Annotated in this window: 46 protein-coding genes and 2 pseudogenes (1 of these 48 running past the window's edge); 27 read left to right on the top strand and 21 right to left on the bottom strand. The window is 71.2% G+C overall.

Going from position 1 to position 57,431, the window contains the following annotated elements; genetic code table 11:
* The 4 genes in view from ACFYQ5_RS34480 to ACFYQ5_RS34465 are tightly spaced (at most 24 nt apart) and all read right to left on the bottom strand, a layout consistent with a single transcriptional unit that may run on beyond the window.
* Positions 1–751 carry the 5' portion of an amidohydrolase family protein gene (locus ACFYQ5_RS34480; protein ID WP_389203361.1) on the bottom strand. It extends 305 nt beyond the left edge of the window, so 751 of the gene's 1,056 nt are visible here — the first part of the coding sequence; the start codon lies at positions 749–751; its stop codon lies beyond the left edge, outside the window.
* On the bottom strand, positions 748–1,878 hold the full coding sequence (locus tag ACFYQ5_RS34475) for an FAD-dependent oxidoreductase (protein WP_389203359.1): 1,131 nt from the start codon (positions 1,876–1,878) through the stop codon (positions 748–750). The genes ACFYQ5_RS34480 and ACFYQ5_RS34475 overlap by 4 nt, the downstream gene beginning before the upstream one ends.
* Positions 1,879–1,902: 24 nt before the next feature.
* Positions 1,903–2,868, bottom strand: a complete 966-nt coding sequence (locus ACFYQ5_RS34470) for a cyclase family protein (RefSeq protein ID WP_389203358.1) — start codon at positions 2,866–2,868, stop codon at positions 1,903–1,905.
* On the bottom strand, positions 2,865–3,863 hold the full coding sequence (locus ACFYQ5_RS34465; protein ID WP_389203356.1) for a fumarylacetoacetate hydrolase family protein: 999 nt from the start codon (positions 3,861–3,863) through the stop codon (positions 2,865–2,867). The genes ACFYQ5_RS34470 and ACFYQ5_RS34465 overlap by 4 nt, the downstream gene beginning before the upstream one ends.
* Before the next feature lie 127 nt (positions 3,864–3,990).
* Here ACFYQ5_RS34465 and ACFYQ5_RS34460 point away from each other — a divergent pair, with 127 nt between their 5' ends.
* Together ACFYQ5_RS34460 and ACFYQ5_RS34455 are read left to right on the top strand one after the other, a co-directional pair.
* A complete protein-coding gene (locus ACFYQ5_RS34460) occupies positions 3,991–4,908 on the top strand; it encodes a LysR family transcriptional regulator (protein ID WP_389203354.1) in 918 nt (305 codons plus the stop codon).
* 257 nt (positions 4,909–5,165) lie between these two features.
* Complete coding sequence (locus ACFYQ5_RS34455; protein WP_389203353.1) at positions 5,166–5,312, top strand: SCO1431 family membrane protein; 147 nt, start codon at positions 5,166–5,168, stop codon at positions 5,310–5,312.
* A 90-nt stretch (positions 5,313–5,402) separates the two neighbouring features.
* Here ACFYQ5_RS34455 and ACFYQ5_RS34450 read toward each other — a convergent pair whose 3' ends face one another.
* A complete protein-coding gene (locus ACFYQ5_RS34450; RefSeq protein WP_389203351.1) occupies positions 5,403–6,686 on the bottom strand; it encodes a glycoside hydrolase family 18 protein in 1,284 nt (427 codons plus the stop codon).
* Positions 6,687–7,038: 352 nt separating this feature from the next.
* Here ACFYQ5_RS34450 and ACFYQ5_RS34445 point away from each other — a divergent pair, with 352 nt between their 5' ends.
* Positions 7,039–8,211 (top strand): acyl-CoA dehydrogenase family protein, encoded by a 1,173-nt coding sequence (locus ACFYQ5_RS34445; RefSeq protein WP_389203349.1) that lies wholly within the window; start codon positions 7,039–7,041, stop codon positions 8,209–8,211.
* A gap of 415 nt (positions 8,212–8,626) precedes the next feature.
* On the opposite strand, the gene ACFYQ5_RS34440 is transcribed toward ACFYQ5_RS34445, so the two are convergent.
* Complete coding sequence (locus tag ACFYQ5_RS34440; protein WP_389203348.1) at positions 8,627–9,046, bottom strand: hypothetical protein; 420 nt, start codon at positions 9,044–9,046, stop codon at positions 8,627–8,629.
* A gap of 201 nt (positions 9,047–9,247) precedes the next feature.
* Between ACFYQ5_RS34440 and ACFYQ5_RS34435 the strand changes: the two genes are divergently transcribed.
* From ACFYQ5_RS34435 to fxsA, 4 genes are all read left to right on the top strand, one after another.
* Positions 9,248–9,688, top strand: coding sequence for an Lrp/AsnC family transcriptional regulator (locus tag ACFYQ5_RS34435; RefSeq protein WP_033304241.1), 441 nt, complete (start codon positions 9,248–9,250; stop codon positions 9,686–9,688).
* A gap of 68 nt (positions 9,689–9,756) precedes the next feature.
* On the top strand, positions 9,757–11,397 hold the full coding sequence (locus tag ACFYQ5_RS34430; protein ID WP_389203347.1) for an amidohydrolase: 1,641 nt from the start codon (positions 9,757–9,759) through the stop codon (positions 11,395–11,397).
* Positions 11,398–11,931: 534 nt separating this feature from the next.
* Positions 11,932–12,699, top strand: coding sequence for a polyprenol monophosphomannose synthase (locus ACFYQ5_RS34425; RefSeq protein WP_389203345.1), 768 nt, complete (start codon positions 11,932–11,934; stop codon positions 12,697–12,699).
* A 67-nt stretch (positions 12,700–12,766) separates the two neighbouring features.
* Entirely contained in the window at positions 12,767–13,369 is a 603-nt protein-coding gene (gene fxsA / locus ACFYQ5_RS34420) for an FxsA family membrane protein (RefSeq protein ID WP_389203343.1), read from the top strand.
* Between the two features lie 121 nt (positions 13,370–13,490).
* Here fxsA and ACFYQ5_RS34415 read toward each other — a convergent pair whose 3' ends face one another.
* The 4 genes from ACFYQ5_RS34415 to ACFYQ5_RS34400 all read right to left on the bottom strand — a co-directional run bounded on the left by ACFYQ5_RS34415 (position 13,491) and on the right by ACFYQ5_RS34400 (position 16,979).
* Positions 13,491–13,865, bottom strand: coding sequence for an RNA polymerase-binding protein RbpA (locus ACFYQ5_RS34415; RefSeq protein ID WP_078598328.1), 375 nt, complete (start codon positions 13,863–13,865; stop codon positions 13,491–13,493).
* Between the two features lie 264 nt (positions 13,866–14,129).
* Positions 14,130–15,494 carry an MFS transporter gene (locus ACFYQ5_RS34410; RefSeq protein WP_389203341.1) on the bottom strand — a complete coding sequence of 455 codons (1,365 nt, stop codon included), beginning with the start codon at positions 15,492–15,494 and terminating at the stop codon, positions 14,130–14,132.
* 46 nt (positions 15,495–15,540) lie between these two features.
* On the bottom strand, positions 15,541–16,314 hold the full coding sequence (locus ACFYQ5_RS34405) for a glycerophosphodiester phosphodiesterase family protein (RefSeq protein ID WP_389203340.1): 774 nt from the start codon (positions 16,312–16,314) through the stop codon (positions 15,541–15,543).
* Positions 16,311–16,979: a YitT family protein gene (locus tag ACFYQ5_RS34400; protein WP_389203338.1), complete on the bottom strand. Its 669-nt coding sequence runs from the start codon at positions 16,977–16,979 to the stop codon at positions 16,311–16,313. Before ACFYQ5_RS34400 ends, ACFYQ5_RS34405 begins: the two co-directional genes overlap by 4 nt.
* 104 nt (positions 16,980–17,083) lie before the next feature.
* Here ACFYQ5_RS34400 and ACFYQ5_RS34395 point away from each other — a divergent pair, with 104 nt between their 5' ends.
* Positions 17,084–18,583 carry a PLP-dependent aminotransferase family protein gene (locus tag ACFYQ5_RS34395; protein WP_389203337.1) on the top strand — a complete coding sequence of 500 codons (1,500 nt, stop codon included), beginning with the start codon at positions 17,084–17,086 and terminating at the stop codon, positions 18,581–18,583.
* Positions 18,584–18,612: 29 nt separating this feature from the next.
* Here the strand turns inward: ACFYQ5_RS34395 and ACFYQ5_RS34390 are convergent, their stop codons facing one another.
* Both ACFYQ5_RS34390 and ACFYQ5_RS34385 read right to left on the bottom strand, forming a co-directional pair.
* Positions 18,613–20,214 carry a hypothetical protein gene (locus ACFYQ5_RS34390; protein ID WP_389203336.1) on the bottom strand — a complete coding sequence of 534 codons (1,602 nt, stop codon included), beginning with the start codon at positions 20,212–20,214 and terminating at the stop codon, positions 18,613–18,615.
* Between the two features lie 37 nt (positions 20,215–20,251).
* On the bottom strand, positions 20,252–20,446 hold the full coding sequence (locus ACFYQ5_RS34385; protein ID WP_014044751.1) for a hypothetical protein: 195 nt from the start codon (positions 20,444–20,446) through the stop codon (positions 20,252–20,254).
* Between the two features lie 324 nt (positions 20,447–20,770).
* On the opposite strand from ACFYQ5_RS34385, the gene ACFYQ5_RS34380 reads away from it, so the two are divergent.
* The 7 genes from ACFYQ5_RS34380 to ACFYQ5_RS34350 all read left to right on the top strand — a co-directional run bounded on the left by ACFYQ5_RS34380 (position 20,771) and on the right by ACFYQ5_RS34350 (position 35,282).
* The gene (locus ACFYQ5_RS34380) at positions 20,771–21,163 is read left to right on the top strand and encodes an ankyrin repeat domain-containing protein (RefSeq protein WP_389203334.1); all 393 of its coding nucleotides are present in this window, start codon (positions 20,771–20,773) and stop codon (positions 21,161–21,163) included.
* Positions 21,164–21,405: 242 nt separating this feature from the next.
* Positions 21,406–22,824: a HEAT repeat domain-containing protein gene (locus ACFYQ5_RS34375; RefSeq protein ID WP_389203333.1), complete on the top strand. Its 1,419-nt coding sequence runs from the start codon at positions 21,406–21,408 to the stop codon at positions 22,822–22,824.
* Between the two features lie 131 nt (positions 22,825–22,955).
* Positions 22,956–24,086 (top strand): glycosyltransferase family 4 protein, encoded by a 1,131-nt coding sequence (locus ACFYQ5_RS34370; protein WP_389203331.1) that lies wholly within the window; start codon positions 22,956–22,958, stop codon positions 24,084–24,086.
* Positions 24,087–24,294: 208 nt separating this feature from the next.
* Positions 24,295–27,906 carry a hydantoinase B/oxoprolinase family protein gene (locus tag ACFYQ5_RS34365; protein WP_389203330.1) on the top strand — a complete coding sequence of 1,204 codons (3,612 nt, stop codon included), beginning with the start codon at positions 24,295–24,297 and terminating at the stop codon, positions 27,904–27,906.
* A 57-nt stretch (positions 27,907–27,963) separates the two neighbouring features.
* Entirely contained in the window at positions 27,964–29,490 is a 1,527-nt protein-coding gene (locus ACFYQ5_RS34360; protein ID WP_389203327.1) for a hypothetical protein, read from the top strand.
* A 68-nt stretch (positions 29,491–29,558) separates the two neighbouring features.
* On the top strand, positions 29,559–30,470 hold the full coding sequence (locus ACFYQ5_RS34355) for a hypothetical protein (RefSeq protein WP_389203379.1): 912 nt from the start codon (positions 29,559–29,561) through the stop codon (positions 30,468–30,470).
* A gap of 84 nt (positions 30,471–30,554) precedes the next feature.
* The gene (locus ACFYQ5_RS34350; protein WP_389203325.1) at positions 30,555–35,282 is read left to right on the top strand and encodes a hypothetical protein; all 4,728 of its coding nucleotides are present in this window, start codon (positions 30,555–30,557) and stop codon (positions 35,280–35,282) included.
* A 28-nt stretch (positions 35,283–35,310) separates the two neighbouring features.
* Here the strand turns inward: ACFYQ5_RS34350 and ACFYQ5_RS34345 are convergent, their stop codons facing one another.
* Positions 35,311–35,799, bottom strand: coding sequence for a hypothetical protein (locus ACFYQ5_RS34345; protein ID WP_389203323.1), 489 nt, complete (start codon positions 35,797–35,799; stop codon positions 35,311–35,313).
* A gap of 532 nt (positions 35,800–36,331) precedes the next feature.
* Here ACFYQ5_RS34345 and ACFYQ5_RS34340 point away from each other — a divergent pair.
* Genes ACFYQ5_RS34340 through ACFYQ5_RS34325 form a run of 4 tightly spaced genes read left to right on the top strand, consistent with a single transcriptional unit; the run spans position 36,332 to position 40,543 of the window.
* Complete coding sequence (locus tag ACFYQ5_RS34340) at positions 36,332–39,070, top strand: nitrate- and nitrite sensing domain-containing protein (RefSeq protein ID WP_389203321.1); 2,739 nt, start codon at positions 36,332–36,334, stop codon at positions 39,068–39,070.
* The gene (locus ACFYQ5_RS34335; RefSeq protein WP_389203319.1) at positions 39,067–39,510 is read left to right on the top strand and encodes a roadblock/LC7 domain-containing protein; all 444 of its coding nucleotides are present in this window, start codon (positions 39,067–39,069) and stop codon (positions 39,508–39,510) included. The genes ACFYQ5_RS34340 and ACFYQ5_RS34335 overlap by 4 nt, the downstream gene beginning before the upstream one ends.
* 9 nt (positions 39,511–39,519) lie before the next feature.
* A complete protein-coding gene (locus ACFYQ5_RS34330; protein WP_389203317.1) occupies positions 39,520–39,957 on the top strand; it encodes a DUF742 domain-containing protein in 438 nt (145 codons plus the stop codon).
* Positions 39,938–40,543 carry an ATP/GTP-binding protein gene (locus ACFYQ5_RS34325; RefSeq protein WP_389203315.1) on the top strand — a complete coding sequence of 202 codons (606 nt, stop codon included), beginning with the start codon at positions 39,938–39,940 and terminating at the stop codon, positions 40,541–40,543. The genes ACFYQ5_RS34330 and ACFYQ5_RS34325 overlap by 20 nt, the downstream gene beginning before the upstream one ends.
* Before the next feature lie 131 nt (positions 40,544–40,674).
* Here ACFYQ5_RS34325 and ACFYQ5_RS34320 read toward each other — a convergent pair whose 3' ends face one another.
* Positions 40,675–41,022, bottom strand: a complete 348-nt coding sequence (locus ACFYQ5_RS34320) for an Mpo1-like protein (protein WP_389203314.1) — start codon at positions 41,020–41,022, stop codon at positions 40,675–40,677.
* 127 nt (positions 41,023–41,149) lie between these two features.
* Positions 41,150–41,956, bottom strand: coding sequence for a M15 family metallopeptidase (locus ACFYQ5_RS34315; RefSeq protein ID WP_389203312.1), 807 nt, complete (start codon positions 41,954–41,956; stop codon positions 41,150–41,152).
* A 39-nt stretch (positions 41,957–41,995) separates the two neighbouring features.
* Here ACFYQ5_RS34315 and ACFYQ5_RS34310 point away from each other — a divergent pair.
* From ACFYQ5_RS34310 to ACFYQ5_RS34290, 5 genes and pseudogenes are all read left to right on the top strand, one after another.
* Positions 41,996–42,223 (top strand): annotated as a pseudogene (locus ACFYQ5_RS34310) (NUDIX hydrolase); the annotation flags it as partial.
* A 143-nt stretch (positions 42,224–42,366) separates the two neighbouring features.
* Entirely contained in the window at positions 42,367–42,729 is a 363-nt protein-coding gene (locus tag ACFYQ5_RS34305) for a hypothetical protein (RefSeq protein ID WP_389203310.1), read from the top strand.
* Entirely contained in the window at positions 42,648–43,553 is a 906-nt protein-coding gene (locus ACFYQ5_RS34300; RefSeq protein ID WP_389203308.1) for a site-specific integrase, read from the top strand. The genes ACFYQ5_RS34305 and ACFYQ5_RS34300 overlap by 82 nt, the downstream gene beginning before the upstream one ends.
* On the top strand, positions 43,550–43,885 hold the full coding sequence (locus tag ACFYQ5_RS34295; RefSeq protein WP_319666232.1) for a helix-turn-helix transcriptional regulator: 336 nt from the start codon (positions 43,550–43,552) through the stop codon (positions 43,883–43,885). Before ACFYQ5_RS34300 ends, ACFYQ5_RS34295 begins: the two co-directional genes overlap by 4 nt.
* 1,863 nt (positions 43,886–45,748) lie before the next feature.
* Positions 45,749–46,186 (top strand): hypothetical protein, encoded by a 438-nt coding sequence (locus ACFYQ5_RS34290; protein ID WP_389203306.1) that lies wholly within the window; start codon positions 45,749–45,751, stop codon positions 46,184–46,186.
* A gap of 44 nt (positions 46,187–46,230) precedes the next feature.
* Here ACFYQ5_RS34290 and ACFYQ5_RS34285 read toward each other — a convergent pair whose 3' ends face one another.
* From ACFYQ5_RS34285 to ACFYQ5_RS34275, 3 genes are read right to left on the bottom strand one after another with little or no spacing between them, the layout of a single operon-like run.
* Positions 46,231–47,025, bottom strand: coding sequence for a MerR family transcriptional regulator (locus ACFYQ5_RS34285; RefSeq protein WP_389203304.1), 795 nt, complete (start codon positions 47,023–47,025; stop codon positions 46,231–46,233).
* A gap of 15 nt (positions 47,026–47,040) precedes the next feature.
* On the bottom strand, positions 47,041–47,802 hold the full coding sequence (locus ACFYQ5_RS34280) for an ABC transporter permease (RefSeq protein ID WP_389203302.1): 762 nt from the start codon (positions 47,800–47,802) through the stop codon (positions 47,041–47,043).
* The gene (locus tag ACFYQ5_RS34275) at positions 47,799–48,608 is read right to left on the bottom strand and encodes an ABC transporter ATP-binding protein (RefSeq protein ID WP_389203300.1); all 810 of its coding nucleotides are present in this window, start codon (positions 48,606–48,608) and stop codon (positions 47,799–47,801) included. Before ACFYQ5_RS34275 ends, ACFYQ5_RS34280 begins: the two co-directional genes overlap by 4 nt.
* A 73-nt stretch (positions 48,609–48,681) precedes the next feature.
* On the opposite strand from ACFYQ5_RS34275, the pseudogene ACFYQ5_RS34270 reads away from it, so the two are divergent.
* Positions 48,682–49,173, top strand: a pseudogene (locus ACFYQ5_RS34270) (NUDIX domain-containing protein); the annotation flags it as partial.
* Here the strand turns inward: ACFYQ5_RS34270 and ACFYQ5_RS34265 are convergent.
* Positions 49,147–51,528: a TIM-barrel domain-containing protein gene (locus ACFYQ5_RS34265; protein ID WP_389203298.1), complete on the bottom strand. Its 2,382-nt coding sequence runs from the start codon at positions 51,526–51,528 to the stop codon at positions 49,147–49,149. The pseudogene ACFYQ5_RS34270 and the gene ACFYQ5_RS34265 overlap by 27 nt on opposite strands.
* Positions 51,529–51,748: 220 nt before the next feature.
* Here ACFYQ5_RS34265 and ACFYQ5_RS34260 point away from each other — a divergent pair, with 220 nt between their 5' ends.
* Both ACFYQ5_RS34260 and ACFYQ5_RS34255 read left to right on the top strand, forming a co-directional pair.
* Complete coding sequence (locus ACFYQ5_RS34260; protein WP_389203296.1) at positions 51,749–53,725, top strand: acetoacetate--CoA ligase; 1,977 nt, start codon at positions 51,749–51,751, stop codon at positions 53,723–53,725.
* A 78-nt stretch (positions 53,726–53,803) separates the two neighbouring features.
* Positions 53,804–54,718 carry a hypothetical protein gene (locus tag ACFYQ5_RS34255; RefSeq protein ID WP_389203294.1) on the top strand — a complete coding sequence of 305 codons (915 nt, stop codon included), beginning with the start codon at positions 53,804–53,806 and terminating at the stop codon, positions 54,716–54,718.
* Positions 54,719–54,786: 68 nt separating this feature from the next.
* Here the strand turns inward: ACFYQ5_RS34255 and ptsP are convergent, their stop codons facing one another.
* Both ptsP and ACFYQ5_RS34245 read right to left on the bottom strand, forming a co-directional pair.
* Positions 54,787–56,457, bottom strand: a complete 1,671-nt coding sequence (ptsP, locus tag ACFYQ5_RS34250; RefSeq protein ID WP_389203292.1) for a phosphoenolpyruvate--protein phosphotransferase — start codon at positions 56,455–56,457, stop codon at positions 54,787–54,789.
* A 74-nt stretch (positions 56,458–56,531) separates the two neighbouring features.
* On the bottom strand, positions 56,532–56,981 hold the full coding sequence (locus tag ACFYQ5_RS34245; RefSeq protein ID WP_033304207.1) for a PTS glucose transporter subunit IIA: 450 nt from the start codon (positions 56,979–56,981) through the stop codon (positions 56,532–56,534).
* Positions 56,982–57,431: the final 450 nt, after the last annotated feature.

Below are 57,431 nucleotides of genomic sequence, written 5' to 3'. Positions count from 1 at the left end.
TGGGCAGGTAGCCGCCGCCGTGGGCGGCGATCAGCTTCAGGCCGGGGTGGCGGTCGAGGACACCCGAGAAGATGAGGTGGGAGAGTGCGACGGCGTTCTCGGTGGGCTGGCCGACCGTGTTGGACAGGTACCAGCGGTCCAGGCGCTCGTCGAGCGTGCAGCCGAAGGGATGCAGGAAGACGATCGCGCCCGTCTCGTCGGCCCGGGACCAGAAGGGCTCGTACGCCGGGTCGGACAGTTCCCGCGCCGGGGCGTGGCTGGAGATCTCCACCCCGGGCAGGCCCTGTTCCAGGGCGTGATCGAGGGCGTGCACCGCCAGGTCCGGGTGCTGGAGAGGTGCGAGCCCGAGTCCGCGCAGCCGGCCGGGGGCGGCCGAGCAGTGTGCGGCCGTCGCCTCGTTGGCGGTCCGGTACACCTTCTCGGCCGTCTCCTCGCCGGCCCAGTAGTGGTAGTGCGAGGGGGAGGGACTGACCAACTGGATGTCCACGCCCTGGGCGTCCATCGCGGCCAGGCGTTCGGCGGGGTCGGTCAGCCGCGGGATCCGCTCGCGCACCATGGGGCCGCTGACGGCGAGGGCCGCGGGGCCGTTCCGGCGGGCGTCGAGCTCCTTGGCCTCGGCCAGGCCGGGCAGGCCGGCCACGAGCGCCTCGACCTCGGGGAGCAGGACATGGGCGTGCACGTCCACGGTGGGGGAGGGGCGCGCGGGAACGCTCGACGAGGGGCGGTGGCCGGGCGACGGGCGGGCGGTCACGGCAGCTCCCGCAGCATCGTCATGGTGCGGCCCATCAGGCCGGGAACGTCGGCGTCGCGTACTCCGTCGAGCTGCCACTGCCCGATCTGTACGGAGGCCTCCACGACCGGGCGGACGCGGGCGATCCGCCGCTCGTAGTACGCCTGGAACAGGGCGTCGTCCCAGGTGTCGGAGCCGGTCAGCATGTGCGCCAGCACCCAGGCGTCCTCCAGGGACAGGGCGGCGCCCTGCGCGAGGGTGGGCGGGCAGCAGTGGGCGGCGTCGCCGACGAGCACGACCCGGCCCCGGTGCCACGATCCCTCGACCAGCATGCGGTCGAACCAGGTGTAGTTGACCTGGGCCGGGTCGGTGATGTGCTCGGTGATCTCCGGCCAGTTGCCGCCGTAGGCGGAGGACAGTCGGCGCATCTCGTCGGCGTACGACTCCGGGGGGATCGTGGCGCGGTCCCGGCAGGCCTCGACGACGTACGCGTAGAGCGTGGTGTCGCTGGTGGGGCAGTAGCCGGCGATGTACGCCGGGCCGCCGTAGGCGAGGTCCGTCCGGGTCACCCCGGCCGGGCGCGGGACGGCCGCACGCCAGATGGCCATGCCGGTCGGCTCCGGCGCGGCGGTGATACCGATGGTGGCCCGGGTGGTGGAGCCGAGGCCGTCCGCGGCGATCACCAGGTCGTAGCGGCCCTCGGTGCTGTCCGTGAACCGGACCGTGACACCGTCGGTGTCCTGGTCGAAGCTCGCGGCCCGGGTGCCCAGACGGACCCGGGCCCCGCTCGCGCGGACCGCCTCGATCAGGATCTGCTGGAGCCGGGGCCGCTGCATGCCGACGGTGGCGGGCAGGTCGTCACCGCCGGTGCGCAGGCCGTCCTGGACGTGCAGGACCGTGCCGTCGGGGGCGGTGATGCCGACAGCGTCGAAGCCGGCGCCGGACGCCTCCACCTGGTCCCAGACACCCAGTTCGCGCAGCACGCGCAAGGCGTTGCCCTGGAGGGTGATGCCGGAGCCCGCGGTCGCGTTCCAGTCGTCCCGGGCCTCGATCAGGTCCACCGCGAAACCGGCGCGGCGCAACAGGACCGTCACGGCGTTGCCGGCCGCACCGCCGCCGACGACGAGGATCGTGCGGGTTTCAGTCATGGGGGAACTCCTTTGTTCCGCTGATTACTTGACGGCGATCGGATTGACGGGCGAGCCGACCGCGCCGGTGATGGGAAGGGGTGCGGCGACCAGCAGGAAGTCGTACACACCGTCAGCGGCGCAGTCCTCGGCGAGCGCGTCCAGGTCCCACATCTCGCCGATCAGCAGCCCGATGTGCGGAATGGCGACCTGGTGCAGCGGCTGGAAGGCGTGCTCGAACTCATTGGGCCGCACCTCGAAGCCCCAGGTGTCGGTGGCGATCGCCGCGATCTCGCTGCCCTGCAGCCAGCCCGCGGTGGTGAACGAGAGACCGGGCGCGGGCCCGCCCGCGTACTCGCCCCAGCCGTCGCGGCGTACCCGCGTCAGCTGACCGGTGCGCACCACGACGAGGTCGCCGCGTCCCACGGTCACGCCGTGGGCGGCGGCGGTCGCCGTCAGGTGCTCCTCGGTGATCGCGAATCCGTCCGGCAGCCCGCCCTCACGGTCGCCGATCACCCGTCCCACGTCCAGGAGCACACCGCGTCCCGCGACGTGCGGCGCCATGTGCTCGATGCCGGTGACCAGGTCACCGTCGGACGTGACGACCTGCTCGGCGGGGCGGCCGTTCCACGCCTTGCCGTGGTCGAATATGTGCCCGAGCCCGTCCCACTGCGTCGAGCACTGCAGGGGCATGGCGATCACGTCGTCGGCGCCGCCGATGCCGTGCGGCAGACCCTGGTTCCCCAGGGCGGCGTCGGTGCCGGTGTCCAGCATGGTGTGCACCGGATTGGTTCGCCGCCGCCAGCCCTTCTGCGGGCCGTCGATGTCGAAGCGCTGGGACAGCGAGAAACTGACGCCGCGTCGGACGAGTGCCGCCCCCTCCCGCCGCTTGGACTCGTCGAGGAAGTTCAGGGTGCCGAGCACGTCGTCCTGGCCCCACCGGCCCCAGTTGGAGCACTTCTTCGCCGCATCTGCTATCGAGCCCTCGGGGTCGGTGCGGTCGATGCTCATGGCGCCTCCGCGACACAGCGGGTGCGCTGTGCGCCGAGCCCGGTGACGGAGCTGTCCATGACGTCCCCGTCACGCAGGAGACGGCCCCAGTGCATACCGTTCCCGGCGGGTGAGCCGGTGAGCACCAGGTCGCCGGGGAGGAGACGGGCGGACTGCGACGCGTAGGAGATCACTCGCGCCACGTCGAAGATCATGTCCTCGGTGGACTCGTCCTGCATGATCTCGCCGTTGAGCTTCAGCGTGAGCCGCAGGTCGTGGGTGTCCCCGACGGACTCGGCCGGCACGATCCAGGGGCCGAGCGGGGTGAACCCCGGGGCGTTCTTGCTGCGGAGCCAGTCGGTGCCGATCTGCGGCATGTCGCGGCGGAACACGGTCGCCCGGTCGGTCAGGTCATTGGCGATGGTGTAGCCGGCGACGTACGTCAGGGCGTCCTCGACGGAGACCTGGTGGGCGGGCCGGCCGATCACCACGGCCAGCTCCAGCTCCCAGTCCGGCTTCCCGGCCCAGGAGGGGAGCACGACATCGTCGTACGGACCGGTGACCGCGCTGGGCAGGCCGATGAACACGTACGGCAGGTCGTCGGCCGCCCGCCGGTCCATGATCTCCGCCGCCTCCGCACGGCGCTCCTCCTCGGGGCGGTCGTCGCCCGGGGCCCGGTGCGCGACATGCAGGTCGATGACGTGCTGCCGGTAGTTGGCCCCCGACTGGAAGACCTGCCGCGGCTCGACGGGCGCGTGTACCCGGAAGCCGGCCAGCGGGCTGCGGTCGGAGCCGTTCCCGTCGGACAGGGCCCGCAGTCGCGGCAGAGCCGTCTCCCAGCGGTCCAGCAGGTCACGGACCGTCAACCGCTCCTCGCCGAAGGCGACTCGCAGATCGGTCACCCGGCCGTCGGGAGTGACGAGGGCAGGGAACGCCGGCCCGTCCGGGGCCGACAGGGTGCCGAGGGCGAACGGTCCGGCGAAGAGCGCGGACGCGGATTCAGGTTTCACGAACATGTCCTCCTGATTGCGGTGTGACCAATCTGGACCCGGCACCTGCAATCAGGGAAATCGATTCTGTGGATAATCGGTATCCATCGCGTTTATTCCTGCCTGGTCGGTGCCCCACCGCAAGAGGAGTCCCGTGAACCTGGCCAGCCTTGACCTGAACCTAGTCGTTGCTCTGCGAGCTCTCCTGGAGGAACGCAATGTGACCAGGGCCGGTCAGCGTGTCGGGCTCAGTCAGCCGGCCATGAGCGCCGCCCTGGCCCGGCTGCGCCGGCACTTCGACGACGACCTGCTCGCGCGGGTCGGCGGCCACTACGAGCTCACCGCGCTCGGCCAGGTCCTCCTCGACCGCACCTCGACGGCCTGCGACGTACTGGAGCGTCTCTTCGCCAGCCAGGCCGACTTCGACCCGGCCAAGGAGAGCCGGGAGTTCAAGCTGGTCGCGTCCGACTACGCCGTCGCCCTGTTCGGCACCGAGCTGGCCCACGTCGTGCACGAGGAGGCGCCCGGTATCCGGCTCCGTTTCACCCAGAGCCCCGCCACGGTGGTCGACGACACCGCCGCCCTGCTGAGCGCCACCGACGGCCTGCTCATGCCGCACGGCGTCATCAGCGGTTTCCCCGCCACCGACCTCTACGACGACCGCTGGGTATTCATCGTCGCGGACGACCATCCGGGCGTCGGTGACCGGCTCACCCACCAGGACCTCGCCCGGCTGCCCTGGGTCACCTATCAGCGCACCTATGACGCCCCCGCCGTACGGCAGTTGGGCATGCTCGGCATCGAGCCGCGCGTGGAGGTCTCCGTCGACAGCTTCCAGCTGCTCCCCCTCATGGTGGCCGGCACGCGGCGTATCGCCCTGGTCCAGGCCCGGCTCGCCCGGCTCCTCTCGCCGCTCGCCGCCGTGCGGACCCTGGAGCCCCCGTACGAAGCGGTGCCGCTGCGGGAGGCGCTGTGGTGGCACCCGGTGCACACGCACGACGCCGCCCACATATGGCTCCGGGAGACCGCCGCCCGGGTCGGGCGGGGGCTGGGGGCATCCCCCGAGGCGTGAGGCCAGCCACAGCGACGGGGGAAGTCCCGGGCGCCCGGCCCGGCCGCGGCGCGGCGATGTGGCGTCCCCCACAGCCCGCGCCGCCCGCCGCACGGTCTCGATTCGGCTGCCCCGTGCGGCAGCGGGGGAGGGGGTGGGCTGCCCGTCCTCCGCCCGGCGGCCGCTGTGACCCGGATCTCTACCGCGCCGGCCGCCTCCGCTGGCACTGTGGTCGGGTCACGGGGGACGCCCACTGCCGAACGACCGAGTGAGATGCCATGACCGCGACCACAGCCGAGAACCGGACCCACTCCCCTGCCCGCACCGGCGGTCCCGAGGACGGGCCGAAAATCCTGGAGCACGTCCTGGGCTGGACGCTCGTCGTCGTCCTGGCCATGTTCGTCACTCAGGCAGGGCTCATGTGACCCGCCACCACCGCTCACGACGGGTGGGGTGGGGCGCCCGCCCGGCACCCCACCCCTGACCCGCCCTGCGGTGCGTGTACCCCGCCGGGGCTAGTTGATGGCCTTGATGAGCTCACCGTCCGCGGTGTCGCCGCTGAGCTCCCAGAAGAAGGTGCCGCCCAGGCCCTGCTGGTTCTTGTAGTCCATCTTCGTGGCGATGGTGGACGGGGTGTCGTAGCTCCACCAGTCGGTGCCGCAGTGGGCGTATGCCGTGCCCGCCACGGTGCCCGTCACGGGACAGCTGTTCTTGAGGACCTTGTAGTCCTCGATGCCCGCCTCGTACGTCCCCGGGGCCGCTCCGGTCGCCGTGCCGCCCGGCTCCGACTGGGTGACGCCGGTCCAGCCGCGGCCGTAGAAGCCGATGCCCAGCAGCAGCTTGTCCGCGGGGATGCCCAGTCCCTTGAGCTTGGAGATCGCCGCGTCGCTGTTGAAGCCCTCCGTCGGGATGCCCGGGTAGGAGGTCAGAGGTGAGTGCGGAGCCGTCGGCCCCTGCGCCGCGAACGCGCCGAAGAAGTCGTACGTCATCGGGTTGTACCAGTCGAGGTACTGCGCGGCCCCCGCGTAGTCCACCGCGTCGATCTTGCCGCCGTCGGATCCGTCTGCGGTGATCGCCGAGGTGATCAGGTTGTCGGTGCCGAACTTCGAGCGCAGCGCCGACAGGAGGCCGCCGTACGCGTCGCGGCCACTGGTGTCGCAGGTCAGGCCGCAGGCGTTCGGGTACTCCCAGTCGATGTCTATGCCGTCGAAGACGTCGGCCCAACGCGGGTCCTCGACCAGGTCGTAGCAGGAATCGGCGAAGGCGGCGGGGTTCTGCGCGGCCTCGGCGAAGCCGCCGGACCAGCTCCACCCGCCGAAGGACCAGATGACCTTCAGGTCGGGGTGCAGCTTCTTCAGCTTGCGCAACTGGTTGAAGTTACCGCGCAGTTCCTGGTCCCAGGTGTCCGCGACACCGTCCACCGACTGGTCGGCCGTGTAGGCCTTCTCGTAGTCGGCGTAGCTGTCCCCGATGGTGCACTTGCCGCCCTGGACGTTGCCGAAGGCGTAGTTGATATGCGTCAGTTTGTCGGCCGAGCCCGAGGTCTCGATGTTCTTGACGTGGTAATCGCGCTGGTAGACACCCCAGTTGGTGAAGTATCCGACCACCTTGTCGCCCGCCGCGGTGGGGGCGGCTCCGACGGCAGCCGGTGCGGCGGCCTCGGGAGCAGTGGGAGCAGTGGGGGCGGCGCCCGCGGACGACGTACCTGCGACGCCGAGCAGGGCGGCACCGAGCGCGGCGGTACAGACGGTGGCGGCGAGCGCCCGGAGGCGGGCGCGAGGACGGTGAAGTCCGGTCATTGTGGCTCCTCGTGGGGGAGGGCTTGGGTGCGGGGGGAGGCCTGCCCCGTCCATTCGGAGTTGGCATGGACGCGATGAGGCATTGGGGGAGACCGTAGAAGGACTAGACCAGTTGGGTCAATGGTTCGGACCAATTTCCCTGATCACGGCTTCCCGTACCCGGTGACGCGTGCGCTCCGATCGGGCATACTCAACGCGCCACAGCCGCCGACCGGCGCCTCCCGTGATCCGGGAAGGCAGGATCGGCGGGGGAGCCGTAGATTTCCGGGCATCGCCCGGGACCACCCGGCGGCGCCGCGCACACCCCGCGCGCGCGACCGTCGTCACGCCCGACAGGGAGGAGAGCGCCGTCATGTCCGACCGTGCCCCGCAGCCGGTGGAACGCCGTCTGCCCACCGAGGAGTCCCGGCAGCTCGTCGAGCTCGTACGCGACATCGTGTCGAAGGAAGTCGCTCCCCGGGCGGCCGAGGAGGAAGAGGCGGGCTTCTTCCCGCGCCCGGTCTTCACCCTCCTCTCCGAAGCCGGGCTGCTCGGACTGCCGTACGACTCGGCGCACGGTGGCGGCGACCAGCCGTACGAGGTCTATCTCCAGGTCCTGGAAGAGCTGGCTGCCGCCCGGCTCACCGTCGGCCTCGGCGTCAGCGTCCACTCGCTGGCCTGCCACGCCCTCGCCGGATACGGCACCGAGGAGCAACGGGCCGCCCATCTCCCGGCGATGCTCTCGGGTGGCCTGCTGGGCGCCTACTGCCTCTCCGAGCCGTCCTCGGGCTCCGACGCCGCCTCGCTCCGCACGAAGGCCGTACGGGACGGCGAGGACTGGGTTCTCACCGGGACCAAGGCCTGGATCACGCACGGCGGCATCGCCGACTTCTACACGGTGCTGGCCCGCACCGGGGAGGACGGCCCCCGTGGCATCACCGCCTTCCTCGTTCCCGGCGACGCCGAGGGCCTCGACGCGGCCCTGCCCGAGAAGAAGATGGGCATGAAGGGCTCGCCCACCGCCCAGCTGCACTTCGACGGCGTACGGATCTCCGGCGACCGCCGCATCGGTGACGAAGGGCAGGGCTTCGCCATCGCCCTGTCAGCACTCGACTCGGGACGGCTGGGAATCGCCGCCTGCGCCATCGGCGTCGCCCAGGAGGCCCTCGACGAGGCGGTCGGATACGCCACCGGCCGACGTCAGTTCGGCCGGCCGATCGCGGACTTCCAGGGCCTGCGCTTCATGCTCGCCGACATGGCCACCCGGATCGAGGCCGGACGTGCCCTCTACCTGGAAGCCGCCCGGCTCCGCGACGCGGGCCTGCCGTTCTCGCGGCAGGCGGCCATGGCGAAGCTCTTCTGCACCGACGCGGCGATGCAGGTGACCACCGACGCGGTCCAGGTGCTCGGGGGCTACGGCTACACCCTCGACTTCCCGGTGGAGCGGCTGATGCGCGAGGCCAAGGTGCTCCAGATCGTCGAAGGCACCAACCAGATCCAGCGCATGGTCATCGCCCGCCACCTCGCGGGTCCCGAGACCCGCTGACCCGCACGGTCCGGTCCGACCGGACGGGCGTCGTCATGATCCGGTTCCACTCCGGGTCAGGGCGGCCCGGCGCGGTCCGGCCCGTGCTCTTCCGATGGCGCAGCAGGGCCTGGTCGACGGGAGGGCCGGTGGTGTGCGGCGCGGACTGCCCTGCGGGCTCGCGAGGCGGCGGCCCGGGCTGAGGAACCGATTCTCCGGATGCCGGTGCGGCGAGACGGCGGCGGACGGCGCCGGCCGTTGGATGCGGCGTGGTCATACAGAGCCAACGCCGCCACGGGGCCCCGGGTCACTGCCGGCCGATTCGCGCGCCCGTTCCTCGGGTGCGTGGCCACCGGCCGTCCGGTGAACTGTCCGCACCACGCCGGCCCGGCCGTCGTGGTGCGCGCAGAGGTGCGTCTCCAGGGGCTCGGGAACGTCAGGCGGCGTGACGCCGCGTCTGCGGCACGTACCGCAGGGGACGCGAACCAGGACCGCCGGCGTGCGAGAAGGGCTGCATCCGCCAGTCGAGCCCCTGAGGGAGCGTCAACAGCAGTGCGGTCTCCTGCTCCTGCGCCTCGAGCGACTCATCGGCCGGGCGTGCCCGGGAGGCGTCGCGATGCGTACCGGGGCAGACGGTGAGGACGAACGGGTTCCACGGCGAAGGGCACAGCGCGTGCTCGGGGAGCACCTCCTCGTCCGCCAGCAGGGCGATCGGCTGGGCGCAGTCCGGGCAGATCACCCGGTACATCTCGAATGTGTCGTAGGCGTCGGGAACGGCGTCCTCGTCGGGAGCCGCGTATGCGGCGTCCTGATCGGGTTGATGTTCGGTAGGTCCGGTGAGCTTCAGGCTCTGCATGGTCTTTCCCCCCTCGGGTGGGCCGGCAAGGCGCCACGGCCTCGGCCACAGCAAGCACTTCCCGTGGGAAGTCGGCCCTAACCGCGAGGCTGCCGGCTACCCACCCGTAAACCTGTGGTGTTCGTCACACGCCCCTCGAACGCGCCCTTCCGGGGCTCCCACGGCTGTGCCTGGAGGGCCCGGGGCCATAGGTTGATCCGCATGGAGGAGCTGGACCGTCAGATCGTGGAGTTGCTCGTCAAGGACGGGCGGATGAGCTACACCGACCTGGGCAAGGCCACGGGCCTGTCCACCTCGGCCGTTCATCAGCGTGTTCGCCGGCTGGAGCAGCGCGGGGTGATCCGGGGCTACGCCGCGGTCGTCGACCCCGAAGCTGTCGGCCTGCCCCTCACCGCGTTCATCTCGGTGAAACCCTTCGACCCGAGCGCACCCGACGACATCGCCGAACGGCTCGCCGGTGTGCCGGAGCTGGAGGCGTGCCACAGCGTCGCGGGTGACGAGAACTACATCCTCAAGGTGCGGGTCTCCAGCCCTCTGGAGCTCGAGCACCTGCTCACCCGGATCCGTACGCTGGCCGGCGTCTCCACCCGCACGACCGTCGTCCTCTCCACGCCTTACGAGGCGCGTCCACCGCGCATCTGAGGCGTCCCGCCCGCCGATGCGGAGGGGGCGGGGGAGGAACCGGTCCCGACAGGCGCGAGACTGGTCCCATGACCGAGAACGCCACCCCCCAGAGCGAACACCGCACCGTGCTGCTGCGCGGTGGAGACGTCCACAGCCCCGCCGATCCGTTCGCCACCGCGATGGTCGTCGAACGCGGCCATGTCGCCTGGGTGGGCTCCGAGGGGGCTGCCGACGCCTTCGAGAGTGGTGTCGACGAGGTGATCGACCTGGAAGGGGCCCTGGTCACCCCGGCCTTCACCGACTCCCACGTCCACACCACGTCGACCGGACTCGCCCTCACGGGGCTGGATCTGTCGGGCGCGTGCACGCTCCCTGAAGCCCTCGGGCTCGTACGCGCGTTCGCGGACAGGCATGCCGGGGACGGAGTGATCCTCGGCCACGGGTGGGACGCGGCCCGCTGGCCCGAGCAGAGGCCTCCGTCGCGTGCCGAGCTCGACGACGCGGCCGGTGGCAGGGCCGTCTACCTGCCCCGTGTGGACGTCCACTCGGCAGTGGTGACCACAGCGCTCCTGGACCTCGTCCCGGGCGTCACCGCACTGCCCGGATACCACCCCGACGCCCCCCTGACCGGCGACGCCCACCACGCGGTGCGGGCGGCCGCCCACGGCGCCGTCACGCCACGGCAGCGGGCGCAGGCCCAGCGTGCCGCGCTGGCGCACGCCGCCTCGCTCGGAATCGGCACCGTGCACGAGTGCGCGGGCCCCGAGATCTCGGACGAGGAGGATTTCACCGGGCTGCTGAAGCTGGCCGCCGAGCAGCCCGGTCCCCGGGTCTTCGGTTACTGGGCGGAGCACGTCGAGGACGCGAAGGGTGCGCGCCGGGTCAGGGAACTCGGTGCCGTCGGCGCGGCCGGTGACCTCTTCGTCGACGGTTCCCTGGGCTCGCACACCGCCCTCCTGCACGAGCCGTACGCCGACGCCCCGCACACCGGCGCCGGCCGGCTCGACGCCTCGCAGATCGCCGCACATGTGACGGCGTGCACCGAGGCGGGGCTCCAGGCCGGCTTTCACGCCATCGGCGACGCGGCGGTCTCCGCCGTGGTGGCAGGCGTCCGGGCCGCATCCGAGACCCTCGGGCTCGCCCGGATCCGGGCCGCCAGGCACCGTGTCGAGCACGCCGAGATGCTTACCCCGGAAACCGTCGCCGCCTTCGCCGAACTGGGCCTCACCGCCTCGGTCCAGCCGGCCTTCGACGCCGCCTGGGGCGGCTCGGACGGCATGTACGCCAGGCGCCTGGGCGCGGAGCGCGCCGCGACCCTCAACCCGTACGCGGCGCTTCTGCGTGCCGGTGTGCCCCTCGCCTTCGGCTCGGACAGTCCGGTCACCCCGCTCGACCCCTGGGGAACCGTGCGGGCGGCGGCCCATCACCGCACGCCCGGGCACCGTGTCTCCGTACGCGCCGGCTTCACCGCCCACACGCGGGGTGGCTGGCGGGCCGTCGGGCGGGACGACGGGGGCGTTCTCGTCCCGGGGGCCCCGGCCGACTACGCCGTCTGGCGTACCGGCGAACTGCTGGTCCAGGCCCCGGACGACCGGGTGGCGCGATGGTCCACCGATCCCCGCTCCGGCACCCCTGGCCTGCCCGATCTCACCCCTGGGGCGGAGCTTCCGGTCTGTCTGCGCACGGTGGTCTTCGGACAAACGGTCTACGTAAGACCGAACGAGTGACGTCGGGACATTTCGTACCGCCGATCGAAGGTGCGGGGGCTCTGTCACGACCTGCGAGTCCTCGGCACTGACCAGGCGTTTTCGGGAGAAATGGCAGGTCGGCGAACTGTTGACAGAGAGCGCCCACGGGCCGGTAGGTTCGGCCGGGTCCACCACTGGACGTCCGACCGGTCAAACCTCCACGCAGTCGTCGAACGCCGCTGGGTCATGGGGTGGCGTGCCGCACCGGCGCACCACCCCTGACAGCCAGGTTCAGCGCCCGCGCCTCGGGGGCGAGGGAAGGTATGGTCCGGACGGCAGGTGCGACCCGGGTGGGGCCCGGAGGTTCAGTAGACAACGGCTCTCGGTCGACCCGCAGCCAGCGGGCCCCAGGTCGGCCCGAAGGACGCCGGGCCCCGATCCGCAGCACTGCCCTTCTGTCCGCAGTTCCATGCTTCTGTCCGGACGCCACACGCCACCCCGCGACCGCGTCGGAGTCCGGCCGCGCCGCGCTGGATATGGTGTGCACCTGCGTACGGACTTTAAGGGGCAGTAGTGAACGACGGCGGTCAGAGGCAGTTCGGCCCGCTCGGCAGGGTCTTGGTGATCATTCCGACCTACAACGAGGCCGAGAACGTCAAGCTGATCGTCGCCCGGGTGCGCGCCGCCGTTCCGGAAGCGGACATCCTCGTCGCCGACGACAACAGCCCCGACGGCACCGGCAAGGTCGCCGACGAGCTGGCGGTCGGCGACAGCCAGGTGCACGTCCTGCACCGCAAGGGCAAGGAAGGGCTCGGCGCCGCCTATCTGGCCGGTTTCCGCTGGGGTTCCGAACACGGCTACGGCGTCCTGGTCGAGATGGACGCGGACGGCTCGCACCAGCCCGAGGAACTGCCCCGCCTCCTCACCGCTCTGAAGGGTGCCGACCTGGTCCTCGGTTCGCGCTGGGTACCCGGCGGCCGGGTGGTCAACTGGCCCAGGCACCGCGAGATGATCTCGCGCGGCGGCAGTCTCTACTCCCGGATGCTGCTGGGCCTCGCGGTGCGGGACGTCACCGGCGGATACCGGGCCTTCCGCACCGGGACCCTGGATCATCTCGGCCTCGACGAGGTCGCCTCACAGGGCTACTGCTTCCAGGTCGACCTCGCCCGGCGGGCCGTCGAGGCGGGCTGTCACGTCGTCGAGGTGCCGATCACCTTCATGGAACGGGAGATCGGCGACTCCAAGATGAGCCGCGACATCCTCGTCGAGGCCCTGTGGAGAGTCACCGGCTGGGGCATCACCGGCCGCGCCAACAAGGCGCTGGGCCGCAAGACGCCCTGACCTTCCTCGGCAGCCTCATGATCACCCCCTTACGCCGCTCGCACGCCCGTACAGGCACACTGGGGGCATGACGACCGGCACACCGCCTCCGAACCGTCCCCGGCGCTCGCGCGCCCGTACCCTCCTGCCGCTGGGCGTCGCCGCCTGGCTGGTGCTGGAGATCTGGCTGCTGACCGTGGTGGCCGGCGCGGCGAACGGCTTCACCGTGCTGCTGATCCTGGTCGCCGGCGCCGTGCTGGGCGCCGCGGTGATCAAGCGGGCGGGCCGGCGGGCCTTCCGCAACCTCACCGAGACCCTTCAGCAGATGCCGGGGCAGCCCGGCGCTCCCGCGGGAGGCCCGGCCTCGACCTCGTCCGGGAGCAAGGGCAACGGCTTCCTCATGCTGGGCGGCCTGCTCCTGATGATCCCGGGCGTGATCTCCGACGCGGCGGGACTCCTGCTCCTGGTGCCCCCGGTCCGCTCCGTTCTCGGACGCTACGCGGAGCGTTCCCTGGACCGCCGGATGAGGGCGGCGGCGCCGGGAGGCCTCCAGGACGCCTTCCAGCAGGCCCGTATCCACCGTCCGGACGGAAAGGTGGTCCAGGGTGAGGTCATACGCGAGGACGGCACACCCGCACGCCCGCGACCCGACGACGGCCCGGGCGTCGAGCGCCCGCCGCTGATCCCCTGAGTGACCACGCGCGAAGAGTGACCGCGCACGGAAGAGCCGAAGGCGCACGGAAGAGCCGAGGGCCGCGACACATGTTCTGTGTCGCGGCCCTCGGCTCTTTGTGCAGTGCGGTGATACGCGGTCAGGCAGACTTCCTGCTGTCCCGCGGGTGCACGGCGATGTTCATGGCGCCGGAGCGCAGAACCGCCAGCCTCTCGGCCAGCACCTCCTCCAGCTCCTCGCGGGTACGCCGCTCCATGAGCATGTCCCAGTGCGTACGCGCAGGCTTGCCCTTCTTCTCCTCGGGGCCGTCCCCGTCCACCAGGAGTGCCGTGGCGCCGCACGCCTTGCACTCCCACTCCGCCGGAATTTCCGCCTCTACCGAGAACGGCATCTCAAATCGATGTCCGTTCGGGCATGCGTACTCCACCGCCTGGCGCGGGGCCAGATCGATGCCGCGGTCCGTCTCGTAGCTGGTAACCACGAGTCGCGTACCGCGGAGAGCTCGCTCACTCATGAATCGTGCCTCCCGGGCTTGTCGCCCACAGGACAGGTGTCGCTGTCGTCGTCATCCGGTCAACGTCCGGTCGGCGGTAAAGATTCCCGTTGCCGGTCATGCGTCGCCCGTCGTGCCGCTGCTTGTTCTGGGTTTACTACCCGCCGGTGCCCGGTTTGTCACATCTGGTCGAAGTTGTCACCCAAGGGTTCGGCTTCTTCCGCTCGCAGTAACGGTCCTCCGGGCACACCAAAGGCGTACACTACCGGCCTTTCACTTCAACGTCTAAATCCGGTCCGGCACGGGATTGCCCGCGGCGGCCACCCCGGCCCGGACGGGAACCCTCGCCAGGAGCGCGGCGCCGAGCGCGAAGAAGAGCACCAGGGACAGGATCGCGTCCCGGTAACTGCCGGTGAGCTGGTAGCCGAGACCGAAGACCAGGGGCCCCAGCCAGCTGAGTCCCCGGTCGCTCATCTCGTAGGCGGAGAAGTACTCCGCCTCCTTCCCGCGCGGCACCAGATGCGAGAACAGTGACCGCGAGAGTGCCTGGCTGCCGCCCATCACGAGGCCGATCGCGGCCGCCAGGGTGTAGAAGAACACGGGCGCGTCGGCGGGGAGCGCGTACGCCGCGGCGAGGATCAGCGTCCAGACGGCCAGGGAGACGAGAATCGTGCGCTTCGCTCCGTACAGCCGGGCGAGTCGAGCCATCCCCAGTGCCCCCGCCACCGCGAGCACCTGCACCAGCAGCACCGCGATGATCAGGGTCGTCTGGTCGAGGCCGAGCTCCTCGGAGCCGTACAGCGAGGCCTGGGAGATCACCGTCTGGATGCCGTCGTTGTAGACCAGATACGCGAGCAGGAAGGACAGGGTGAGCGGGTGGCGGCGCATGTCGCGCAGCGTCGCCCGCAACTGCCGCCAGCCGGAGCCGACCGCACCGTCGCCGCCGGGCGCCACCCGGCGGTCGCGCAGCCGCCGCAGCGGTACGAGGGCGAAGGCACCCCACCACACGCCGGCGGAGGCGATGCAGATCCGGACCGCGTCGGACTCGGACAGCCCGAAGGAGTCGTGTCCCGTGTAGAGGACCAGATTCAGGACGAGGACGAGCGCGCCCGAGGTGTACCCGAAGGCCCAGCCGCGCGAGGAGACCGCGTCACGTTCCTCCGGGGTGGCGATCTGCGGCAGGTACGCGTTGTACAGGGCCATGGACACGGAGATCGAGGCGTTCGCCACGATCAGCAGGAAGGCACCCAGCAGATAGCGATGTCCCTCCAGGAAGAACATGCAGGCCGTCGCCGTCGCACCCGTGTACGCGGCCGCCGCGAGCAGGGGCTTCTTGCGTCCTGTGCGGTCCGCCGCCGCGCCCACGACCGGCATCACGATCACGGCCACGACGATGGACACCGACACGGTGTACGCGAAGAGTGAGCCGGCCCGCACGGGTATGCCCAGCGGATGCACGTACCCCTCCGCGTCGGCGGCGGCCTTGGCTATCGACGTCAGGTAGGGGCCGAGGAAGACCGTCACGACGCTGGTGGAATACACGGAGCAGGCGAAGTCGTAGAAGTACCAGCCGCGTTGCTCTCGCCTGCGTTCGGCGGCCTCGACCGGCTGTCCGGCCGGATCCGCCGTTCCTGCGGTACCGGTGCTCACGCCGCGCCCCCTCGTACTTCGTGTGCGGACGCGGCAGGCCCCGGCGTCAGGCCCAGGCCCCCCGCTCGCTCAGCACCGTGCGCAGCGTCTCGATGTGATCGGTCATGATGCCATCCACCCCGAGGTCCAGGAGCGCCGCCATCCGTTCCGGTTCGTTGACCGTCCAGACATGGACCTGCAGCCCGCGCGCGTGCGCCGTGCGGACGAAGCCCCGGTCGACGACGCGGACGCCGTTCTGGCTCTCCGGGACCTGCGCGCAGACCGCGCCCGCCCGGAGAGCCGCGGGGATGCCGTACGAGCGCAGCCGCAGACCGAGCACGCCGCGCACCCCGTAGGAGGTGGCCAGACGGGGGCCCGCGAGGCGGTGCGCCCTGGCCACGCGCGCCTCCGAGAACGAACCCACGCACACCCGGTCCCAGGCGTCGGTCCTGCGGATCAGGTCGATGAGCGGCACGAGGGCGGGCTCCGCCTTGATGTCCACGTTCCAGCGGGCGTGGGGAAACTCCTCCAGCAGCTCCTCGAAGAGCGGCAGCGGCTCGCTGCCCGCCACCCTCGCCCGGCGCACCTCGCTCCAGGGCAGCCCGGCTATCCGCCCCCGGGAGTCCGTCACCCGGTCCAGGGTCGGGTCGTGGAAGGCGACCAGGCGGCCGTCCGCCGTGGCGTGCACATCGGTCTCGAAGTAGCGGTAGCCGGCGCCGGCCGCACGCCGGAAAGCGGCTGCGGTGTTCTCCAAGCCGTCCGCCGCCCCGCCACGGTGGGCGAAGGGAATCGTCGAAGGATGGTCCAGGTAGGGGTGGCGCCCCGAAGTCGCTGCGGTCACCGCGGAAGTATCGCTCCTGGCGGTGTCCGCCCGGCAACGGCAGGGGTGCCGGCGTCCGGCGAGGGGACGTGGAAGAGGCGCAGGAAGAACTGGGCGAGCGGACCGATGGCCAGGGCGTACAGGACCGTGCCCACGCCGAGCGAACCGCCGAGCAGGAAGCCGGTCACGACCACGGCCACTTCGATCGCCGTGCGCACCAGCCTGATGGAACGGCCGGTGAGCCGGTTCAGACCGGTCATCAGGCCGTCGCGCGGCCCCGGGCCGAAGCGGGCGGAGATGTACAGGCCCGTGGCGACGCCGTTGAGCACGATGCCCGCGGCCATCGCCGGGATCTGCGCCGCGAGGCCGTGCACATCCGGTACGAGGGCGAGTGTGCCGTCCATCGCGATGCCGACGGCGAACACGTTGGAGACGGTGCCGAGCCCCGGGCGCTGCCTGATCGGGAGCCACAGGAGGAGGACGACCGCTCCGACGACGATCGAGACGACCCCGATGGAGATGCCGGTCCGCTCGGCGAGCCCCTGGTGCAGCACTCCCCATGGTTCGAGTCCGAGTCCGGCACGGACCAGGAGTGCCGAACTCGCCCCGTACAGGGCCAGACCCACGTACAGATGGATCAGCCTCCGGACGAGCCGGGCGTTGCCCCGGGTGGTGGTGTCGGACAAGTTGTGCCCCCTGTGTGGTGGTGGTAGTGGACTGCTTCGTGTCACTCTGTGGCAGGGGATTGGCTGCCAACTATGGCCAATCCTAGGAAGGTGGACTGATTATTTTGGCGCAGTGGACTTCGATCGTCGGTGCGGCGCAGCTCGCCCGTCAGCTCCAGGGCCAGCAGGCGCGCCCCTTGGCGCCGGGCGCCCGTAAGCCGCCCGCCTACCGCGCCCTCGCCGACGGAGTGCGTCTGCTCGTCCTGGAGGGCCGGGTCCCGGTCGCCGCGCGGCTTCCCGCCGAACGGGAGCTCGCGCTGGCGTTGTCCTTCAGCCGGACCACCGTCGCCGCCGCCTACGAGGCGCTGCGGGCGGAGGGATTCCTGGAGTCGCGCCGCGGGGCCGGCAGCTGGACCGCCGTCCCGGCGGGCAATCCGCTGCCCGCCCGGGGTCTCGAACCACTGCCCCCGGAGTCGCTCGGCTCGATGATCGACCTGGGGTGCGCCTCGCTGCCCGCCCCGGAGCCCTGGCTGACCCGGGCCGTCCAGGGCGCCCTGGAGGAGCTGCCGCCGTACGCGCACACGCACGGCGACTACCCGGCCGGCCTTCCCGCCCTCCGGCAGATGATCGCGGACCGCTACACCGGGCACGGCATCCCCACGATGCCCGAACAGATCATGGTCACCACGGGGGCGATGGGCGCCATCGACGCCATCTGTCATCTCTTCGCCGGGCGCGGCGAGCGCATCGCCGTGGAGTCCCCGAGTTACGCCAACATCCTCCAGCTCATGCGGGAGGCCGGCGCCAGGCTGGTGCCCGTGGCGATGGAGGAGGGCCTCGGCGGCTGGGACATGAACCGATGGCGGCAGGTCCTGCGGGATGCCGCGCCGAGGCTGGCCTATGTCGTCGCCGACTTCCACAACCCCACCGGGGCCCTGGCCGACGAGCAGCAGCGCCGCGCCCTGGTCGAGGCCGCCCGGTCGGCGGGCACGGTCCTGGTGGTCGACGAGACCATGCACGAGCTGCACCTGGACACGGACGTGGCGATGCCCCGCAGGGTCTGCGCGTTCGACCCGGCCGGCAGCACCGTCCTGACCGTCGGCTCCGCGAGCAAGGCGTTCTGGGCCGGCATGCGGATCGGCTGGGTGCGGGCCGCACCGGACGTCATCCGCAGCCTGGTCGCGGCACGCGCGTACGCCGACATGGGGACGCCGGTGCTGGAACAGCTCGCCATCAACTGGCTGCTGCGGACGGGCGGCTGGGAGCAGGCCGTGGCGATCCGGCGTGAGCAGGCGCGGGAGAACAGGGACGACCTGGTGCGGGCGCTGCGGCGGGAGCTCCCGGAGTGGGAGTTCGAGGTGCCGGCCGGCGGCCTCACCCTGTGGGTGCGCACCGGCGGGCTCTCCGGCTCCCGCCTGGCCGTGGCGGGCGAGCGGGTCGGCGTCCGTGTCCCGTCGGGGCCCCGGTTCGGGGTCGACGGGGCCTTCGAGGGCTATGTGCGGCTGCCGTTCACCGTGGGCGGCCCGCTGGCGGACGAGGCGGCGCTCCGGCTCGCCGCGGCCGCCGGGCTGGTCGGCTCCGGGGCGAGCGTGGGAGCGGAGGCGCCCCGGACCTTCGTGGCCTGAGGTGCCCGGGCCTTCAGGCTCCGAGGCGCTCACCCCTCCGCGACGGCCGGCGTCCCGATCAGCCGCTCCGTGTGCACGGACACGGGCTCGGCGGCGGCTTCAGGAGTGGCCTGCTCCACCGCAGGAGCCCCGCCGGGCAGCAGGTCGAGCACCGCCCGGCGGTGGGCCTCGCTCGTGGCCTCGTCGTGCGGGTCCGGAGTGGCGGGCACCTGGAGCCGGAGGACCGGCCCGCTGCCCAGCCGGGTGTATCCGCGCCCCGGAGGGACGTCCGAGGTGGGTGTGGTGTGCGGCTGCGTGCCCAGGACCGCCTCCACCTGTTCGCGGTCCGCGGGGCCGAGGACGGCGCGTGCCCTGGTGTGGGTCCGTACGGTCTCGGTGAGCGCGTCCAGGCTGTCGAGCGTGTCCGCGACGACCACCGTCACCCCGGCGGCGCGGCCGTGCCGCAACGGCACCTGGAGGAGTTCCTGAGGATCCTGCCTGCCGTCGGCGGCCGCCAGGTGCCCCAGGGCGCTCGGGCGGTCCAGCAGGATCCAGAGAGGGCGCTTGATGTCCTCGGGCTCGGGGTGCCCGGCCTGGCGTGCCCGGTTGGCGGCGATGAGCCGCCGCTCGGTCTCGTGCGCCGCCCATTCGAGTGTCGCGAGGGCCCCGGCGAGGCCGCACTCCACCGCCAGTACGCCGTTCCGGCCGGTGAGGAAGCCGTACTCGCCCGTGCCGCCGCCCTCCACGACGAGGATGTCGCCGTGCTGGAGGGCCTGCAGGGCGAGAGAGCGCAACAGGGTCGTGGTGCCGCTGCCGGGATGCCCGGCGATCAGCAGATGAGGCTCCGTCGAACGGGCGCCGGTCCGCCAGATCACCGGAGAGGCGTCCCGCGTCACGTCACCGTCCCGCACCGGAACGGTGCGCCGTACCGCGTCGGTGTCGGTGAACCCGAGTACGGTCTCGCCGGGCGCGGTGACGAAGCGCTGGGCGGCGATGGTGGTGGGGAGCGCGGCGAGCACGGTCATGAGGAGGTGGTTGCTCTCCTCGTCCCAGGCGAAGTGGTATTCGCGGCCCCGCCCCGACTTGGCGTGGAGCACCTGTTCGACCCGGGCCCGGGACGTGGGCTCGCCGTCGGTGAAGTACGCCGGGTAGTTCACCTGGAGCCGGGTGAGACGTCCGTTGCCGTCGAACTCGTACGACGTGCCGAAGGCCTTCTCCCAGTCGCCGCCGTGGGAGAACAGCGGACCGGGGTCGTCGGCCACGGAGAAGTGTGGCACCAGCGCCTCGTAGAGGGCCTGGAGCCGCGCGGTCTCCGCCTCGCCGGGGCCGGTCTTCACGGGGGTGCGGTCGCGCCCCCGCCACGCGGCGGCGCCCATCACCGAGATCAGGGCCAGCAGGAGCCCGTAGGGGATGAGCATCACCAGCAGTACGCAGGCCGCGACGAGGAACAGCACATGTCCGCGCCGGTCCTTGGGTGTCGCGGCCCACTTCTGCCGTCCCGCTCCCGCCAGCAGCCGCAGACCACGGGCGACCGTGATCAGCGGGTGGAGGACGTCGGTGGCGTTGTCGGCGGCCGTGCGTGCGATCTCGCGACTGCGGGTGATCGAAGCGCTGCCGCTGCTCAGAATGCGGGGGAGTGGTCGCCGGGCCACGTCGGTCTCCTGAAGTGGTGGGAGCGGTTTCGGAGCGTCAGAACTTGATCCCGCCCAGCATGCTGGCGAGGCTCGCCCCGCCGGCGGTGATGCTCGGGGCGATGGCCGTGCCGGCCAGGTAGAAGCCGAACAGCGCGCAGATGAGGGCGTGGGAGGCCTTGAGCCCGTCCTTCTTGAAGAACAGGAAGACGATGATGCCGAGCAGTACCACGCCCGAGATGGAGAGGATCATGAGCGGTTCTCCTGGTTGAGGGGACAGTCACCATGAGTACTTCCAGGATCACAAGATGTACCTATACGATAAAAGGTGCAAGTGAGTGAATATCCATGCGTTTCACCCGACCGGAGGGCGAAGCGCGGTTGTCCAGGCGCTCCCGGGAGCCGCGTGGGCCCTGTCTCCACCGGAAAGTGACGCCCGCGCCGTGATCTTCCGCTGCTCCGGGGCAGGCTGACGAATGTCCTGGAGCAGTACTCTGTCGATTCACTCGTACGGCCCCCGCCGTACCCCCACCAGGCCGGTAGCGGCCCGAAGCGGCCATGGAAGGCGGTCCGTCCGATGAGCGAAACCCCCGATCCCGAGGTGGTCGAGCTGGCGACCAAGGTCTTCGACCTGGCCCGCCGGGGCGAGAGCGACGCGCTCGCCGCCTATGTCGACGCGGGTGTCCCGGCGAACCTCACCAACGACCGGGGTGACACCCTGCTCATGCTCGCCGCCTACCACGGGCACGCCCCCGCCGTCGTCGCGCTCGCGGGCCGTGGCGCCGACCCGGACCGGGCCAACGACCGGGGGCAGACCCCGTTGGCCGGAGCGGTCTTCAAGGGTGAGCGCGACGTGATCGACGCGCTGCTCGCCGCAGGGGCCGATCCGGCCTCCGGAACACCCTCCGCCGTGGACACCGCACGCATGTTCGGCAAGGACGACCTGCTGGAACTCTTCGGTGCGCGCTGAGGAGCGTTCCGGTCCGCAGGCCGGCCAGTGCGCCGTAAATGTGGTCGCGTCGGCGAAATGGCTGGGTCATCATGACGTCGCGGGTCCGTTTCGGGCCACCGACGAGAGGCAGAGGAAGATGAGCACCAGGCAGAAGACGGCGGTCGGCCGATCATGTTGCTGCGCGGCCTAGGGGATGTCACCCCGGCACATGGAACAGCACAGTCCCGGTTGCGTCGACAGCTTGATGTGAGGCTTTCCCCATGTTCGATCCGTTCATAGCGCCGAGCGGCACACTGCTCGGCCTGCTGCAGAGGGGCCGCGGCGACGGCACGCTCCACGCGCTCGCCGCCCCGCGCACGGAGGCCCTCGCAGCTCTCAGCCACTGCGTCCTGAGCGATCCGCGGCACGACTGGCAGGTCGAGAACCGCTCCCTCTACTACGCGCGCCTCTACCTCGATCTCGACGGGGGCACCGAGGAGATCGAGCGGCACCTCTGGGATCCCGAGGACCACCTCGACACCGATGAGTCACGCACCGGTCTCGCGCTCGCCGTGCTGGGGCACCTCGCCTCCTACGGGCGCGAGGACGCCCTCGTACTCCTGCGCCGGTACGCCGCGACGGGAGCCAACTGGGCCTGGGCGCTCGACGAGCTCGCCCTGCGTGACGACGACGCCGGGCTGCGTTCCCTGGCCGAGCCGGTGCTCGCGCGGTTCCCCGCCACCGCGGAGGGCACGGCCGAGTTGGCTGCCACCGTGCGGGACGCCTTCGAGCCCCGCCCCTGGCGGCTCTGGGCCGACGACCCGCGTGAAGCGGTCGGCGCCCGGGTCAGGGCGGCGACGGAGCAGGGCTCCTTCGACCGATGGCAGCGGCAGATGAAGCCCGGCGGACCGCGCCCCGGCTGGAGTGTCCAGGCGGTGTTCGACTGGGCCCAGGAAGGGCTGGAACGCGGCAGCGCGCTCCACGTCCCGGCGGCCCGCTGCCTCTCCGCCGTCGCCGGTACCGAGGACCGTCCCCTGATCGTCGAGGCCGCCCGCAGCGGCTCCGACGGCGCACGCTGCGCCGCCCTGCACTACCTGGCCGAGGTCCAGGACCCTGCCGTGCTCGACATCGTCGAGGAGGCCGTCGTCGGCCCGTCCCGCACCGTCGCCGATGCGGCCGTGGCCGCCTTCGAGCGCATGTGCGGAGACGCGGCGGTCCACCGGGCCCGGCGCTGGGCCCACCGGCCCGACGCCCTCGGAGCCTCGGCGGCCGGGGTCCTGGCCTGCCGAGGCGTCGTACAGGACGCCCCGCTCGTCCTCGCCGCGCTGCGCGAGGCGGTCAGGGGCGAGGGCCCCGACGCCCCGCGCCTGTGGACCCTCGTCGACGGCGCGGGGCGCCTGGGCATCGCCTGCGCCGCACCCGTCCTGCGCCATGTGTACCGGGAGACGTCCTCCTCGCACCTGCGTGGCCGTGCCGCCCGCGCGCTGGCCGCCACGGACCCGTCCTTCGCCAGCGGATTCGCCGTCGAATGCCTCTGGGACTGCGAGGAGACCACCCGGGAGCTGGCCGCCCACCACGCGGAGACCGGGGACATCCGGGTCGCCGAACGGCTGAGGCGGCTCGCCGCCGACCCCGCCGAGGAGGCCGAGGTCCAGACCGCCGTGCGCAGCAGGATCGGGCCGGACGCGCCCGCCGTCTGAGCCGGAGCTCAGCCGGCACACGGAGCCGGATGCCGCGCGCCGGGGGCGCGCGGCTAAACGCTCATAGGACGTTCCCCGGACGGAAAGATCCAAGTCGGCGAGGGCACTCCCGGCGCGGTGACAACACCCGTATGCGTGTCGTCATCGTCACCGAATCCTTCCCGCCCGACGTCAACGGTGTGGCCCACTGCACCCTGCAGACCGCCCGGCACCTCGCCGCCCGCGGTCACCAGCCGCTCGTCATCGCCCCGGCCGGAGCGACGGCCTCCACCGACTCCGCGTCCACCGGCGATCCCTGCCCCGTGGTGCGCGTCCCCTCGCTTCCTCTGCCCGGCTACCCGCAGGTCCGCGTGGCGCTCCCCGGCAGGCGGCTCGCCGCCGCGCTGACCGGGCACCGCGCCGAACTCGTCCACCTTGCGGGACCGTTCGTCCTCGGTGTACGGGGCATGGCGGTCGCCACCCGGCTGGGGCTCCCCGCCGTGGCCGTCTACCAGACCGACCTGGCCGGTTACGCCCGCACCTATCTGGGCACCGGGGAGAGCGCCGCCTGGCGCCGGATGCGCGCCGTGCACAGCGCCGCGGACCTCACCCTCGCCCCCTCCTGCGCCGCGCGGCGCGACCTCACCGACCACGGCGTGCCCCGGGTACGGCTGTGGCCCCGGGGCGTCGACACCGTACGGTTCCGCCCGGACCTGCGCGACGAAGCCCTCCGCCGCGCCCTCGCCCCCGGCGGCGAGAAGATCATCGGGTACGCGGGACGGCTCGCCCCCGAGAAGCACGTCGAACTGCTCGCCGGCACCTGCTCGCTGCCCGGGGTGCGCGTCGTGGTCGTCGGCGACGGGCCGAGCGAGGCGTCGCTGCGCTCCGCGCTGCCCGGTGCGGTCTTCCTGGGGCGCCGTACGGGGGACGACCTCGCCCGCTTCTTCGCCTCCCTGGACGTCTTCGTGCACACCGGGCCCTACGAGACCTTCTGCCAGACCGTGCAGGAGGCCATGGCCTCCGGGGTCCCGGTCGTCGCCCCGGCGGCCGGAGGGCCGCTCGACCTCGTCGCCGACGGGAGCACCGGGCTGCTGGTGCCACCCCACGACGCGGCGGCGGTGCGGCAGGCGGTCGCCGCACTCGTCGCGGACGCCCCGCGCGCCGAGGCCTTCGGCAGGACCGCCCGGGCCGCGGTCGAGGGCCGCACCTGGGAAGCCGTCGGCGACCAGCTCCTCGGCCACTACGACGAGGTCCTCCGCGGCCGGACGGCGGTGGCCGCGTGAACGGGCACAGCCGTGACGGGCTGCGGATCGTGCGGCCGGCGAACTTCGTCACGCCCGCCCCGGGAGGTCTGCCGAGGTTGGGCCACCGGGCGCGCGGCACGGCTGGACGGCTCGACGCGCGGGCCGGGCAGGCGCTGACCGAGGCACTGGCCGGCTTGTCCCGTACGCCACCTCTGCGGGGATTCGTCCCCCGCGCCAGAATGGAGGGATGACCGGACGCTGGGAGTTCTGGATCGACCGCGGCGGAACCTTCACGGACGTGGTGGGACGGGACCCCGGCGGCCGGCTGATCTCCCGCAAGCTGCTGTCGCACGACCCCGGCCGCTACCGCGACGCCGCCGTCGCCGGGATCCGGCTGCTGCTCGGTCTCGGCCCCCACGACCCGGTCCCCGCCGACCGGGTCGCGGGCGTCAAGATGGGCACGACCGTCGCCACCAACGCCCTCCTGGAGCGGCGGGGCGAGCCGACCGTCCTGGTCATCACCGAAGGCTTCCGGGACGCCCTGCGGATCGCCTACCAGAACCGGCCGCACCTCTTCGACCGCCGCATCCTGCTCCCCGAGGCCGTGTACGACCGGGTCGTCGAGGTCCCGGAGCGCACCGACGCCCGGGGAAGGATCGTGAGAGCCCTCGACCGCGCCGCCGTGGCCGAGCGGCTGAGAGAGGTCGCGGAGGACGGGATCCGCAGCGCTGCCGTCGTACTCATGCACGGCTACCGCCATCCGGACCACGAGAGAGCCGTCGCGGAGGAAGCCAGGGCGGCGGGCTTCACCCAGATCAGCTGTTCGCACGAGGTCAGCCCGCTGATCAAGCTGGTGCCGCGCGGCGACACCACCGTCGTCGACGCCTACCTCTCGCCGATCCTGCGCCGCTACGTCGACGAGGTGGCGGCCGAACTCCCCGGGATCCGCCTCATGTTCATGCAGTCCAACGGCGGGCTGCGCGAGGCCGCGCACTTCCGGGGCAAGGACGCCGTGCTCTCCGGCCCCGCCGGCGGCGTCGTCGGCATGGTGCGTACGTCAGCGCAGGCGGGCTACGACCGGGTCATCGGCTTCGACATGGGCGGTACCTCCACCGATGTCTCCCACTACGCGGGCGAGTTCGAACGCGAGCTCGGTACCCAGGTGGCAGGGGTGCGGATGAGCGCGCCCATGATGAGCATCCACACCGTCGCCGCGGGCGGCGGGTCCGTCCTGCACTTCGACGGACGGCGCTACCGGGTCGGCCCCGACTCGGCCGGAGCCGACCCCGGACCCGCCTGCTACCGCCGGGGCGGGCCGCTCACCGTCACCGACGCCAACGTGATGCTCGGCCGCATCCGCCCGGAGCACTTCCCCGCCGTCTTCGGCCCCGAGGGCGACCGGCCGCTCGACGCCGGTCTCGTGGCGAGACGCTTCGGCGCGCTGGCCGACGAGGTGTCCGCCGCCACCGGAGGCGGGCGCACGGCCGAGGAGGTGGCCGCGGGCTTCCTGGAGATCGCCGTGCTGAACATGGCGAACGCCGTCAAGAAGATCTCCGTCCAACGCGGCCACGACATCACCCGCTACGCCCTCACCGGCTTCGGCGGCGCGGGAGGACAGCACGCCTGCGCGGTCGCCGACGCCCTGGGCGTCGACACCGTCCTCGTACCGCCGCTCGCCGGTGTCCTCTCCGCGTACGGGATCGGCCTCGCCGACGCCACCGCGATGCGCGAACAGTCCGTCGAAGCCGGACTGGGCGAGGAGACCGGCAGCCGGGTTCGCGGTATCTGCGAGGGGCTGGCGGAGCGCACCCGCGCCGAACTCCGAGCCGACGGCGTCCCTGACAGCGCCATCGGCACCCGGGCGCGGATCCTCCTGCGTTACGCCGGCACGGACGCCGCCCTGCCCGTCGCCCGAGGCACCGTCGCCGCCATGACCGGGGAGTTCACCGAAGCCCACCGGGCGCGGTACGGATTCACCATGGACAAGCCCCTGGTGGTCGAGGCCGTCTCGGTGGAAGCGACCGGCACGGCCGGACCGCACACCCCACCCCGGACCGGCGTGCGTACGGGAGAAGGAGCTCTCCGGCCCCTCGGAACCGTCAGGATGTTCACCGGCGCGGGATGGCGGGACGCCGGTCTGTACCGCCGTGGAACACTGCGCACCGGGGACACCGTGACCGGCCCGGCCGTCGTCGCCGAGGACGACGCAACCACCGTCGTGGACCCCGGCTGGCAGGCCACGGCGGGACCGGCCGGACATCTCGTGCTGCACCGGGTCGTGCCGCGGCCCGGACGGACCGCCGTCGGCACCCGGGTGGACCCGGTCATGCTCGAAGTGTTCAACAACCTCTTCATGTCGATCGCCGAACAGATGGGCGTACGACTGGAGAACACGGCGCATTCCGTCAACATCAAGGAACGGCTGGACTTCTCGTGCGCGCTGTTCGACGCGGACGGCAATCTGGTGGCCAACGCCCCGCACATCCCGGTCCACCTGGGGTCCATGGGGGAGTCGATCAAGGAGGTGCTGCGTCGCAACGAGGGCTCCCTGCGGCCCGGCGACGTGTACGCCGTCAACGATCCCTACCACGGCGGCACCCACCTGCCGGATGTGACCGTCGTGACGCCCGTGTTCGACGAGCCCGAGGACGGACGGGGGAGCCGGCTGCGCTTCCTGGTCGCTTCACGCGGCCACCACGCGGAGATCGGCGGCATCACCCCGGGCTCCATGCCCGCCTTCAGCAGGACGATCGACGACGAAGGCGTCCTGTTCGACAACTGGCCGCTGGTGCGCGACGGAACCCTCCGCGAGGCGGAGACCCGAGACCTGCTCACCACCGCGGTCCACCCCTCGCGTGACCCGGACACCAACCTCGCCGACCTGCGCGCCCAGATCGCGGCCAACGAGAAAGGCATCACGGAACTGCGGCGCATGACACGCCAGTTCGGGCAGGACGTCGTCGAGGCCTACATGGGCCACGTCCAGGACAACGCCGAGGAGTCCGTACGTCGCATCGTGGCCGGGCTGCGCGACGGCTCCTGCCGTTACGAGACCGACAACGGCGCCTTCATCGACGTGAGCGTGACCGTGGACCGCGACGCCCGCCGGGCCGTCCTCGACTTCGAGGGCACCTCCCCGCAGCAGGCCGGCAACTTCAACGCCCCCACATCCGTGGTCATGGCCGCCGTCCTCTACGTGTTCCGGACCCTCGTCGAGGACGACATCCCCCTCAACAGCGGCTGCCTGAAGCCCCTGGACATCCGCGTCCCGAAGGGTTCGATGCTGGCACCCGTCCACCCGGCGGCGACCGTCGCCGGCAACGTCGAGACCTCCCAGGCCGTCACCGGCGCCCTCTACGCGGCCCTGGGTGTCCAGGCCGAGGGGTCCGGCACCATGAACAACCTCACCTTCGGCAACGACCGGATCCAGTACTACGAGACCGTCGCGAGCGGTTCCGGCGCCGGCGACGGCTTCGACGGGGCCGACGCCGTGCAGACCCATATGACCAACTCCCGGCTCACCGACCCCGAGATCCTCGAGTGGCGCTATCCGGTGCTGCTGGAGAGCTTCGGCGTACGCGAGGACAGCGGAGGCCCCGGCCGCTGGCACGGCGGCCGCGGGGTGGAACGCCGCATCCGTTTCCTCGAACCCGTCACCGTCGCACTGCTGTCAGGACACCGCCGGGTACCGCCGTACGGCATGGCGGGCGGCGGGCCGGGAGCCCTCGGCGAGCAGTACGTCGAACGGGCCGACGGCACGACCGTGACCCCGCTCGAAGGCTGCGACACCGCAGAGCTGGACACCGGGGACGTCCTGGTGCTGCGCACCCCCGGAGGGGGCGGTTACGGGCGCCCGTGACCGGTCGCTTCTGCGCCGTTTCGACCGTTGTCGGTGCGAGGACCTAATCTGTGCAGCGTGACTTCGCCTGCCGACACCCAGACCGCTGCGCCCCAGCTCAGCGCGGGACCGCGGCCCGCCCCGGGCCCCGCCGCCGATGAGGGGCTCTCGCGTCGGCTGCGCGCGCTCGCCTGCACCGCCCCGCTGCACGACCTCGACGTGCGCAAGGCCAATCTGGCCGGCGAGTACACGGTCTACGCGATGGCCGAAGTGGCCCTCGCGGCGATCGACCTGGTCACCCTCAACATGGACTTCGACACGGGCGCCGACCACGACCAGATAGTGGCCAGGCTCCTCCCGCGCGTCGCCGCCCAGGCACCGCGCCGGCCCGTCACCGAGCACGAACGGGTCGCGCGCTGGGTCCTGGAGAACCTGATCAACGTCGGCAGTGTGGACCGCGGCTTCCGCGCCGTGTACGGCACCTTCGGGCCCGACGGCGTGTACGTCCGCAGGGATTACGACTTCAAACTCATCGAGGAAGTCCCCGGCCACGGCGGCACCGTCTACCTCCGTGCCACCGACGAGGCGGTCAACGTCCTGGTCGGCGCCCTGGACACGGATGTCACCAGCGCCCAGATCGCCGCCGAGGTGAAGCTGGAGGTCCTCATCAGCAGGGGCCGCCTCGCCGACGCGCAGCTCGCCGCCGAGCAGGCCCGCTACCGCACCGTGCAGTACGCCGAGACGCTCCGCAGGACGCTGGAGGCGACCCGGCGCAACGTCCGCGCCGTCGACTGGCTCAACGCCGTACCCGACATGATCACCGAGGCGCTGGACCACGTCGCCGACCGCTACCGCCACGAGAACGCGATCCTCACCAACATCCGCAAGGCCAGGGACGAGGCGGAGGAGCCCGAGAACAAGCGCCGCGCCGCCGAGCTCGTCGACATCGTCAAGGACTGCATCCGCCGCCACACCCAGCTCCAGTCCAGACTGCTGGAGGCGGGGCCCCTCTTCCGGGCCGAGCAGGACCGGCAGGCGTTCGCCGCCCCCACCGCGCGGGCCGGCCTCGACCTGTACGGGCAACTCGTCGTCCCGCTGCTGCCGCTCCCCGTCGAGCAGGCCGCCCGGGTCACCGACGCGTACTTCGCGCACGGCACCGGGCTGCGCACACCCACGTCGGTCCGGGTCGGCGACCTCGTCGACCTGCTGCTCATGCCCCCGGTGGAGCGGGAGCACCTGGGCGCCGAAATGCCCGAACCCGACCTCATCGCCACCCCGGACGACAGCCGGTTCAGCGAGGAACAGCTCGGATACGCCATGGAACTGCTCGACCTGGAGCACGACGCCCCCCGCCGGCTCTCCGGACTCCTTGCCGAGGCCCGGCTGCGCGACCCCGAGCTGCCCTACCTGGTCGCCCTGCTCGCCGTTCACGCGGCGAGCCCACCGGTCGGCACGGCCTACCGCCAGGGCGAGCGCCGCCTGCTGTTCGCCGTCGACGACGGCACCCCGCTCGAGGACCACGAATTCGGCGGGGCCGACCTGATAGTGGGCATGGCGCTGCTGGACGCGGCGGGCATGGCCGCGGACCGCAAGGACGCGTCGTGAGCGTCTCCGGGCCCGACCACCCACCCGCTGCCGCCAGGGAGCGGCACCCGTACCGAGGAGTCACCGAGTTGAGCGAGCAGCACGCCGAGCACACCGACGCGTGGGGCGAACAGTCCCTCCCGCACGCGGCCGACGCCGCACGGCCGGCCGCTCCCGCAGCTGTCACCCCCGCCGACGCGGCCGACGCGGCCCGGCTGGTCTCGTTCGGGCTGCAGCCGAAGCTGATGCCCGCCCGCGACACCGAATACACCGAGCTGCTCCGCCGGTACCGCGAGGAACCGTCCTTCGCCCGGCTCGCCGACGCCGTCGCCACCGGCCTGGGACTCGTCGTCCTGGAGGTCTCCACCCGCGCCGGTATGGCCGTCACCGCCGGCGCGGACTCGGTCTTCGCCGTACGCATGGGCGACTACGCCCGGCGCGCGTCCTCCGACTCCGCCGACCGCTTCCTGCACGGCCTCGCCCACCTCGCCGTGGCCTCCATGGCCTTCCCCCGGCCCGAGGACCTGGCCGACGACTCCTACATCGGCCGCATCACGGTCAACGGAGTCGACGCCTTCGTCCGCCAGGCATGCCGACGCCTGGAGGAGCGCGCCGAGGAACAGGGTGACAACACCGACCCGGCCACCGACGCCCCCGGCCTGGAATCAGGGTGGCGGATCTACGCCCGCCGCAGTTCCACCGGCGCCACCAAGGACGCCCGCCGCCTCGCCGGGTCCACCACCGGCATCATCGGCAAAGCCGTCGCCTTCCTCACCGACTCGGGTTTCCTCCAGCGCACGGGGGACGACGCGGGCGGTGCCTACCGCACCACAGCCCGCTACCAACTCCAGGTACGCGACATGGCGGGCAGCGCCGCCATGGCCGAGCTGCTCGAGCTCGGCGTCGTCCCGGTCACGGACGGCTCGGCCACCCTGCTGCCCCCGCCCGACCCCGAGAGCCTGGAGCTGGCCGCCGACGCGGGGCTTCCCTTCCACTCCTGAACCCCGTGCCGCCCTTCCGACCGCCCCGCCCCCGCTGCCTCATCAGCTGCCCGCCCGCCGCCTGAACGACGAGAGTCCGCCGCCATGTACGAGTTGTCCCGGGTCCGCCTCTACTCCATCGGGCCCGCCGGTGCGCGCTACGCCGACACGGTGCTCGACCTGCGTGGAGTCGGCGAGCCCGTGCCCAGACCGGCCCCGGCCCAGGCGGAGTTCTTCGAGGACGAGCCCGTCGGCCCGCCGCGCCGCCCCGCGCCCGCCGGTGTGCTGTTCCTGGAGAACGGCGGCGGCAAGTCCGTCCTGCTGAAGCTGATCTTCTCCGTGATGCTGCCGGGGCACCGCAACACCCTGGGCGGCGCCAGCTCCGGCGTCCTGCGCAAGTTCCTGCTCGCCGACGACTGCGGCCACGTCGCCCTGGAGTGGCAGCACACGCTCACCGGTGAGTGCGTCGTCGTCGGCAAGGTCAGCGAGTGGCGTGGCCGCCAGGTCTCCAACGACCCGCGCAAGTTCGCCGAGGCCTGGTACTCCTTCCGCCCCGGACCCGGTCTCAGCCTGGACAGCCTCCCCGTCGCCGAGGCCACCTCGGTGGGCCGCCCCGTCGAAGGTGTCTCGGGCGCGCGCGGCAGGCGTCGCACCATGAAGGGGTTCCGCGACGCCCTCACGGACGCCGGCAAGTTCTACCCGCACCTCGACGTGCACTGGGAAGAGATCCACGACCGCTGGAACGAACACCTCGGCGACCTCGGGCTCGACCCCGAACTCTTCCGCTATCAGAGGGAGATGAACGCCGACGAGGGCGAGGCCGCCGGTCTCTTCGCCGTCAAGAAGGACTCCGACTTCACCGACCTGCTGCTGCGGGCCGTCACCGACACCCGCGACACGGACGGCCTCGCCGACCTGGTCAGCGGCTTCGGCAACAAGCTCGGCCGCCGCGCCGAGCTCACCGCGGAACGCGACTTCACCGCCGGTTCCGCAGACCTGCTGGGCCGGATCGTCGAGGCCACCGCGACCCGGGCCCGCAGCCGTGACATCCATGCCGGTGCGGAGCGGCGCACCCGCACCCTTGCCCGCAGGCTCTCCGGCCGCGCCGCCGCGGAGCGCGGTCGCACCGCCGAGCTCGCCCAGCAGGTCACGGCAGCCGCCCACACCGTCACCGAGGCCGAGGCCGGCCGTGGCCGGCGGGACCTGATCGCGGCCGAACTGGCCTACCGGCACGCCTCCCTGGCCCTGACCGCCGCCGAGAAGAGCGCTGCGGCCCAGCGCCGCGAGCTGGGCGAGGCGCGCACCCTGCACGCTGCCTGGCAGGCCGCCGAAGCGGTCCTGCGCCACCGGGCCGCCGCCGACCGCTCGGCCCGCGTCGCCGTCGCCATCCGGGAGGCCGAGCGCGACGCGGCCCCCGCCCTGGCCGCACGCGCCACGGCGGCCGCCGACCTCGTACGCGCCCTGCACACCGCCGCCGAGGCGGGGGAGCGGGTGGCGGACGAGGAGGAGGAGCGCTCCGCGACCCTCCAGGCCACCGGGGAAGCGGCCCACCGGGACGCCACCACCGCCGCCACCGAGGCCCAGCGCGCCCGCAGCGAGGCGGGTCATCTGCGACAGCGCCTCGCCGAGGTCGAGCAGGAGACGGCCGAGGCCGTGAGTGCGGGCTGGCTCGACGACACCGCGCCGGACGCCGACCCGGCCCGTGCGGCCCTTGCCGCGAACGACGCGGAGAAGGCCGCGGTCGCCGCCTGGGACACCGCACGGGAGGCAGCCAGGTCCACCGCCGAGCAGGCCCGGGAAGCCGCGGCGGCGGAAAGCCGTACGGAGCTCGCAGCGGCCCGTGCGGCCGACGGCGCACAGGCCGCCGAACAGTCCTACGAAGCCGAGCGCAGGGCCGCCGAGTCGATCGCCGCCGAGCACCGCCTCGCCGGCCTGCTGGGCCTCCCGGCAGCCGGAGCGGGCGTCCCCCGCCCCCGCCGTGCCGCCGCCGGGACGGACGACACCGACAGCGCGCGTGAACCGGCGTCCGGGGGCGCGCACTGCCTCACGGCAGAGGAGTTCGACAACAGCGCCGACGAGCTGAGGGAGCTCCTCGACCAGGGCGTCGCCGCCGCCGAACGCAGGCTCTTCGACCTGCGCACCGCCGCCGCCGACGACTCCCGCATCCTCGGCGCCCTGGGGGACGGCGGACTGCTGCCCCCGGGGCCCGATGTCCTCGCCACCGTCGAATACCTCGGTGAACACGGCATCCCGGCCCTGCCCGGCTGGCGTTATCTCGCCCAGGCAGTCGACCCCGCCGACCACGCGGCGGTCCTGGCCGCACGGTCCGAGCTCGTCGACGGTGTCGTCATCACCGACCCGGACGCGCACACCCGCGCACGCGAGGTCCTGGCCGCCGCCGCCCTGCTGCCCCGGTCGGCCGTGGCCGTCGGCACCACCGCGGCCCTTCTCGCGCCCGTACCGGCGCCCGGCGTGGCCGGCGCCGGTCCCGACGACGTGTTCCTCGTCCCGCCGAACCCCGCGATGCACGACGAACACGCCGCCGACGAGGAGCGTCAGGCGCTCAGGGCCCGTGCCGCCGCACGCGACGAGGACATCAGGACGCTCGCGGCGCGGCTCACCGCCGACCGCTCGCTGGCCGCCCGTATCGGCTCCTGGCGCGCCGACTGCCCGCCCGGGATGCTCGCCGAGCTCGGCGAGGCCGCCCGTACCGCCCGCGCCGCCGCGGAAACCGCCGAAGCCGCGCTCGCCGAGGCACGTACCGTCCGCGCGGAGGCCGACGAGGCCGCCGCTGACGCCGCGCGCGTGCGGGACGACCGGCAGGAGGCGGCCCAGCGCGCCCGCCGGGCCGCCGACGCGCTCGCCGGCCTCGCCCACCGCCTCCGTGACCGGGCGGGCTGGCAGGCACGGCTGCGCGAACTGACCGACGAGGCAGCCGAGTCCGAGGCACGCGCCACGGCGTACCTGGAGCGGGCACGCGCCGCCGACGAGGACCGCCGGGCGGCACAGCGAGCCGCGGACGACGCCCATCGCACCGCCCGTGCCCTGCGCGCCGAGCGCGCCGAGATCGCGGGCGCCCCGGAGACGCTTCCGGAGTCCGACGCCGCCACTGCGCGTATCTCCCTGCCCGCCTTGCGCGAGGCGTACCGGGCGGCTTCCCAGCTCTACGAGAAGGTGGGCGTCGGAGCCGACCTGCGCGCCGAGCAGGCGCGCGCCGAGAGCGACGAGAGCGCCGCCCTGGCCGAACTCGACCGCCTCACCAACAAGGTCCGCACCCGGGCCGCCCACCTGCTCGAAGGCACCGACGGAGCCGACGGGCCCTCCCGGCAGGCGGCCGCCGCCCGCGCCGAGTCCCACGTCCAGCTCCTGGAGACCAGGGCGTCCACGGCCAGCGAACAGCTCGGCCGGCTGCGCGGCGAAGCCGAACGGCTCGCTCCTGTCGACGAGGCGCCCCACCACACCGAGCTCCCCGCCGACCTGGCCCCGGCCGACGCCGAGCAGGCTCAGACCCTGCTCCGCACGGCCACGGCCGAACTGGCTTCCGCCACCACGGCGCTGGACACCGCGCGCGCCGCTCACGCCGAACTGCTGCGCGCCCACCGCACCGCCGAGGACTCGGCGAGCGGCTTCGACGAGACCGCCGCGCTCCTGCGCGACCTGCTCAGGGACCACGGCGCGGAGGACGAGGCCGAGACCCCCGACCCGTATCCGGGCACCCTGGAGGAGGCCAGGCAGTCCGCCGCCGAGGCCCGTCGCTCACTGCGCGCCTGCGCCACCGACCTGTCCGCTGCGGAGGGTTCCGTACGGGAGGCGAGCGACGTCCTGGTGCGGCACGCCAACTCCACCCGCTACGAACAGGTCCGCACCCCGGCCCGCCAGCAGATCCGGGAACTCCCGGCAGCCGCCCTGCCCGACCACGCAGAGAAGTGGGCGGCGGCCTTCGCGCCCCGGCTGCGTGTGCTCACCGACGAGCTGGCCCAACTGGAACGCAACCGCGACTCCATCGTCGACCGGCTCCGCGGACTCGTGGAGTCCGCCCTCACGACGCTCCGCTCCGCCCAGCGGCTCTCCCAGCTGCCCGAGGGGCTGGGGGAGTGGTCCGGCCAGGAATTTCTCCGGATCCGCTTCGAGGAACCCGACCAGGCCACGCTCACCGAGAGGCTCGGCGAGGTCATCGACGAGGCCACCCACGCGGCCCTCAAGAGGAACTCCGACCTGCGCAGGGACGGAATGTCCCTCCTGCTGCGCGGGGTACAGGCGGCGCTGCAGCCCAAGGGCATCGCCGTGGAGATCCTCAAGCCGGACGCGGTGCTCCGCGCCGAGCGTGTCCCGGTCGGACAGATGGGCGACGTCTTCTCCGGCGGTCAGCTGCTCACCGCCGCGATCGCGCTGTACTGCACGATGGCAGCCCTGCGGAGCAACGACAGGGGCCGTGACCGGCACCGTCACGCGGGCACGCTCTTCCTCGACAACCCCATCGGGCGTGCCAACGCCACCTACCTGCTGGAGCTGCAGCGCGCCGTCTCCGACGCTCTGGGAGTCCAGCTGCTCTACACGACCGGGCTGTTCGACACCACGGCGCTCGCCGAATTCCCGCTCGTCATCCGCCTCCGCAACGACGCGGACCTGCGGGCGGGGCTGAAGTACATCAGCGTGGAGGAGCACCTCAGGCCGGGGCTGCCTCAGCAGGACCCCGGGGGCGAGACCGTCCACGGTGAGATCACCGCGACCCGCATGTTCAAGCGGACCGGCGACGCGTCCGGCACCGCGGGCGGGGCGGCGGTCCCGGAGACGCGTACGGAGATGACGGACACGGAAGCCGCACAGGCCTGAGCGAGGAGGGAGGCCGGGGCGCAGGCGGTCAGGCCCGGGAGAGCCGGCCTTCGCCCCGGCGCCGTATCCGTGCCTCGCCGCGCGCCTGGCGCCGGGCGGCGCGCCTGGCTGCCCGGCGCTCCCGGCGCATACGGCGCGCCGTGCTGCTGGGTACGGACACCACGCCGTTGCGCTGGTTCCACACCTGCCGGGTCACCCAGACGTCCAGCACGGACCAGGTCGCCACCACTGTGCTCGCGACTCCGCTCAGCACCATGGGGAAGGCGAGCCAGGACTCGGCGAGCGTGGACAGGAAGGCCACCATGGCCTGAATGATGGTCAGCGACATGATGAGGACGGCGCGGACGGCGGCCGTCCGTACGGGATCCGGCATCCTCCTCCGTATCGCGGGTTCCTCCACCCATAGCTGCCGCGGGATCCGGGCACCGGCCGCAGACGCGTCGGATGCAGACATACCGGCCGCAGACGCACGGGCCGCCGATGATGTCGCCGTACTCCGGCGCTCATCCGTGTCCAAGGATCTTCAACTCCCCACCAATGTCCGACTCAAGGGTGGCTGCCCGGCTTGCACCCGTTCTACGCGGGATGAGCCGCTTGCCTGTCGCACGTACCCCGTGAGGTTATTCCGCCCCGTACGTCTGGACGAACGTCAGGTCGCGAAGATTCCCCGTCGAGAGCCTCAACCGGCCTCGAAGAGGCACGGAACGAAGAGTTCCAGCCAACTGCCTTGTGTGGATGCTGCGCGTTCGGCCAGGAGTTCTCTGTCGCTTTCGCGAACTTCTTCGCCGGGAATACCGGGACAACTGGTGAGCAACTCGGGGAAGAGCGACCGGAAAACGTCCGGACACGTCTTCGAGTTACCGGCAGGTCAGTAGTAGGCTCGCGCCGTTTGTTGACGGAACACCGGCCGACGCCCGGTGGGCCGCGGCAGGAACACCGCGACAACGAGGAAGACCGGGCGGCCGGAAGCGCCGGAAGCGCGGTCGGACACACGATCGGGCACGCAGACACAACCACCCCCGCAGTGCGGGGCCGAGCTGGGGGAGGCCATGCGCTTTCGCGGGAAGTCCATCCGCAGGAAGATCGTGGCGTTGCTCCTGGTGCCGCTCGCCTCTCTCGCAGGTCTCTGGGTCTTCGCCACGTACCACACGGGTCGTGAGGCCGGTGAACTCATAGGTGCGAGCACCATCGTGGAGCAGGTCGGCCACCCGCTGGAAGACACCATCCGCGCCGTTCAGGACGAACGCCGCCAGACGCTCGTCTTCCTCGCGGACCCCCGGGCCTCGGACGCCCTGCCGCTTCTGCGCCGCCGGCGCGCCGCGACCGACCGGGTCGCGGCCGAGGTCATGCGGAGCGCGAAGAGCCAGGACATCCGGGAGGAGCTGAGCACGGAGTCGGAGGCCCAGCTCGACTCGATCCTCAGCGAGATCGACGGCCTGGACGCGCTGCGCGGGTCCGTCGAGGAACGCACCATCGACCGGACCAGGGCCCTCGACTTCTACAACGGTCTCGTCGACCCCTGCTACCGCTTCCTGAACGGTCTCCACACGATGGAGAACGTATCGATGGACAAGCAGGTCCGGGCCCTGGTCGGTATCTCCCGGGCCCGCGAGATGCTCTCCCGCGAGGACGCCCTGATCGCGTCCGGCCTCGTCGCGGGACGGCTCGGCGCCCCCGAGCTCCGCGTCGTCTCCGACCTCGCCGCCAGCCGCACGCTCCTGTACGAGGTCAACCTCGAGCTCCTGCCGGCGAGCGAGCGCGGGCGTATGCAGCAGTACTGGCGCAGTCCCGACACCGATCCGCTGCGCACGACCGAGCAGAGGCTCATCGCCGCGGGTCCGGTCACGAAACCGGGCGCCGTCGACGCCGCGCGCTGGGAGGAAGTGGCCCCGCCGGTCCTGGAGCACCTGGCCAACGACGGCACCGAGATGTCCAACCGCTTCCAGGACCGCGCCGAACCCGCCGGCTACCGGGTCCTGATCCAGGCCGGTGTCGCCGGCGTCCTGGGATTCGTCGCCCTGCTCGTCTCCGTCTTCGTCTCCGTACGCGTGGGACGCGAACTCATCCGCGACCTCTCCCGGCTACGCAAGGACGCCCACGAGGTGTCCGGAGTACGGCTGCCCAGCGTGATGCGGCGCCTCGCCTCGGGCGAGCAGGTCGACGTGGAGACCGAAGCCCCCCACCTCAGTTACGAGCGTGACGAGATCGGCCAGGTCGGGCAGGCTCTCAACACCCTGCAGAGGGCAGCCGTCGAGGCCGCCGTCAAACAGGCGGACATGCGCCGTGGCGTCTCCGAGGTCTTCGTCAACCTCGCGCGCCGCAACCAGGTGCTCCTGCACCGCCAGCTGACGCTCCTGGACACCATGGAGCGGCGTACCGAGAACAGCGACGAACTCGCCGACCTCTTCCGCCTCGACCACCTCACCACCCGCATGCGCCGCCACGCCGAAGGCCTCGTGATCCTCTCCGGGGCGGCACCGTCCCGGCAGTGGCGCAAGCCGATCCAGCTGATGGACGTGGTGCGGGCGGCGGTCGCGGAAGTCGAGGACTACGAGCGGATCGAGGTCCGGCGCCTGCCCCGCATCGGCGTGGGCGGCCCGGCCGTCGCCGACCTCACCCACCTGATCGCTGAACTGCTGGAGAACGCCACGGTGTTCTCGCCCCCGCACACCGCGGTCCAGGTGCACGGCGAACGCGTGGCCAACGGCTTCACCCTCGAGATCCACGACCGCGGTCTCGGCATGGCGCCGGAAGTCCTCCTGGACGCCAACCTGAGGCTCGCCGAGACACCTGACTTCGAACTCTCCGACACCGACCGGCTCGGCCTCTTCGTCGTCAGCCGGCTCGCCCAGCGGCAGAACGTCAGGGTGTCGCTGCAGACCTCGCCGTACGGAGGGACGACCGCGGTCGTCTTCATCCCGGCGCAGCTGCTCACCGACGCCCCCGACACCCACGGCACCGGCTTCCGTCTCGACCGCCGGGCCGAGAAGGCGATCGGCAGCGGCCGGCCGGGCAGTCAGGCACCCGGCAGCGACAAGGCCCGCAGGGACGGTGTCGCGGACACGAGTATCCAGGGCAGATCGACCGGGCTCTCCCCGGTACCCACCGCCCTCACCGACCCGTCCGTGCTCGACGGCCCCGTCGAACTCGAAGGCCCGGTGGGCACACTCGGGTTCACCGATGACCCGGCACTCGACCGGGAGCTCGATCCGGCACTCGCCCCGGTCCTCGACGGGGTGTCGGATCTCGAGGACACCGAGAGCGAACGGGGCGGCATCTTCCGGGCCCGGGACCTGCGCAGGGCAGCGGACAGGGAGCAGCACCAGCAGGCCTTCGACGCGTCGGACGGCCGCTCCGCGGACGTCCGGCCGATGCGGCCCGCCGGTCCCGTCCCGCTGCCGCGACGCAAGCCGCCGACCCTCGTCGCCGAGCACGGCCGCCGGATCGGAGACGGGGGCCGCCGCCCCCGCCCCGGTACACCCGACGCATCCGCCCCGGGCCCTGAAGCCGTCGACGCGGAGCCCGGCAAGGACACGGTGGGAGGCCTCCCACGCAGGGTCCGGCAGGCGAGCCTCGCCCCACAGCTCCGGGAGGACTCCGCAGGGCGGACTTCCGGCCACGTCCCCGCGGACACCGACGACGACCTCGAACGTGACGCGGACGAAGTACGCAATCGCATGGCTTCGCTTCAACGCGGCTGGCAACGCGGCCGTCGGCAGAATGCCGAGGACGCGACCGGCCCCGGCGAGACAGCACCAGGAACGACTCCGGGAGGGGACGGTCGATGACCGCACCGAACGCCGCAGCACACAACGCCGCACGCCAGGGCTCCGGCCAGCTCAACTGGCTCCTCGACGAACTGGTCGAGCGCGTCGCGAGCATCCGTAAGGCGCTGGTCCTCTCCAGCGACGGCCTCGCCACCGGCACGTCCCAGGACCTGACCCGGGAGGACAGCGAGCACCTCGCGGCCGTCGCCTCGGGATTCCACAGCCTCGCCAAGGGGGTGGGCCGCCACTTCGACGCGGGCAAGGTCCGCCAGACCGTGGTCGAGCTCGACGAGGCCTTCCTCTTCATCACCGCGGCCGGCGACGGCAGCTGTCTCGCCGTGCTGGCCGACTCCGACTCGGACGTCGGACAGGTGGCGTACGAGATGACGCTGATGGTCAAGCGCGTGGGGGCGCACCTGGCCAACGCCCCCCGGACCGACGGTCTGCCCGCCGGAGGGTGAGGTGAGGGGATGAGCGCAGACTCCGTCCGGGACACCGCGTCCGGATCACCACCCGCTCCCACCGGAGTGGGTTCCTCGCGCTGGTACGACGCCGAAGCGGGGCCGGTGGTCCGGCCCTACGCGATGACCCGGGGGCGTACCAGCAGCGCGTCCCGTCATCGCCTCGACCTGATCGCGATCGTCATCCCCGAACCGGCGGCGGACGATCCCGGCCGGGATCAGACGCTCTCCCCGGAACACGTGGAGATCGTCGAACTGTGCAGCGACATGCCCCAGTCGATCGCCGAACTCGCCTCCGGGCTCGACCTCCCCGTCGGGGTGGTCCGTGTCCTGGTCGGTGACCTCGTCGAGGACGAGCTGGTGCACGTCACCCGTCCTGTTCCGCCGGCCGAGCTGCCGGACGAGAGCCTTCTTCGCGAGGTGATCAATGGCCTTCGGGCGCTCTAGCCGCAGAAAGCGGCACGTCGAGCCCGTCACCCTGAAAATCCTGGTGGCGGGCGGCTTCGGCGTGGGCAAGACGACCCTGGTGGGCGCGGTCAGCGAGATCAGACCGCTGCGCACGGAGGAGAGGCTGAGCGAGGCCGGCCGTCCCGTCGACGACCTGGCGGGGGTCGAGGCCAAGAAGACCACCACGGTGGCCATGGACTTCGGCCGGATCACCTTGCGCGAGGACCTGGTCCTCTATCTGTTCGGGACTCCCGGGCAGGACCGTTTCTGGTTCCTCTGGGACGAGCTGGCCCAGGGCGCCCTGGGCGCGGTGGTCCTCGCGGACACCCGCCGGCTGGAGGACTGCTTCGCGGCGGTCGACTACTTCGAGCGCCGGGGGATTCCGTTCACGATCGCGGTCAACCTCTTCGACGGTGCCGGGCAGTTCCCCACCGAGACGGTCCGGGCAGCACTCGACCTCGACCCCGAGGTGCCGGTCCTGCTCTGCGACGCGCGCGACCGGACGGCCGTACGGGATGTGCTGGTCGCGGTCGTGGAGCACGCCGTGGTGCGTGCCGACCGGCTCCGGGAACCCGTCAGGACCTGACAGCCGCACGTGACGCGGTCCGTACCCCCGCCGACCGGGGTACGGACCGCGCGTACGGTGCGGGGGGCAGCGGGCGCGAGAGAAGTCTTCACCCCGGGTGACGGGGCGTCAACCCTCGGCGCATCCAGAGGTCACGGGTTCTCGGCCAGCCACTTGGCCGCGGTCTCGGCCAGTTCGCCGTCCCGCCCGGCGAGCATCATCCGGATCATCTGCACGTCGCCGCGCAGCGACCACACGGGATGCCCGAACGTCGCCGGATCGTTCTTCTCGATGAGGTAGTGCGCGGGCCACGCGGTGCCGTACCCGAAGAGGGGCAGGGCCAGGACATACCGCTTACGGCCGCGCGCCAGACCGTAGGCGGAAACCGCGAGGCCGGTCAGGGTCCCGGTCAGATGGACCCACCGGGTCGCCGCCCTGGAGTGCATGGCGACGTAGTAGGGCCAGAACTCTTCGTACGAATCGAACGTCTGCTGTGACATGAGGGCACGGTAATGGCTCGGTCGGCAACCGGATACGTCAGTTCCGCGTCAGACATCGAGAACGGGCGGCCGGAGCCCACGGGGGTGGTCCCGGTCGCCCGTTCTGCGCCCGTTTCCCGCCCGGCCGTCAGTGCCCCGCGACGGAGCGCCTGGCCACCGGGAAGTCGAAGTACGTGTCCGGGAAGAGCTCGGGCCTGTAGGTGAAGTGCCACCACTCCTCTGCCAGATTCACGAACCCCAGGCCGGTGAGCGTCTCCTTGAGGAACTGCCGGTTGGTACGCTGCGCCCCCTGCACCCGAGGGTCGTCCGTGTGCGACAGGGTGTCGAAGCAGTCGTACCCCGTGCCCATGTCCACCGAGCTGTCGGGGAAGCGCTCGCCCTCCGGCGCGTAGCACGGAGCCAGGTCCTCGCCCGGCTCGTACGGCCTGGTCGGTTGCTCGGGGAGCTTCACCAGGGTGAGGTCCACCGTGCTGCCCCGGCTGTGCCCGGACTTCTCCGCGATGTAACCGTCCTCGAACAGCCGCGTCTTGTCGACCACCGGATAGAACTCGTCCTTCATGGCCTGGTCGTCCAGATCCTTCGCCCAGCGCACGAAGTGGTCCACGGCACGCTGCGGCCGGTAGCAGTCGTACACCTTGAGCGAATAGCCCTGACCCAGAAGGCTCTGCTGGGCCGTGTGCAGCGCCTGGGCGACGGGCCGGGTCAGGATGCAGACGGGCTGCCGGTAGCCGTCCACCGGCTCTCCCATGAAGTTGTGCGCGGTGGTGTAACGCATCTCCGTGATGATCGTCCGATCGACGGAGCGGAGGTCGACGAACTCCGGCGGAGCCTTGGGTTCGGTCCTGGCCGCCGCCACCGGGGCGGCGGCGGTCACGGCGAGCAGAGCGGCACCGGCGGCGGCCAGGGCGCGGAGAGCACGAGCTATTCCTGTCATGGGCACACCGTCTATCAGTTTCGGAGCCGCAAGAGAAGAGTGATCGGATACAGTCCGCCCGTGAAGGACTCCCACTGCAACAGCTGCGGGGCCCCGTACGCCGACGACGCCTGGCCCCGCACCTGCGCGGCGTGCGGCCACTCCGTCTATCGCAACCCGCTGCCCGTGGCCGTCGCCCTGCTGCCCGTCACCGGACCGCCCGGCACCGGCCTCGTCGTCATCACCCGCACCATTCCCCCGCACCGGGGCGGGATCGCGCTAACTGGAGTACGAGCGGGTTCCCTGAGGGGCTGATCGGCGCATCCTTCCATTTCAGCTGGCAGGAGGCTCGAAGGGCTCCCACATCGGCCTCTCAGGATGTTGGGCCGTTCTCCTGCATTTCAGGACTCACTGCTGTAATTTCAACGTCCGTGGCAGATCCCGGGACTCGCGTGCTCTCCCTCGTACCGCCTCCCAGCGAACCGCCGCCCGCAGAGACGGAGTTGCTGGGAGGCGAGCCGGGGCTGAGCGACGTGCTGTTGCTGCAGCGCCGGTACGCAGGCGGGGCGGACGAGGAAGGCGAGCAGCTGTTCTTCATGGACGCGCTGGTCGAGTACCAGTGGGCGCGAGATGTGGCGGGCCTGGCGTCCTCCACCCTGGACGGGCTGACGAAGCCAGTGATCGAGGTGTGCGACCACTACGGTGTCGTGCCGTGGCGGCTGAGCCCCGCCACGTCGACGGCTACTTCGCCGGAGTCGGCAAACGCCAGGCACCGACAGTGCGATCGAAGCTGAACCGGATCGACCACTTCTTCGCGTTCCTGGAGCAACGCTACGCGCACGAGATCTTCCAGCGGTTCGGCGCGGCGGTCGAGTCGCCGGTCGATCCGTTCAACCGACACGCGCACCGCGGTGACTTCGGCCTGCGGGTGCCACCGTCGGCCCGGGCGGTTGGCGAGTTCTTCGCCGGTTGGCGGCGGGAGCTGGCGCACGCCCGCAAGGAGGCGGTGGCGTGCAGGGACTACGTGATGGCGAAGTTGATCTACATCTCCGGGGTGCGGGCCTCGGAGCTTTGCCAGATGCGCATGAAGGACCTGCACTGGGAGGCCGGCGACTTCGGGCGGTTCGTCGTCCAGGGCAAGGGCGCCCGAGGGTCGGGGCCGCGGCAGCGAGAGGCGTTTCTGTTCGCCGAGGGACGTGAGTTGCTGTGGTGGTACGTGGAGGAAGTCCGCGGGTTGTTCTCGGACGACCCGGAGCACCCTGAGTCGCCGGTGTGGCCCTCTGCGCGCCTGGCGCGGGATGTTGGCGGCATGCCGAACCCTGTCGGCCCGGCGGTGACAACGTCGACGCTGCGGAAGGCGCTGGCGAGAGCATCGGAGGCGCACCTTGCAGGTCCGGTCGAGCGGATCTTTCCTCATCTGCTTCGGCATGCTTGTGCCACACACCGTTACGAGGCGGGGATGTCGCTGTGGGAGGTGCAGAAGTTGCTCGGCCATGACTGGACGACGACCACGGTTCGGTACATTTTGTCCGCTCAGAGCGACCCAGAGATGGCCAGCCGACGTTCGTCGGCTCGGGCCGCACAACGACTGCGCGTGGACACGGGGGGGTTGTCGTGAAGTGGAACCTACGGTGGGCGGCGGCCAACCGAGGCATCTGGAGGCCCAGTGACCTGATGCCCGTGTTCAAAGAAGTCGGCTTCACTCCGTCGGTGTCGAAGGTCTCCGCGCTCTGGTCGGGCACACCGGTAACGGTGCGGTTGGACGATCTGGACCTGATCTGCGCTGCTCTTCAGTGCACGGTCGCGGACCTGCTCGTCGCCGAACCTGTAGCCGGGAAGACGCCGGTGGCCCAGGACGAGGGGCTCGCGACGGCTGCGGGCGAGTCGCCCAGGCCGGTGCCGCGCCGGTCCACCGGGGCGGGGCGGCCCAGGTCGCTCCCACCGAACTGAGGTGGCCCCAAGACGAAAACGCCCCAAACGTCTGCCCTCGCTGGGGCAGTGCGCCGGCTGCCTTGGCTGGGGGCTGCGGGTCCAGTCGCCGTTCTGCTCCCCCTGCCATCAGTGGCGCTCCAAACGGAACCACCCGGAGGGCGAGTGCAGACGGTGCAAGCGGCTGTGGCGCATCAACGATGAAGGCTTCTGCCGGGCGTGTGTCGTAGCTGTCACCGAGTACGACGCGGCCTGGTACTTCGAACCCGCAAGGGCCGCAGAGCAGCCGGCATGGACCCAGCTCGCGTTCTGTCTGCCCGCCTCCGTCCGTCGGCCTGCCTTGCCCACCGGTACCTACCGCCTGCAGACTGACGGCCGCTACCACGCACCTGGCTGGGCACGTGCTCAGCGCCCCGCCTTCGTCGTGGACGACGAGCGGATCTGTCAGCCGGCAGTGCGTGGACAGGTGGCCCTGTTCCCTGCGTCGTACCGGCTGCTGGAGCGCCACGCCGTCGCGATTCGCAGCCGATTCCAAGACGATCTGATCCGGCTCAAACTACTGGTCGGTCAGGTGCAGGCCGAGCACTGCCTCGGGCGTGCATGGCGCGTCAGCGCCATGAACATGTTGGCCCTTGCGCTGGCGGCGCGCGACGCGGCCGGCCAGGACCTGGTCGACGCCGCGATCCTTGACGCCCTGCCTCACCGGCCCGTCGGACTTACCCGGGTCTTGAACAAGGCTGGCTGGCTCGCCCCTGACCTAGACCGCGAGGTGGTCCTGCTGCCGCACGCCCAGCGGGCCCGCCCCCAATCTCAGCCACGAAGTTGCGATCACTGCCTTTCGTGGGGCCGAAACCAAGTGTGCGACGCCTGTAGGCACTGGCGTCGTGTTTACGCTGACCAGCAAGGATGTTGCGGTCGGTGCGGCGCCGGGCCGCTTCCTCTGCGGAACGGTCGATGCCGCGACTGCACTCGACAGCGCCTTCGCCTGGGTCCTGACCCCGATGCCTCTACCTGACGACAACTACGGTTTGCCGAAACGTCCTTGGCGAACGGCAGCGCGATCCGTCGCGAGCTCCGCGCGGATCGCCTGGAGCTCAGTCCGCCAGTCGTACTTCAAGGTCAGGCGATCCTCTTTGAGGTCGAGCGAGACTGGCGCCCGCTGGCCGGAGCCCTGCTGCCGGCCCCACTACCGCCGGTGAAGGCCCTGCTGGCGGACTTCGCCCGATACACCACCGAGAATCGCTGGAACCAAGAAAGGTCCACGAGCCCAGTGCCCGGGTACTACGAGTGGCCGCCACTTGGCTGGGCGCCGACACCGCCTTCCGCGAGGATGAGCTCCGGGCACTGCACCGCCCCGGGTTGGCGGCAAGGGTCGCATTCGCGGGCTTCTCGCCTTCCTGAACCAACGCGAACAGCTCGTCACCTCGCCGCCACGGCGCAACCGCCACGAGGCTTCCGTCCAGCGCACCATCGCCGCCCTCCCTCCACGAATCAGCGACGGACTCAGCACGTGGGTCGGGGTCTTGCGTGGCACCAGCAGGCCCCACCACCGCGTCACCGACTACGACGCGATGCGCCGCTACCTCTTCTATCTGGCCGCGCCACTCGCTGACTGGACCACCCGCTACACCACCTTGCGTCAGGTGACGGAGGCTGACGTCACAGCCGCTGTCACCGCGGTCAAAGGCCCACGCGCCCACGAGCGCGCTGTGGCGATCCGGTCGCTCTTTCGAGCCCTGAAACACACCAAGCTCGTCTTCGCCGACCCCACCCGCGGTCTTCGCATAACCCGTCAGGAACTGCTGCCCACGACTCTGGCCCCCGGCCGGGCTGGCCGGGCTTCTGGAGACCACCTCCAACCCGGCTACCCGTCTGGTTCTCGCCTTGGTCGCCCTCCACGCAACAAGCGGCACCGACCTGCGCAACCTCGTCCTCGCCGACGTGCTGCTCACCCGACGGCAACTTCTGATCCGCCGCCCCCACAGCCGTCACGTCGTCCACCTCGACGACACCACAGATGCCCTACTGCATGCCTGGCTCCGCTACCGCCATCAGCGTTGGCCACGCACCGTCAACGCGCACCTGCTGGTCACTCAACAGACCGTCAGCGCGACCGATCCTGTCTCCGCGGACTACGTCTACAGGCGCTTCGATCCCGCCGGTCTGACTCTGCGCGCAGTTCGCGCCGACAGAATCCTGGATGAGGCCCGCGAGACCGAAGATCCCGTCCACCTGGTCCGTGTCTTCGGAATCTCCATCACCACTGCCATGAAGTGCATCCACGCTGCCCACCCCCACCGCCTCGGCCCTGTTCCTCGCTGAGGCAGACGGCCGTCCCCGGGAAGCACGTGCACCCCCAAATAGCGTCACGCTGGCGGCAGCTCAGTGTTGAGTCTCGTGGCAGGCACTCGCTCGATGCGGGTCCAGCCCCTCCAGCCCCGCTCCTCCAGGATCGCCAGCAGCCGCGCGGCGTGCGGTGAGGACTCGACCATGGTCGAGTCCAGCAGTTCGACGAACTGGTCGTCGATGCCGTCGTCGGCGCCCACCTCGCCGGCCTCCACAGCGCGAACCATCAAGCGCTCCATGATGTCGGCGACCTCGACGATCCGCAGATCGTCGGCTGGCCAGTCGAGTGCCCCGCTGAGAAGGCTGTAGAGCTTCACCATCTCGGGGTCGTCCAGCTCCTCGTGCTTCTTGGCGATCACGGAGTCGATCGAATGCGGCACCTGGGCGGCGATCATGATCCAGGCGTCCCGCTCCATCTCGATGTACCGCTCCTCAACGCCGAGACCGCGCAGCCGGTCGAGGTAGTCCACGACGCTCTGCGGGAGCGCCAGGTGCTCTCCGGCGGCGAGCCTGGCGAGTCGGCTGCGGGTGTCCTGCAGCCGCCGGATCTCGGCGCGTAGGGCCTTGTCGATCTCCTGGGCGCCGCCGGCGAACTCCTCCGGGCCGGCGGTGAGGAGTTCCTGCACCCGGGCCAGCGGTACGCCGGCGTCTGCGAGGGTGCGGATCCGGATCAGTCGCACGACCGCGACAGCGTCGTAGGTCCGGTATCCGGACCGGTCGCGTTCGGGCTCCGGCAGCAACCCGATCCGGTGGTAGTGGCGTACCGCCCGCACCGTCACCCCGGCGTACGACGCAAGTTGGCTGATGGTGAGCATGGGTCTCAGCCTGCCTCAGGCGATCTTCCGGCGATATGCGGCCATCGCGAAGACGTACGCCACGACGAGGATGCCGACGCACCACGCGAGGGCGGTCCAGATGTCGCCACCGACCGGCTGCTGGGCGAATAGGTTGCGGATCGTGTTGACGATCGACGTCACCGGCTGATGTTCGGCGAACCAGCGTAGCGGGCCGGGCATCGTCTTTGTGGGCACGAACGCCGAGCTGACGAACGGCAGGAAGATGAGGGGGTAGGCGAAGGCGCCAGCGCCCTCGACCGACGACGCAGAAAGCCCGGGGATCACGGCGAGCCAGGTCAGCGCCAGGGTGAACAGGAGCAATATGCCGGTGACCGCGAGCCATGCCGACACTCCTGCCCCTGAGCGGAAGCCCATGAGCACAGCGACGCCCACCACGAGCACGAGCGCGATCAGGACGGCGACCAAAGAGGTGACGACGTGGGCCCACAGCACACCCGACCGCGCGATCGGCATGGACTGGAATCGTTCGAAGACCCCGCTCTTCACATCGGTGAACAGCCGGTACGCAGTGTAGGAGATGCCTGAGGCGATGGTCATGAGCAGGATGCCGGGCAGCATGTAGTTCACGTACGGAACCGACCCGGTGTCGATGGCGCCGCCGAACACGTAGACGAACATCAGCATCATGGCGACCGGCGTGATGGCGGTCGTGATGATGGTGTCCATGCTGCGGGTGACATGGCGCAGGGTCCGCCCCGTCAGCGCGGCAGTGTCGTTAAGGAAGTACGCGGTCATCCTCGTCCCCCAGTTGTCGTGCCAGTGACGTCGCTCTTGTCGCTGCCGCCGATGACTGCGAGGAAGATTTCCTCGAGAGTCGGCTGCTTCTCGACGTACTCGACTTTGGCGGGTGGGAAGAGTTGCTTGAGCTCGGTGAGGGTGCCGTTGACGATGATCCGGCCCTGGTGGAGGATCGCGATCCGGTCGGCCAGCTGCTCTGCCTCGTCCAGATACTGCGTGGTGAGCAGCACTGTCGTTCCGTGGCCGGCGAGTTCCTTGACCGCATCCCACACCTCGATGCGCGCCTCGGGGTCAAGACCGGCCGTCGGCTCGTCCAGGAAAATCACCGGCGAATTCCCGATGAGGCTCATCGCGATGTCCAGCCGGCGGCGCATCCCACCCGAATACGTGGACACTCTCCGCGCGCCCGCCTCGCTCAGCGAAAAACGCGTCAGCAGGTCGTCCGCGATCGCGCCAGGGTCCTTGATGTGGCGCAGCTTGGCGACGAGTACGAGGTTCTCCCGACCGCTGAGGATCTCGTCGACGGCCGCGAACTGCCCGGTGAGACTGATGGACTCCCGCACGTCCGTCGGTTGCGTGGCGACGTCGAAGCCGTGGACGCTCGCCGTTCCTGCGTCGACCTTCAGGAGCGTGGCGAGGATCCTCACGGTCGTAGTCTTGCCCGCACCGTTGGAGCCGAGCAGGGCGAAGATGCTGCCCGGCGCCACGTCGAAGTCCACACCGCGCAGCACTTCGAGCTTCCCGTACGACTTCTTGAGACCTTGCACGCGAATCGCCGGACTGGCGATCGATTGGGCTGTCATCGTCATCTGCCTCCTTCGCGGAGCTGTTCCAGGCGACTGCGCGGAAGCTCCTCCCGGAAGAATGGAGGGTTGACCCAGCGTCAAGGTCAAGCCCGTTCCGACCACGGCATCCAGATCGCCGACTGGCCAGACGCACCGCAGCGATGACGGACCGCTCGCCCCGAGCTCGTTCGGCCGCGAACCCGCCATACTCGTAGCTGTCGGTGAACCACTCACGCGTCGGTTCCTGCGACTCACCGGCCAGAAATCAACGAACCCGCCTGCTTCGCCCGGCGGCTACATCGACCGGTCCGAGGACTGGCGCCACGCCGTCGTCCGCGAACTGCGCGAGGAGACCGGCATCCGGGCCGACGAGACGGACGTACGCCTCGCCGACGCCCTGAGCTCCCCGGACGGCCACCTGCTGCTCTTCGGCCTGCTCCCGCCGCGCCCCGCCGGGGAGCTCCCGCCTTCCGCCCCGACGGACGAGACCTCGGGCCACGACGTGCTGTACACCCCGGACCAACTCGCCTTCCCGCTGCACACCCGGGCCGTACGCTCATGGTTCGAGGGCGCCTACCGCTGAGCCCGGGAGCCCCCGCACACGGACCGGATACGGCACCAGCCCCTCCTCACCGTCACGCTCCACGACAACGCGCCCGGCCCTGAGGCACGACGTGTAGCGCTCCACCTCGGCCTGTGCCCACCCGTCGCCCACATCCCGCACGACCAGCCCGCCCCCGGTACGCCCGGCGGCCGGAGCCCACACCTCCAGTTCGAGGCCTCCCTCCGGGCCCCGCACCGGAAACACCGCACCGGCCCTCGCCAGCACCGGAATCCGTGACAACGGCGCGGCCACCACCACCTGGCCCGGCCCCTCGTACGCCCGCCCGGTCGCCGTGTCGTACCAGCGCCCGTGCGGCAGCCGCACCGAACGGCGGTCCGTCCCCTCGTCCAGCACCGGCGCGACCAGCAGGGCGTCACCCAGCAGGAACACGTCCTCGCAGTCCCGCAGCTCCCGGTCCCCCGAAGCGCCCCACCACGCAGGCCGCACATACGGCGCACCCGTCAGCCGGGCCAGCTGCGCCAGCGTCACGAAGTACGGCAGCAGCCGCTCCCGCTCCTCCAGCGTCTCCCTGGCATACGCGAGCACCTCAGGCCCGAACTCCCACGGCTCCCGGCGCCCCGCGCCGATGGCCGAGTGCGTGCGGAACAACGGCATGTACGCGCCCAGCTGGAACCAGCGCAGATACAGCTCCGGCGACGGCGACCCGTCGAACCCGCCGACATCCGGACCCGAATACGGCACCCCGCAGAGCCCGAGCCCCAGCACCAGGGCCAGCGACGCCCGGAGCCCCGGCCACCCCGTGGCCACATCACCGGACCAGGTGCCGCCGTACCGCTGCATCCCCGCCCAGCCCGAACGGGAGAACAGGAACGGCCGCTCCTCCGGGCGCAGCCGGCGCAGTCCCTCGTACCCGGCCCTCGCCATCGTCAACGCGTACACGTTGTGGGCCTCCCGATGGTCCCCGCCACGGCCCTCCAGGGAGTGCCGGGACGAACGGGGCAGCGACGGATCCCCGAAGGCCGAGAACGACACCGGCTCGTTCATGTCGTGCCACACCCCGGAGAACCCCTGGCCCAGCCGCTCCTCGTACAGGGCGCCCCACCACTCCCGCACAAGCGGATCGGTGAAATCCGGATAGACGCACGCACCCGGCCAGACCTCACCGAGCACCGGCACCCCCTGCGGATCCCGGACGAACGCGCCCTCCGCACCGACCTCCAGGCCGCTGTCGAACACCGTGTTGCCCGCCGATGCCCGCACCGCGGGATCGACGATCGACACCAGCCGGACGCCCTCCTCGCGCAACTCCTCCGCCAGCCGGGGCAGATCGGGGAACCGTTCCCGGTCGACCGTGAACACCTGATGCGCGTCGTAGTGGTCGATGTCCAGATGCACCGCCGACAGGGGCAGTTCCCGCTCCCGGTAACCCGTCACGATCCGCCGCACCTCCCGCTCGCTGCCGAACCCCCAGCGCGCGTGCTGCGGACCCAGCGCCCAGGAGGGCGGCAGCGCGGGCGCCCCCGTCAGAGCCGTCCACCCCTGCAGCACCCTGGCCGGCGTACCCACGACGACCCAGCAACGGAGCGGCCCGCCGTCCATCCGCACCTCACAGGTGCCAGGCCGGTCATGCCCCGAACCGGCGCCCTCCTCGCCCTCCCGGAGCGTCACCCTGCCCGACCAGGAGTTGTCGTGGAACGCCAGATGGGTTCCCGCGTCGGAGACCACCAGTTGCACCGGCATCGTCAGGTACAGCGGATCGTCCCCGGGCTCGAATCGCCCGCCCGGATCGGTGTTCCACAGCCGGTACGTGCCCTCGCGCAGCCTCGGCCCCCCGGACCGCCCGCCCAGCCCGAAGAAGCGCGCGTCGGCAGGGACCTCGGACCGCTGCACCCACCGTGGCTCGCCACCCTCCACCGTTTCCCACCAGCGCGGCGGCAGTTCCCGGCGCAGCAGCACCCCACCCGGCGTACGCAGCTCCACCGCTCCGAGCCGCGACACGACGACCGTCAGCCGCTCCGAGACGACCTGCCAGCCACCATTCGTGTCCGGCTCGAGGCACGCCCGCGGATCAGGATCGGGCTCGGCCCCCGGCAGGGCGTACGAGGGCAGCGGCCCGGCGTCGTCCCAGGACCAGAACACCGCACCGCCCACCGCCACCCGGACCCGCAGCCGCGAGCGGGCGAACCGTACGACTCCACCGCCCGGCCCGGGCTCAGCACCGGCCAGGAGACCGGGCACACGTGCCCGCTCCGCACCGCGCGGCTCCAGATCCCGCGCATCCGCACGGCGATGCCGCCAAGCCGAGCGCACCGTACGCATCCCCTGTACAGAACCGACCATTTTCACCGAGCGCACCAGGTCACGACCATCCATGCGGGCCAGCCTGCCATCCGCCGCGACGGAAACGTGTTCCGTTCAACTTCCGTTCACCTGGGTCACACGACACGGCCGGACACGCAACCACGGCAGGGGAACCCTGGTGCGCAAGACGATCACATGGCATCGTCCGTGAAAGCCGTTCACGCGCACACCCCAGCCCGTGCGCGCGACGCACGCACACCCCGCGTACACCCCGAAAGCCCAGGGAGTCCCCATGACGTCAGCAGCCGGCGAAGCCCCCCTCTGGCAGCCGGAGCCCCAGCGCGTCGAGGCCGCGGCCGTCACCCGCTTCCAGCGATGGGCGGCCGGGCACTACGGAGCCCCCGCCGACGGTGGATACGCGGCACTTCACCGCTGGTCGGTCGAGGAACTCGACACCTTCTGGCAGGCAGTCGCCGACTGGTTCGACGTACGCTTCTCCACCCCGTACGAGGCCGTCATCGGCGACCGGGCCATGCCTGGCGCCCAGTGGTTCCCCGGCGCCACCCTCAACTACGCCGAGCACGCCCTGCGTACGGCCGACGACCCGCTCCGCGCGGACGCCCCCGCCCTGCTGTACGTCGACGAGACCCACACCCAGGTCGCTGTCAGCTGGTCCGAACTCCGCCGTCAGACAGGCTCACTGGCCGCAGAACTCCGCGCCCTCGGCGTCACCCCCGGCGACCGGGTCAGCGGATACCTCCCCAACATCCCCCAGGCGGTCGTCGCGTTCCTCGCCACCGCCGCGGTCGGCGCAGTCTGGACCTCCTGCGCCCCCGACTTCGGCGCCCGCAGCGTCCTGGACCGCTTCCAGCAGATCGAGCCCGTCGTCCTCTTCACCGTCGACGGCTACCGCTACGGCGGCAAGGAGCACGACCGCACCGGAACCGTGGCCGAACTCCGCCGCGAACTCCCCACCCTGCGCGCGGTCGTCCACATCCCGCTCCTCGGAACGGACGCGCCCGAAGGCACCCTCGAATGGTCGGCCCTCACCGCCTCGGACACTCGACCGGTCTTCGAGCAGGTCCCCTTCGAGCACCCGCTGTGGGTGCTGTACTCCTCCGGCACGACCGGACTTCCGAAGGCGATCGTCCAGTCCCAGGGCGGAATCCTCCTCGAACACTTCAAGCAGATCGGGCTGCACTGCGACCTCGGCCCCGACGACCGCTTCTTCTGGTACACCTCCACCGGCTGGATGATGTGGAACTTCCTCGTCTCCGGCCTCCTCACCGGCACCACCGTCGTGCTGTACGACGGCAGCCCCGGCTATCCGGACGTGAGCGCCCAGTGGCGCGTCGCCGAACAGACCGGCGCCACCCTCTTCGGTACCTCGGCCGCCTACGTCATGGCGTGCCGGAAGGCGGGCGTCCACCCCGGCCGCGACCACGACCTCAGCCGTGTCCAGTGCGTCGCCACCACCGGCTCCCCGCTCCCGCCCGACGGCTTCCGCTGGCTGCACGACGAGATCGCCGACGACCTGTGGATCGCCTCCGTCAGCGGCGGGACGGACGTCTGCAGCTGCTTCGCGGGTGCGGTCCCCACCCTGCCGGTCCACATCGGCGAGCTGCAGGCCCCCTGCCTCGGAACCGACCTCCAGTCCTGGGACCCCGCAGGCCAACCGCTCACCGGCGAAGTCGGCGAGCTCGTCGTGACCGCACCCATGCCGTCCATGCCGGTCCGCTTCTGGAACGACCCCGACGGCCGCCGCTACCACGACAGCTACTTCGACATGTACCCGGGCGTCTGGCGCCACGGGGACTGGATCACGCTCACCGACCGCGGCTCGGTGGTCATCCACGGCCGCTCCGACTCCACGCTCAACAGGCAAGGTGTACGGATGGGGTCCGCCGACATCTACGAGGCGGTCGAGCGACTCCCCGAAATCCGTGAGTCCCTCGTCATCGGCATCGAGGAGCCGGACGGAGGCTACTGGATGCCCCTGTTCGTCCACCTCGCCGCGGGTGCCACACTCGACGACGGACTTCGCGACAGCATCAAACGGACCATCCGCGAAAACCTCTCACCCCGGCATGTACCGGATGAGGTCATCGAGGTCCCCGGCATCCCGCACACTCTCACCGGCAAGCGCATCGAGGTTCCGGTCAAGCGTCTGCTCCAGGGCGCAGCCCTTTCCGAGGCGGTCAACCCAGGCTCCGTCGACAACCTGGAACTCCTCCGCTTCTACGAGGACCTCGCCCGCGAGCGCCACTGATCCGGCCGACGGGCCGGCCGTTGTCAGTCCCCCTGATTACGCTGAGTGAGCATCGATCGACAGTGCACAGGGGGATTCATGGCGCACATCAGGCAGACCAGGCGCAGCCGGCAGCGCTCCGGAACATCCATGCGACGCGCACTGCGCCGCGAAGCACCCAGTACGGTCGGCCTGCTGGTCGACCCCGAAGACTTCGCGGCCATGCGGAACTACCGCAGCTTCACCTTCGACGACCACGCGGTCTACCTCCAGCAGGTCGAAGGCCTGCTGCGGACGCTCGCCGCCCAGGGAATGCACACCACCGTCGCCCTCTTCGACCCGGAGGACTACGCGGAGTTCTGCACCGAATCCGGCCTCGACCCCGACGAGCGCATGAGCCGAGGCCGCTTCACCGCCGAAATCGCCGCAGGCGGCGCCACCGTGGCCTACACCGGCCAGCCCATCGACACGCTGATCCCGCTGCTCGTCTCACGAGCGGTCCGCCGTGCGACATGGGAATACGCCACGATGCTGCTCGCCGGCCTCGGCGACTGCGCGGACTGCGGGCAGGACATCGGCCGGGCCGCCTTCGACAGGGCGTCCCACCTGCTGACGCGCCTGCTGGACACGGCGGGACCGGGCACCCACCACGTCGTCTGCAGCACGCCCACGGAGAACGAACAACTCCTCGCCGTCCTCCACACCGCCCGGGACATGGACGGACCGGCCCGACTGGAATCGTCGGAAGGGGCGGAGTTCGCCACGGTGCTCGCCGTCGGCGTCGCTCTCGAGACCCAGGGAGGCGTCGTACTGCGCACCACGGCGCCCGACACCCCTGACCGGGTGCACGGCTGGCGCCTGCACCAGGGGAGCCTCCTCCCGCTCACGGCGGGCGAGGTCTTCAACGCCTACTGCACCGACGCAGACACGGGCGAACCGGTGGCACCGGAATCCGGCGTCGAGTACTGCGCGGGATTCGACCTCGGCGCGGACGAACCGGAGCCCCACCGCTGACAGGCCGAAGGGGTTCCCACCGAACCGGCGGGAACCCCTTCACATCCGACTGCGTCCGGCGGACGGTGTCACTCGCCCGACAGCACCGCCTGCGCCGCGGTCCGCGCTTCATCGGCGGAGTCCGCAGCACGCGCGGCGGAGGCGGCGCGCTCGCACTGCGCGAGCGTGTGCTTCGCCAGCGTCGCCCGCACATAGGGAATGGACGCCGCACCCATCGACAGAGAGGTGACACCCAGGCCGGTCAGCACACACGCCAGAAGTGGGTCCGAAGCGGCCTCACCACAGACACCGCAACTCTTGCCCTCGGCCCTGGCGGCGTCGGCGGAAAGCGCGACGAGGTCGAGCAGCGCGGGCTGCCACGGGTCCTGCAGCCGGGATACGGCGCCCACCTGACGGTCGGCCGCGAAGGTGTACTGCGCCAGGTCGTTGGTACCGAGCGACAGGAATTCCACCTCCTGAAGGATCGAGCGAGCCCTGAGGGCGGCGGACGGAATCTCCACCATCGCCCCGAACTTCGCCTGCAGTCCCGCCTCACGGCAGGCGTCCGCGAACGCCTTCGCGTCGGCACGGTCGGCGACCATCGGGGCCATGACCTCGAGGTACACCGGCAGCCCCTCGACGGCCCTGGACAGTGCCGTCAACTGGGTCCGCAGCACATCGGGGTGGTCCAGCAGACTCCGCAGCCCGCGCACACCCAGTGCGGGGTTGGGCTCGTCGGCAGGGGTCAGGAAGTCCAGCGGCTTGTCGGCACCGGCGTCCAGCACCCGCACCACGACACGCCCCTCGGGGAACGCCTCCAGCACCGCGCGGTATGCCGCGATCTGCTTCTCCTCGGACGGCGCCTGCTTGCTGTCGTCCAGGAAGAGGAACTCCGTACGGAACAGCCCGACGCCCTCGGCACCGGCCTCCAGGGCCGCCGGCACATCGCCGGGACCACCGACATTGGCGAGCAGCGGCACCTTGTGACCGTCGGACGTGGCCCCGGGACCGGTCACGGCAGACAGCGCCGCCTTGCGGGCCGCCGAAGCGCTCTCCATCTCGGCGCGCTTCTCCTGACTCGGCTCGACGAAGATCTCGCCGGTGCTGCCGTCCACCGCCACGACCGTGCCCTCTGCGATCTCACCAGCGCCGGGCAGAGCCACCACGGCCGGCACTCCGAGAGCTCGCGCGAGGATGGCGCTGTGGCTGGTGGGCCCGCCCTCCTCCGTGACGAAGCCGAGCACCAGGGTGGGGTCGAGCAGGGCCGTGTCCGCGGGAGCCAGGTCACGCGCGATCAGGACGTACGGCTCATCGCTGTCGGGTACACCCGGCATCGGAACGCCGAGCAGGCGTGCCACGATCCGGTTCCGCACGTCGTCGAGGTCGGCGACACGCCCTGCCAGGTACTCCCCGGCATTGGCGAGCAGAGCGCGGTACGCGGCGAACGCGTCGTAGACACCGCGCTCGGCGGTGCTGCCGACGGCGATACGACGCTCGACATCGGCGATGAGCTCGGGGTCCTGCGCCATCATGGCCTGGGCCTCGAGCACGTGCTGAGCCTCGCCCCCCGCCAGATTGCCGCGCGCGATCAGGTCGGCCGCAACAGCTTCCACGGCCTGGCGGGCACGCCCCTGCTCGCGCTCGGCCTCATCCGCGGGAATCTGTTTGGCCGGCGGCTCGAGCACCGCTGTACCCATGTGCCGAACCTCGCCGATGGCCACACCGTGGCTCACGCCGACGCCTCGCAGCGTTGTCTCCATTTCACCCGTCTCCGATTGTGCGGCGGCTGCACCGCCGCGGTGGATACCCAACTGGCATGACTGAGCTGAGGGTGTCACTGCCAGCCGAACAGCGTCTCGCCGACCTTCACATCGCCGTCCTCGCGGACATCGGAGAGGGACTCGGCGGTGGCCTCCAGGGCCACGACCGGGCAGATCGCGGACTTACCGGCAGCCTCGACACCGGCCGGGTCCCACCGGACGATGCCCTGACCGCGGGTCACCGTGTCCCCCTTGTTCACGAGCAGCTCGAACCCCTCGCCGTTGAGCTGCACGGTGTCGATCCCGAGGTGCGTCAGCACCCCGTGTCCCTGGTCATCGACGACGACGAAGGCGTGGGGGTGGAGGGAGACGACGATTCCGTCGACCGGCGAGACGGCCTCGGAAGGCTCGCGCACGGGATCGATAGCTGTACCGGGACCCACCATCGCTCCTGAGAACACGGGGTCGGGAACCGCGGTGAGTCCGATGGCACGGCCGGCAAGAGGGGACGTCACTGTGGTCATGGAGAGCCTCCAGGGGTGGGGATCCGTATGTCACCGCCATGGCTGATGGAGGGCGGCGTACTGATCAGCAGCGTAAGTCATATGAAGTCCCGGTTCCGCCCGAGAGCTACCGGTTGCCCGACCCAGGGGCACACCGGAAACGATTTGCCTCGCCTCACAGCGGCCTGTACTGTCGAACCCCTGCCTGGCCCCCATACGACTTCGAGTCCGGGGTCGGCAGCGACTCCCAAGCCCAGACTGCAACTCTGATCGTGTTCTTCGCATGCCTGCGAGACCCCGGTCAAAGGAATGGGAAAAGGCCTGATAGAGTCGGACTCGCCGGAAAGGGAAACGCGAAAGCGAAGAACTGGAAAGCGAAAAAGCAGGAACCCGCTTCGACCGGGAATCGGACACGAAAGAGTCTGATAGAGTCGGAAACGCAAGAACGAAGGGAAGCGCCCGGAGGGCCCC

This window comes from Streptomyces sp. NPDC005794, from assembly GCF_042871445.1.
Classification (GTDB): domain Bacteria; phylum Actinomycetota; class Actinomycetes; order Streptomycetales; family Streptomycetaceae; genus Streptomyces.
The sequence above is the reverse complement of the archived record's forward strand: the minus strand, read 5'-3'. Positions and strand labels throughout refer to the sequence as shown.

Excerpts from the sequence above, each read along its gene's own strand:
- ACFYQ5_RS34475 (WP_389203359.1), bottom strand. The coding sequence starts at position 1,878 with ATGACTGAAACCCGCACGATCCTCGTCGTCGGCGGCGGTGCGGCCGGC.
- ACFYQ5_RS34470 (WP_389203358.1), bottom strand. The coding sequence starts at position 2,868 with ATGAGCATCGACCGCACCGACCCCGAGGGCTCGATAGCAGATGCGGCG.
- ACFYQ5_RS34465 (WP_389203356.1), bottom strand. The coding sequence starts at position 3,863 with ATGTTCGTGAAACCTGAATCCGCGTCCGCGCTCTTCGCCGGACCGTTC.
- ACFYQ5_RS34455 (WP_389203353.1), top strand. The coding sequence starts at position 5,166 with ATGACCGCGACCACAGCCGAGAACCGGACCCACTCCCCTGCCCGCACC.
- ACFYQ5_RS34450 (WP_389203351.1), bottom strand. The coding sequence starts at position 6,686 with ATGACCGGACTTCACCGTCCTCGCGCCCGCCTCCGGGCGCTCGCCGCC.
- ACFYQ5_RS34445 (WP_389203349.1), top strand. The coding sequence starts at position 7,039 with ATGTCCGACCGTGCCCCGCAGCCGGTGGAACGCCGTCTGCCCACCGAG.
- ACFYQ5_RS34440 (WP_389203348.1), bottom strand. The coding sequence starts at position 9,046 with ATGCAGAGCCTGAAGCTCACCGGACCTACCGAACATCAACCCGATCAG.
- ACFYQ5_RS34435 (WP_033304241.1), top strand. The coding sequence starts at position 9,248 with ATGGAGGAGCTGGACCGTCAGATCGTGGAGTTGCTCGTCAAGGACGGG.
- ACFYQ5_RS34430 (WP_389203347.1), top strand. The coding sequence starts at position 9,757 with ATGACCGAGAACGCCACCCCCCAGAGCGAACACCGCACCGTGCTGCTG.
- fxsA (WP_389203343.1), top strand. The coding sequence starts at position 12,767 with ATGACGACCGGCACACCGCCTCCGAACCGTCCCCGGCGCTCGCGCGCC.
- ACFYQ5_RS34415 (WP_078598328.1), bottom strand. The coding sequence starts at position 13,865 with ATGAGTGAGCGAGCTCTCCGCGGTACGCGACTCGTGGTTACCAGCTAC.
- ACFYQ5_RS34385 (WP_014044751.1), bottom strand. The coding sequence starts at position 20,446 with ATGATCCTCTCCATCTCGGGCGTGGTACTGCTCGGCATCATCGTCTTC.
- ACFYQ5_RS34380 (WP_389203334.1), top strand. The coding sequence starts at position 20,771 with ATGAGCGAAACCCCCGATCCCGAGGTGGTCGAGCTGGCGACCAAGGTC.
- ACFYQ5_RS34375 (WP_389203333.1), top strand. The coding sequence starts at position 21,406 with ATGTTCGATCCGTTCATAGCGCCGAGCGGCACACTGCTCGGCCTGCTG.
- ACFYQ5_RS34370 (WP_389203331.1), top strand. The coding sequence starts at position 22,956 with ATGCGTGTCGTCATCGTCACCGAATCCTTCCCGCCCGACGTCAACGGT.
- ACFYQ5_RS34365 (WP_389203330.1), top strand. The coding sequence starts at position 24,295 with ATGACCGGACGCTGGGAGTTCTGGATCGACCGCGGCGGAACCTTCACG.
- ACFYQ5_RS34350 (WP_389203325.1), top strand. The coding sequence starts at position 30,555 with ATGTACGAGTTGTCCCGGGTCCGCCTCTACTCCATCGGGCCCGCCGGT.
- ACFYQ5_RS34340 (WP_389203321.1), top strand. The coding sequence starts at position 36,332 with ATGCGCTTTCGCGGGAAGTCCATCCGCAGGAAGATCGTGGCGTTGCTC.
- ACFYQ5_RS34335 (WP_389203319.1), top strand. The coding sequence starts at position 39,067 with ATGACCGCACCGAACGCCGCAGCACACAACGCCGCACGCCAGGGCTCC.
- ACFYQ5_RS34330 (WP_389203317.1), top strand. The coding sequence starts at position 39,520 with ATGAGCGCAGACTCCGTCCGGGACACCGCGTCCGGATCACCACCCGCT.
- ACFYQ5_RS34325 (WP_389203315.1), top strand. The coding sequence starts at position 39,938 with ATGGCCTTCGGGCGCTCTAGCCGCAGAAAGCGGCACGTCGAGCCCGTC.
- ACFYQ5_RS34320 (WP_389203314.1), bottom strand. The coding sequence starts at position 41,022 with ATGTCACAGCAGACGTTCGATTCGTACGAAGAGTTCTGGCCCTACTAC.
- ACFYQ5_RS34315 (WP_389203312.1), bottom strand. The coding sequence starts at position 41,956 with ATGACAGGAATAGCTCGTGCTCTCCGCGCCCTGGCCGCCGCCGGTGCC.
- ACFYQ5_RS34285 (WP_389203304.1), bottom strand. The coding sequence starts at position 47,025 with ATGCTCACCATCAGCCAACTTGCGTCGTACGCCGGGGTGACGGTGCGG.
- ACFYQ5_RS34280 (WP_389203302.1), bottom strand. The coding sequence starts at position 47,802 with ATGACCGCGTACTTCCTTAACGACACTGCCGCGCTGACGGGGCGGACC.
- ACFYQ5_RS34275 (WP_389203300.1), bottom strand. The coding sequence starts at position 48,608 with ATGACAGCCCAATCGATCGCCAGTCCGGCGATTCGCGTGCAAGGTCTC.
- ACFYQ5_RS34265 (WP_389203298.1), bottom strand. The coding sequence starts at position 51,528 with ATGGATGGTCGTGACCTGGTGCGCTCGGTGAAAATGGTCGGTTCTGTA.
- ACFYQ5_RS34260 (WP_389203296.1), top strand. The coding sequence starts at position 51,749 with ATGACGTCAGCAGCCGGCGAAGCCCCCCTCTGGCAGCCGGAGCCCCAG.
- ACFYQ5_RS34255 (WP_389203294.1), top strand. The coding sequence starts at position 53,804 with ATGGCGCACATCAGGCAGACCAGGCGCAGCCGGCAGCGCTCCGGAACA.
- ptsP (WP_389203292.1), bottom strand. The coding sequence starts at position 56,457 with ATGGAGACAACGCTGCGAGGCGTCGGCGTGAGCCACGGTGTGGCCATC.
- ACFYQ5_RS34245 (WP_033304207.1), bottom strand. The coding sequence starts at position 56,981 with ATGACCACAGTGACGTCCCCTCTTGCCGGCCGTGCCATCGGACTCACC.